The 57671-nt window shown below is 69.1% G+C and carries 43 protein-coding genes, 2 tRNA genes and 1 pseudogene (1 of these 46 running past the window's edge); 32 read left to right on the top strand and 14 right to left on the bottom strand.

Annotation, left to right across the window (positions count from 1 at the left end; all coding sequences use genetic code 11):
* Nucleotides 1-677, bottom strand: the 5' portion of a protein-coding gene (locus ACGFWJ_RS31550) for an MBL fold metallo-hydrolase (RefSeq protein ID WP_387636675.1). The gene continues 127 nt to the left of window position 1, outside the view; only the first 677 of its 804 coding nucleotides appear in the window; it begins with the start codon at nucleotides 675-677; the stop codon falls past the left edge of the window.
* 451 nt (nucleotides 678-1128) lie between these two features.
* On the opposite strand from ACGFWJ_RS31550, the gene ACGFWJ_RS31545 reads away from it, so the two are divergent.
* From ACGFWJ_RS31545 to ACGFWJ_RS31535, 3 genes are all read left to right on the top strand, one after another.
* The gene (locus tag ACGFWJ_RS31545) at nucleotides 1129-1815 is read left to right on the top strand and encodes an alpha-ketoglutarate-dependent dioxygenase AlkB family protein (protein ID WP_387868352.1); all 687 of its coding nucleotides are present in this window, start codon (nucleotides 1129-1131) and stop codon (nucleotides 1813-1815) included.
* 206 nt (nucleotides 1816-2021) lie between these two features.
* Nucleotides 2022-2885 (top strand): acyl-CoA thioesterase, encoded by an 864-nt coding sequence (locus ACGFWJ_RS31540; RefSeq protein WP_392955572.1) that lies wholly within the window; start codon nucleotides 2022-2024, stop codon nucleotides 2883-2885.
* 107 nt (nucleotides 2886-2992) lie between these two features.
* The gene (locus ACGFWJ_RS31535; protein ID WP_387636667.1) at nucleotides 2993-3781 is read left to right on the top strand and encodes a DUF1684 domain-containing protein; all 789 of its coding nucleotides are present in this window, start codon (nucleotides 2993-2995) and stop codon (nucleotides 3779-3781) included.
* 137 nt (nucleotides 3782-3918) lie between these two features.
* Here the strand turns inward: ACGFWJ_RS31535 and bla are convergent, their stop codons facing one another.
* Nucleotides 3919-4872: a class A beta-lactamase gene (bla, locus tag ACGFWJ_RS31530; protein WP_392955569.1), complete on the bottom strand. Its 954-nt coding sequence runs from the start codon at nucleotides 4870-4872 to the stop codon at nucleotides 3919-3921.
* Nucleotides 4873-5087: 215 nt separating this feature from the next.
* On the opposite strand from bla, the gene ACGFWJ_RS31525 reads away from it, so the two are divergent.
* From ACGFWJ_RS31525 to ACGFWJ_RS31505, 5 genes are all read left to right on the top strand, one after another.
* Nucleotides 5088-5795, top strand: coding sequence for a TetR/AcrR family transcriptional regulator (locus ACGFWJ_RS31525; RefSeq protein WP_392955567.1), 708 nt, complete (start codon nucleotides 5088-5090; stop codon nucleotides 5793-5795).
* Nucleotides 5792-6679 carry a VC0807 family protein gene (locus ACGFWJ_RS31520; RefSeq protein WP_392955565.1) on the top strand — a complete coding sequence of 296 codons (888 nt, stop codon included), beginning with the start codon at nucleotides 5792-5794 and terminating at the stop codon, nucleotides 6677-6679. Before ACGFWJ_RS31525 ends, ACGFWJ_RS31520 begins: the two co-directional genes overlap by 4 nt.
* 153 nt (nucleotides 6680-6832) lie before the next feature.
* Nucleotides 6833-7237, top strand: a complete 405-nt coding sequence (locus tag ACGFWJ_RS31515; protein ID WP_392955563.1) for a hypothetical protein — start codon at nucleotides 6833-6835, stop codon at nucleotides 7235-7237.
* Between the two features lie 502 nt (nucleotides 7238-7739).
* Nucleotides 7740-9830 carry an elongation factor G gene (fusA, locus tag ACGFWJ_RS31510; protein ID WP_392955561.1) on the top strand — a complete coding sequence of 697 codons (2091 nt, stop codon included), beginning with the start codon at nucleotides 7740-7742 and terminating at the stop codon, nucleotides 9828-9830.
* Nucleotides 9831-9936: 106 nt separating this feature from the next.
* Nucleotides 9937-10122, top strand: a complete 186-nt coding sequence (locus ACGFWJ_RS31505; RefSeq protein WP_392955559.1) for a hypothetical protein — start codon at nucleotides 9937-9939, stop codon at nucleotides 10120-10122.
* Nucleotides 10123-10317: 195 nt separating this feature from the next.
* Here the strand turns inward: ACGFWJ_RS31505 and ACGFWJ_RS31500 are convergent, their stop codons facing one another.
* Nucleotides 10318-10626, bottom strand: a complete 309-nt coding sequence (locus ACGFWJ_RS31500) for a hypothetical protein (protein ID WP_392955557.1) — start codon at nucleotides 10624-10626, stop codon at nucleotides 10318-10320.
* 139 nt (nucleotides 10627-10765) lie between these two features.
* On the opposite strand from ACGFWJ_RS31500, the gene ACGFWJ_RS31495 reads away from it, so the two are divergent.
* Nucleotides 10766-11380: a YbhB/YbcL family Raf kinase inhibitor-like protein gene (locus ACGFWJ_RS31495; RefSeq protein WP_392955555.1), complete on the top strand. Its 615-nt coding sequence runs from the start codon at nucleotides 10766-10768 to the stop codon at nucleotides 11378-11380.
* A gap of 107 nt (nucleotides 11381-11487) precedes the next feature.
* Here ACGFWJ_RS31495 and ACGFWJ_RS31490 read toward each other — a convergent pair whose 3' ends face one another.
* Nucleotides 11488-12207, bottom strand: coding sequence for an SDR family oxidoreductase (locus tag ACGFWJ_RS31490; protein WP_387636611.1), 720 nt, complete (start codon nucleotides 12205-12207; stop codon nucleotides 11488-11490).
* Between the two features lie 178 nt (nucleotides 12208-12385).
* Here ACGFWJ_RS31490 and ACGFWJ_RS31485 point away from each other — a divergent pair, with 178 nt between their 5' ends.
* The 3 genes from ACGFWJ_RS31485 (at nucleotide 12386) to ACGFWJ_RS31475 (ending at nucleotide 14536) form a co-directional block, all read left to right on the top strand.
* On the top strand, nucleotides 12386-12958 hold the full coding sequence (locus ACGFWJ_RS31485) for a TetR/AcrR family transcriptional regulator (protein ID WP_392955552.1): 573 nt from the start codon (nucleotides 12386-12388) through the stop codon (nucleotides 12956-12958).
* A 103-nt stretch (nucleotides 12959-13061) separates the two neighbouring features.
* Nucleotides 13062-14324, top strand: a complete 1263-nt coding sequence (locus tag ACGFWJ_RS31480) for an MFS transporter (RefSeq protein WP_392955623.1) — start codon at nucleotides 13062-13064, stop codon at nucleotides 14322-14324.
* A 138-nt stretch (nucleotides 14325-14462) separates the two neighbouring features.
* A tRNA-Pro gene (locus ACGFWJ_RS31475) sits at nucleotides 14463-14536 on the top strand.
* A 350-nt stretch (nucleotides 14537-14886) separates the two neighbouring features.
* On the opposite strand, the gene ACGFWJ_RS31470 is transcribed toward ACGFWJ_RS31475, so the two are convergent.
* The 3 genes from ACGFWJ_RS31470 to ACGFWJ_RS31460 all read right to left on the bottom strand — a co-directional run bounded on the left by ACGFWJ_RS31470 (nucleotide 14887) and on the right by ACGFWJ_RS31460 (nucleotide 16747).
* Nucleotides 14887-16008: a tyrosine-type recombinase/integrase gene (locus ACGFWJ_RS31470; RefSeq protein WP_392955550.1), complete on the bottom strand. Its 1122-nt coding sequence runs from the start codon at nucleotides 16006-16008 to the stop codon at nucleotides 14887-14889.
* A gap of 185 nt (nucleotides 16009-16193) precedes the next feature.
* On the bottom strand, nucleotides 16194-16565 hold the full coding sequence (locus ACGFWJ_RS31465) for a hypothetical protein (RefSeq protein WP_392955548.1): 372 nt from the start codon (nucleotides 16563-16565) through the stop codon (nucleotides 16194-16196).
* Nucleotides 16562-16747: a hypothetical protein gene (locus tag ACGFWJ_RS31460; RefSeq protein WP_392955546.1), complete on the bottom strand. Its 186-nt coding sequence runs from the start codon at nucleotides 16745-16747 to the stop codon at nucleotides 16562-16564. The genes ACGFWJ_RS31465 and ACGFWJ_RS31460 overlap by 4 nt, the downstream gene beginning before the upstream one ends.
* Nucleotides 16748-17254: 507 nt before the next feature.
* Between ACGFWJ_RS31460 and ACGFWJ_RS31455 the strand changes: the two genes are divergently transcribed.
* The 12 genes and pseudogenes from ACGFWJ_RS31455 to ACGFWJ_RS31400 all read left to right on the top strand — a co-directional run bounded on the left by ACGFWJ_RS31455 (nucleotide 17255) and on the right by ACGFWJ_RS31400 (nucleotide 34391).
* On the top strand, nucleotides 17255-18490 hold the full coding sequence (locus ACGFWJ_RS31455) for a helix-turn-helix transcriptional regulator (RefSeq protein WP_392955544.1): 1236 nt from the start codon (nucleotides 17255-17257) through the stop codon (nucleotides 18488-18490).
* 66 nt (nucleotides 18491-18556) lie between these two features.
* Nucleotides 18557-19828 (top strand): hypothetical protein, encoded by a 1272-nt coding sequence (locus tag ACGFWJ_RS31450; protein ID WP_392955542.1) that lies wholly within the window; start codon nucleotides 18557-18559, stop codon nucleotides 19826-19828.
* Entirely contained in the window at nucleotides 19825-23142 is a 3318-nt protein-coding gene (locus ACGFWJ_RS31445; protein ID WP_392955540.1) for a hypothetical protein, read from the top strand. Before ACGFWJ_RS31450 ends, ACGFWJ_RS31445 begins: the two co-directional genes overlap by 4 nt.
* Nucleotides 23143-23171: 29 nt before the next feature.
* The gene (locus ACGFWJ_RS31440; RefSeq protein ID WP_392955538.1) at nucleotides 23172-26114 is read left to right on the top strand and encodes an RNaseH domain-containing protein; all 2943 of its coding nucleotides are present in this window, start codon (nucleotides 23172-23174) and stop codon (nucleotides 26112-26114) included.
* A gap of 193 nt (nucleotides 26115-26307) precedes the next feature.
* Nucleotides 26308-28320 (top strand): ATP-dependent endonuclease, encoded by a 2013-nt coding sequence (locus ACGFWJ_RS31435; protein ID WP_392955536.1) that lies wholly within the window; start codon nucleotides 26308-26310, stop codon nucleotides 28318-28320.
* Nucleotides 28313-29791: a UvrD-helicase domain-containing protein gene (locus tag ACGFWJ_RS31430; protein WP_392955534.1), complete on the top strand. Its 1479-nt coding sequence runs from the start codon at nucleotides 28313-28315 to the stop codon at nucleotides 29789-29791. Before ACGFWJ_RS31435 ends, ACGFWJ_RS31430 begins: the two co-directional genes overlap by 8 nt.
* A gap of 130 nt (nucleotides 29792-29921) precedes the next feature.
* Nucleotides 29922-30191: pseudogene (locus tag ACGFWJ_RS31425) on the top strand (transposase); the annotation flags it as partial.
* Nucleotides 30188-30937: an IS3 family transposase gene (locus ACGFWJ_RS31420; RefSeq protein WP_392955533.1), complete on the top strand. Its 750-nt coding sequence runs from the start codon at nucleotides 30188-30190 to the stop codon at nucleotides 30935-30937. The pseudogene ACGFWJ_RS31425 and the gene ACGFWJ_RS31420, both read left to right, overlap by 4 nt.
* Entirely contained in the window at nucleotides 30862-31059 is a 198-nt protein-coding gene (locus ACGFWJ_RS31415; RefSeq protein ID WP_392955532.1) for an IS3 family transposase, read from the top strand. The genes ACGFWJ_RS31420 and ACGFWJ_RS31415 overlap by 76 nt, the downstream gene beginning before the upstream one ends.
* Nucleotides 31060-31375: 316 nt before the next feature.
* Nucleotides 31376-32617 (top strand): hypothetical protein, encoded by a 1242-nt coding sequence (locus tag ACGFWJ_RS31410; protein WP_392955530.1) that lies wholly within the window; start codon nucleotides 31376-31378, stop codon nucleotides 32615-32617.
* A 529-nt stretch (nucleotides 32618-33146) separates the two neighbouring features.
* On the top strand, nucleotides 33147-33881 hold the full coding sequence (locus tag ACGFWJ_RS31405; protein ID WP_392955528.1) for a hypothetical protein: 735 nt from the start codon (nucleotides 33147-33149) through the stop codon (nucleotides 33879-33881).
* Between the two features lie 108 nt (nucleotides 33882-33989).
* Nucleotides 33990-34391, top strand: coding sequence for a hypothetical protein (locus tag ACGFWJ_RS31400; protein ID WP_392955526.1), 402 nt, complete (start codon nucleotides 33990-33992; stop codon nucleotides 34389-34391).
* Between the two features lie 434 nt (nucleotides 34392-34825).
* Here the strand turns inward: ACGFWJ_RS31400 and ACGFWJ_RS31395 are convergent, their stop codons facing one another.
* Entirely contained in the window at nucleotides 34826-35512 is a 687-nt protein-coding gene (locus ACGFWJ_RS31395) for a DUF488 family protein (protein ID WP_392955524.1), read from the bottom strand.
* Between the two features lie 248 nt (nucleotides 35513-35760).
* On the bottom strand, nucleotides 35761-37266 hold the full coding sequence (locus ACGFWJ_RS31390; RefSeq protein WP_392955522.1) for a restriction endonuclease: 1506 nt from the start codon (nucleotides 37264-37266) through the stop codon (nucleotides 35761-35763).
* 278 nt (nucleotides 37267-37544) lie between these two features.
* Here ACGFWJ_RS31390 and ACGFWJ_RS31385 point away from each other — a divergent pair, with 278 nt between their 5' ends.
* From ACGFWJ_RS31385 to ACGFWJ_RS31370, 4 genes are all read left to right on the top strand, one after another.
* Nucleotides 37545-39551: an ATP-dependent endonuclease gene (locus ACGFWJ_RS31385; RefSeq protein ID WP_392955520.1), complete on the top strand. Its 2007-nt coding sequence runs from the start codon at nucleotides 37545-37547 to the stop codon at nucleotides 39549-39551.
* Nucleotides 39552-39693: 142 nt separating this feature from the next.
* Nucleotides 39694-40521, top strand: a complete 828-nt coding sequence (locus tag ACGFWJ_RS31380; protein WP_392955518.1) for a restriction endonuclease — start codon at nucleotides 39694-39696, stop codon at nucleotides 40519-40521.
* A 168-nt stretch (nucleotides 40522-40689) separates the two neighbouring features.
* Complete coding sequence (locus ACGFWJ_RS31375; RefSeq protein WP_033256750.1) at nucleotides 40690-41268, top strand: DUF6932 family protein; 579 nt, start codon at nucleotides 40690-40692, stop codon at nucleotides 41266-41268.
* Nucleotides 41265-42170, top strand: coding sequence for a hypothetical protein (locus ACGFWJ_RS31370; protein ID WP_392955516.1), 906 nt, complete (start codon nucleotides 41265-41267; stop codon nucleotides 42168-42170). Before ACGFWJ_RS31375 ends, ACGFWJ_RS31370 begins: the two co-directional genes overlap by 4 nt.
* Before the next feature lie 128 nt (nucleotides 42171-42298).
* On the opposite strand, the gene xerC is transcribed toward ACGFWJ_RS31370, so the two are convergent.
* Nucleotides 42299-43546, bottom strand: a complete 1248-nt coding sequence (gene xerC, locus ACGFWJ_RS31365) for a tyrosine recombinase XerC (RefSeq protein WP_392955514.1) — start codon at nucleotides 43544-43546, stop codon at nucleotides 42299-42301.
* 378 nt (nucleotides 43547-43924) lie between these two features.
* On the opposite strand from xerC, the gene ACGFWJ_RS31360 reads away from it, so the two are divergent.
* On the top strand, nucleotides 43925-49243 hold the full coding sequence (locus ACGFWJ_RS31360) for a sacsin N-terminal ATP-binding-like domain-containing protein (protein WP_392955512.1): 5319 nt from the start codon (nucleotides 43925-43927) through the stop codon (nucleotides 49241-49243).
* Nucleotides 49244-50378: 1135 nt separating this feature from the next.
* Here ACGFWJ_RS31360 and ACGFWJ_RS31355 read toward each other — a convergent pair.
* Nucleotides 50379-51626 carry a tyrosine-type recombinase/integrase gene (locus ACGFWJ_RS31355; RefSeq protein WP_392955510.1) on the bottom strand — a complete coding sequence of 416 codons (1248 nt, stop codon included), beginning with the start codon at nucleotides 51624-51626 and terminating at the stop codon, nucleotides 50379-50381.
* Nucleotides 51627-52124: 498 nt separating this feature from the next.
* On the opposite strand from ACGFWJ_RS31355, the gene ACGFWJ_RS31350 reads away from it, so the two are divergent.
* Together ACGFWJ_RS31350 and ACGFWJ_RS31345 are read left to right on the top strand one after the other, a co-directional pair.
* On the top strand, nucleotides 52125-53264 hold the full coding sequence (locus ACGFWJ_RS31350) for a Fic family protein (protein ID WP_392955508.1): 1140 nt from the start codon (nucleotides 52125-52127) through the stop codon (nucleotides 53262-53264).
* A gap of 181 nt (nucleotides 53265-53445) precedes the next feature.
* A complete protein-coding gene (locus ACGFWJ_RS31345) occupies nucleotides 53446-55161 on the top strand; it encodes an ATP-dependent endonuclease (RefSeq protein WP_392955506.1) in 1716 nt (571 codons plus the stop codon).
* A gap of 242 nt (nucleotides 55162-55403) precedes the next feature.
* On the opposite strand, the gene ACGFWJ_RS31340 is transcribed toward ACGFWJ_RS31345, so the two are convergent.
* The 3 genes from ACGFWJ_RS31340 to ACGFWJ_RS31330 form a co-directional block, all read right to left on the bottom strand.
* A complete protein-coding gene (locus ACGFWJ_RS31340) occupies nucleotides 55404-56306 on the bottom strand; it encodes an IS3 family transposase (RefSeq protein WP_392955621.1) in 903 nt (300 codons plus the stop codon).
* A 5-nt stretch (nucleotides 56307-56311) separates the two neighbouring features.
* On the bottom strand, nucleotides 56312-56617 hold the full coding sequence (locus tag ACGFWJ_RS31335; protein ID WP_392955504.1) for a transposase: 306 nt from the start codon (nucleotides 56615-56617) through the stop codon (nucleotides 56312-56314).
* Nucleotides 56618-56683: 66 nt separating this feature from the next.
* Nucleotides 56684-57172, bottom strand: coding sequence for a hypothetical protein (locus ACGFWJ_RS31330; protein ID WP_392955502.1), 489 nt, complete (start codon nucleotides 57170-57172; stop codon nucleotides 56684-56686).
* A 328-nt stretch (nucleotides 57173-57500) separates the two neighbouring features.
* Between ACGFWJ_RS31330 and ACGFWJ_RS31325 the strand changes: the two genes are divergently transcribed.
* Nucleotides 57501-57562, top strand: a tRNA-Leu gene (locus tag ACGFWJ_RS31325).
* Nucleotides 57563-57671: the final 109 nt, after the last annotated feature.

Raw genomic sequence — 57671 nt, 5'->3', positions numbered from 1 at the left:
AAGGCACGCAGGTAGTCGCCCGTCCAGACGACCGGATCGGGAACGTGGTCCGGGACCGGGGTAGTGAGGTGGCGGTGGCCCGGGACGGTGCGCTGCGGTTCGAGGGCGGCGATCTCGTCCAGCAGCGCGATCCAGGCGGTGCGCTCGGCGGCGTGCGGGGTGTCGGCGAGCCGCGGGTGGACGTTCAGCCACAGCAGCGGGCCGCCGAACAGGGTCCGGCTGCGGTGCTCCCACACGTAGTGCCGGTCCGGCAGGCCGAGGGACGCGCCGCGCAACTCCAGCCGGTGATCCTCCAGCTCCACCGCGTCCTCGGCCAGCGGCTCCAACCCGACCAGCCGGGTGGGGAGTTCCGCCCCCAGGCCGGCCCACGCGGCGCGCACCGCGACGTGATCGCGTTCGATCCGGGCCAGGACGGGCGCCGGGGAGAGGAACCGGGCCTCCGGGAACTCGTCGCGCAGCACCTCCGCCGCGAGCCAGTACTCCGGCGCGAAGTCCGGCACCAGCACGGCGCTCAGCCGCCGCCCCGAGGACGTGACCTCCCGGGCCAGCCGCCGACCGTCCGCCAGCCGCAGCCCCGTACCGATCAGCACCGCCCGGTACTGCCCGAGCACCAGCATCGCCACCTGGTGCGACGACTCCTCGGGAAGATCCACCGCCCGGAACTCCAGGGGATGCATCGCGCCTCCTCCGCCAACCGGCAACACCCTCCCCCCAGGGTCGGACGGGACGGGGGTCGGCGCATGTGGGGCGACGGGTGGGCGGCGGGGCGGATCTGAGGGGATCGGGTCCCGGAGGGGGATGAGGGTCGGCCGTTCTGGGGTGGTGGTGAGGCGGGGACTGGAGGGTGGGGCTGGGGCAGAGGGCGCCGGACGGGACGGGGCCAGCGCATGTAGGGCGACGGGTGGGCGGCGGGGCGGATCTGAGGGGATCGGGTTCCGGAGGGGGACGGGGCCGGCCGTTCTGGGGTGGTGGTGAGGCGGGGGCCGGAGGGTGGGGCTGGGGCAGAGGGCGCCGGACGGGACGGGGCCAGCGCATGTAGGGCGACGGGTCTTGGGGCGGGGTGGGGCCGGCCGGGGGAGGTGCGGTCGGCCGGGAGGGGGGCCGGGGTGCGGGTGGGAGCATGGAGGGATGAGTGGTGGCGGGGTGTTCGCCGGGGAGCTGTTCGGGCGTGAGCGGGAGGAGCCGGCGCCCGGGGTGGTGCTGGTGCCGGGGTGGCTGGGGACGGCGGAGCAGCGGGAGCTGGTCGCGGCGTGCCGGGAGTGGGCGCGGCCACCGGCCGGGATGCGGACGGTGACGCTGCCGACCGGCGGGGTGATGTCGGTGCGGACGGTGTGCCTGGGCTGGCACTGGTACCCGTACGGATACGCACGAACCGTGGTGGACGGGGACGGCGCGCCGGTGAAGGCGTTCCCGCCGCTGCTGGGGGAGCTGGCCCGGCGGGCGGTCGCGGAGGCGTACGGCGACGGCGTCGGCGGGATCGCGGGCGCGGCGGGCTTCGCGCCGGACGTGGCGCTGGTCAACCACTACCCGCACGGCGCGAAAATGGGCCTGCACCGGGATCGCGAGGAGCGGGTGGACGCGCCCGTGGTGTCGCTGTCGCTGGGTGACAGCTGCGTGTTCCGGCTCGGCAACACCGAGACCAGGACCCGCCCCTGGACGGATCTGGAGCTGCGCAGCGGCGACCTGCTGGTGTTCGGCGGCCCGATGCGGTTCGCGTACCACGGCGTGGTGCGGACGCTGCCGGGGACCGCCGACCCGGACCTCGGGCTGGTGGGGCGGCTGAACATCACGGTGCGGCAGTCCGGCCTGGAGTAGCACGGGCCGTGGCCTGCCGGTCGTGCCGTGTGCCGTGTGCCGTGTGCCGGTCGTGGAGTGGCGCGGGCCGTGGCGTGCCGGTCCTGGCGTGCGCCGCGTGCCGGAGGGCGGGAATGCCCGGTGGGCGCGGAGACTTGTGTTGGACGGAACAGGCGTCCGGCGGCACACCCAGCCCCGCCCGGCCGCCCGGAGAGGGAGCGACACACATGGGAACCCCCGTCGACCAGCTCGTCGACCTGCTCGACCTGGAGCGGATCGAGCTGAACATCTTTCGCGGCCGCAGCCCCGAGGAGGCGCTGCAGCGCACCTTCGGCGGGCAGGTCGCCGGCCAGGCGCTGGTCGCGGCGGGCCGTACGGTGGACGAGGACCGGCCGGTGCACTCGCTGCACTCCTACTTCCTGCGCCCCGGCGTCCCCGGTGTCCCGATCGTCTACCAGGTGGACCGGATCCGGGACGGACGCTCCTTCACCACCCGCCGGGTGTTGGCCATCCAGGACGGGCGGTCGATCTTCGCGCTGACCGCGGACTTCCACAAGCCCGAGCCCGGTGGCATTGAACACCAGTTCCCGATGCCGGACGTCCCCGCCCCCGAGGACCTGCCGAGCGCGCTGGACGAGGTCGGCTCCCGGCTCGGCGAACTGCCGCCGTTCATCAGCCGCCGCCAGCCCTTCGACATCCGCTACGTCGACCGGCTCAGGTGGAGCCGCGAGGAACTCGACGGCGTCGAGGCCCGCAGCGGCGTCTGGCTGAGGACCAACGGCCCGCTCCCCGACGACCCGCTGATCCACGTCTGCGCGCTCACCTACGCCAGCGACATGACACTGCTGGACGCCGTTCGCGCGCCCGTCGAACCCCTGTGGGGAGAACGGAACTTCGACATGGCCTCGCTCGATCACGCGATGTGGTTCCACCGCCCGTTCCGGGCCGACGACTGGCTGCTGTACCGCCAGGAGTCGCCGATCGCACACGGCGCGCGCGGCCTGGCCCGCGGCGAAATCTACAACCGGGAGGGGCAGCTGGTGGTCTCCGTGATGCAGGAGGGCCTGTTCCGCCCGCTCGCCGGGCGCTGACCCTTCCGCCATTCGTCCAGACCCGTTCCGGACCCGTCCCTGACCCGTCCCAGACTCGTCCAGCTGAAACAAGTGCACGAACCAGAGCACCACTTGGAGGCAGTCCGATGACCGACACCGCAGCCGAGGCGTGGCAGCACTGGACGGAGTCCCGGAGCGCCGCGGTGAGCGCCCCGCACGGCCCGCTGGCGCTGACCGGCACCCACTGGTTGGAGCCCGAACCGGCGAAGCTGCCCGGCCTGCCCGGCACCTGGTGGGCCGAGAACGGCACCGTGTGCGCCGAACTCGCCGCAGGGGACGGCGTCCGACTCGAAGGCGAGCAGCAGGAGGCGACCGGCCGGGTCGCGCTGCGCCCCGACACCGACCCGGGCGCGCAGATCGCCGTGCTGGACGCGCTGCGCCTGGTCCCGATCGAGCGCGAGGGCGAACTCGCCCTCCGCGTCTTCGACCCCGACGCGCCGCGCCGGGCCGCGTACGCCGGGATCTCGGTCTTCCCGTACGCGCCCGACTGGGCCGTGCCCGCCGTGTTCACCCCCTTCGAGAGCGGCGCGCAGGACTTGATGGTGGAGAACGCCGATGGCCGGTCCCGTCCGATGACGGTCGCCGGCCAGGTCGCGTTCATGCTGGCCGGTCAGGAGTTCACCTTGACCGTCAGCGGCTCCGGGGGCCCGCTGAGCGGTGTCATCGCGGACGGCACCAGCGGCCGGGAGACCTACCGGTTCCGGTTCATCACGCTGCCCGCGCCGGACGCCGACGGGCACACGGTGCTCGACTTCAACCGGGCGTTCCTGCCGCCGTGCGCCTTCTCCGATCACTTCATCTGCCCGTTCCCGCCGCCCGGCAACCGGCTCAACATCTCGGTCGAGGCGGGCGAGCGGCAGGCCGTCACGGTCTGATTTTCTTCTCCGGCTGCCCGTTTTGCTGCCCGTGTTCCTGCCCGTGTTCCTGCCAGGCCCCGGCGTGACTGCCGGGGCCGGGGTGCGTTCGGGGCCTTCGGCTCGCGCCTTGGGCTCAGGGCCTCAGGTCCAGGGCCTCAGGTAAGGGCGGCGGCCAGGAGAGCGGCCGTTTCGGCGATCAGTGGCTCGTCGGGGGTGGCGGTGGGGGTGCCGTCGGGGGTGTCGGCCTTCGTGGTGAGGACGGCGAGGAGGATCGGGGCGCGTCCCGGCGGCCGGGCGAGGCCGATGTCGTTGGCGGCGCCGTACGAGCCGGTGCCGGTCTTGTCGGCGAGGGTCCAGGTGGGCGGCAGTCCGGCGCGCAGGCGGTTGGCGCCCGTGGTGTTGGCGAGCAGCCAGCCGGTGAGTAGCTCGCGATCGGCCGGGTCGAGGGCGTCGCCGAGGGTGAGACGGGCGTAGCTGCGGGTGAGGGCGTGCGGGCTGCTGGTGTCGGTGGTGCGGCCGGGCTCGGCCGAGTTCAGCGCGGGCTCCCAGCGGTCGAGCCGGGTGACGCGGTCGCCCAGGGACCGGCAGAAGCGGGTGACGGCGGACGGCCCGCCGAGCAGGCGCAGCAGCAGGTTGGCGGCGGCGTTGTCGCTGAACTCGATTGCAGCCGCGCACAGTTCGGCGACCGTCAGCCCGGTCGCGAGGTTCTCCGGCCGGCCGGTGACCGGCGCGTAGCCCGCCTCGGTGACGTCGTCCCGGGTGTACCGCACCCGCTGCCCGAGGTCGTGGCCGCTGCGCAGGACCGCGCCCACTGCGAGTGTCTTGAACGTCGAGCACATCGGGAACAGCTCGTCCGCCCGGTACCGGATCGCCGCGCCCGACCCCGTGTCGTACCCGAACACCCCGAGCCGCGCGCCGTGTTCACGTTCCAGCGTCCGGAGTCGGTCGGTCAGTGCGTCCGCCGCCGGCTTCGTTTCGGTGGCGCTTCCGGCGGCCTTCGCGGCGGTTCTTCCGGCGGCGCTTCCGGCGGCCGGTAGGACGGTGGCGAGGGCTGCTGCGGCGGCCGTGGCGGCCGTGAGCAGGTGGCGGCGGGCGGGGCGCGGGTGCACGGGGTGCTCCCTCCGGTCGGCGGCTCTCGTCCGGGTTCTGCCCGTTCTGTGGCGCGCGCCCACCTGGAGGGTCTGCCGGCGGATTGGGCTGGCTGATGTCATGTGCATGGCAGCGTCTCTGGTCGGGCAGGCGGGTTGGGGCCATTCGGGGTGGCCTTCGGGCTGCTTGGCGGGCCTGGTTCGGGAATTTCTTGCTCGGCCGTACAACTTCTTGCTTGCCCGAGCAATTGAGAGTAGCTTTTTGCTCGGGCGAGCAAGGGCTGGCTCGGGCGAGCAGAGAGGGGTGCTCCGTGGGGCGCACGTTCACCGAATCGGCGCGGCGTCGGCAGATCGTCGAGGCGGCCATCGAAGTGATCGCCGATGCGGGGTACGCCAAGGCCTCGTTCGCGCGGATCGCCAAGCACGCGGGGCTGAGCAGCACCGGGATGATCTCGTACCACTTCAAGGGCAAGGATGATCTGCTGCGCGAGGTGGTCGCCGAGGTGATGCAGGTCTCCGAGGCGTACATGCGCCCGCGGATCGAGGCGGCGGTGGGCCCGCGGGAGCGCCTGCGGGCGTACATCGAGTCCAACGTCGAGCTGGCGGCCGCGCATCCGCGGGAGCTGGCCGCACTGGTGGAGATCCTGAACGGTCAGGGCGATGACACGGAGGGCCAGTTCGCGGCAGGGCGCCGGGCGGTGATGGACCTTCAGGAGTACATCGTCCGCGCTGCCCAGGCCGACGGCGAGTACGGCCCGTTCGACGCGAGGGTGCTGGTGACGGCGATCCGCGGGGCGATCGACGCGGTCCTGGTCCGCGTGCTGCGCGAGCCGGAGATGAATGTGGCCGCCAGCGCACGGGAGTTGGCCGACCTGTTCGACCGGGCGGTGCGTCCGGCCGAGGTCTGCATGGAAGCGCATCGGGTGCCGGGGGAGGACACATGAACGAGCGAGGGCCGGAATCGGTGGGGCAGGACGTGACGGGGGTCGGCATGACGGTGGCGGGGACGACGGGGGCGGGCATGGCAGGGACTGGCTCGGCTGGAACGGGCTTGGCGGGGGCGGGCGTTGAGGCCGGCGCGGGTGCGGCCGACGGGGGTGCGGCCGACGTGGGCGTCGTCGGTGGGGGTGCGGCCGAGTTGCCGCGGACGGCGGACGGGCAGGTGGACTGGGCGGCGCTGGCGGGGGACGACTCGACGCCGCAGCAGCGTGCGGCGCGCGGGTGGCGGCAGGCGGCCAAGGCGTTGGTGTTCGAGCTGGCGATCCCGCTGGGCGGGTACTACACGCTGCTCGGGCTGGGCGCGGGCCAGTGGCTGGCGATCACGTTGAGTAGCCTGGCCGCGCTGCCGTGGTTGCTCTACGGGCTGGTGCGCAACCGCCGGCTGGATCCCATGCCGGTGTTCACCCTGCTGCTGATCGCGGTGAGCACGCTGCTGTCGGCGGTGACGGGCAGCCCCAGGGTGCTGATGGTGCGCGACAGTTGGGTGTTCGGCGTGATCGGCGTGTGGGTGCTGGGCAGTCTGCTGACCCGCCGCCCGTTCATGTACGGCGCGGCCCGGGCGGTCGTCGCCGCCAAGATCGGCCCGGCGGGCGCCGATGCCTGGATCGGCCAGTGGGACTACGACCCGGCCTTTCGGCGCCACCTCCGCCTGCTGACGGTGATGTGGGGCACGGGCTTCGCCCTGGACGCCCTGATCCGGGTCGGGTTCGCGCTGACCCTGCCGCTCGGCGCGGTGCCGCTGGTGAACGCGCTGCAGTGGCTGGTCGTGCTGGGCGGGATGATCGGCTTCCACACCTGGTACGTGAAGCGGAACGGGCTGCTGGTCTGAGTCGCTTGCTGGGCGCGGCGGTTCCGGTGCGGAGGTGCCGGGGCCGCCGCGGCCGTCGTGGTGGGTTGTGTTGCGTCGGCGCGGGGTCGGCGCCTGGCGGTGCGTTTCGGCGTGTGTCGGCGTGTGTCGGCGGGCGGTGGCAGGATCGGCGGTGTGATCGCTGTCGAGGATGTCATCGAGCGGGCCGGCCCGGAGGGCGTCCTGCCGCTGCTCTCCCTGGGCGAGTTCTTCGCGGGCAACACGGTCGAGGACTCGCTGGCACCGAACCAGTGGGGCTACGGGCGGCCGCCGTTGGCCGAGTTGGCCGCCGGTCTGGCCCGGATCGCGGACCGGCCGGAGGTGGCCTGGGTACGGGTACAACTCCACCCGGAGACGCTGGACTTGGCGGAGCTGCTGGCCGAGGCCGTCGCCGTTTGCACCAGCGCGGACGCCGCGATCTGCGAGTCCTGGGCGGCGGGTTGGGAGGCCAGCGGCGTGGTGAACGGCCTGGTCGACGAGTATCTGGACGTTCCTCCGGTGCCAGTCGGCATGGCGATCCGCTCGATCGTCTGGGACTGACGATCCACTAACTCGCGCTACCGAAAAGCGCGTTGAGTCGTCCAACAGAAAATGCGGGTGACGTCGGAGACCGGACGCCCCTAGACTCGGCTCGCCGAAAGACGCCCGGGCCGGATGGCCGGCCGGGGCACACCGTGATGTGGAGAGGGAGGGGCCAGCCGTGCGTACCGCCGCTGTTGTCGTTCCCCCGTCGCGGTTCGAGGTGATCCTGGTGTCCTCGGCAGACCGGCGCCCGCTGCGCGGCCGGCGCCGGTAAGGACCACGAGCTCCACCCAACCACCCTGCTGTGTACGCCCGTTGTGGGCTTCCTGCGGTCGCGCCGCCACTGCCGGCGGACCGCTTCCCCGTTGCCCTTCCCCTGCTGTGCCGCGTTGCGCGCCGTGTCGTGCTGCGCTGCCGATCGGGGGTGGGTCCGGGGGTGGGCCGGGGTACGGTGGTGCGGCTCGTGCTGCCGTGAATCGCGCCGCCCACTCCAGGATCGAATTCCGAAAGGCGCCGGGCCATGCGCACCGACCTCACCCTCACCACCACTGCTGTCTCCGCGGCCGCCACCGTCCGCAACCTCGGCATCCTCGCGCACGTGGACGCCGGGAAGACCACCGTCACCGAGCGCATCCTGTTCCTGACCGGGGCGATCCACCGGCGCGGCGAGGTGCACGAGGGCACCACTGTCACCGACTTCGACCCGCAGGAGCGCGACCGGGGCATCACCATCTCTGCTGCGGCGGTCAGTTGTGACTGGGACGGCCACCGGCTGAACCTGATCGACACGCCGGGGCACGTGGACTTCGCCGACGAGGTGGAGCGTTCGCTGCGCGTGCTGGACGGTGCGGTGGCGGTCTTCGACGCCGTCGCGGGCGTCGAGCCGCAGAGTGAATCGGTGTGGCGGCAGGCCGACCGGCACGGGGTGCCGCGGATCGCGTTCGTCAACAAGATGGACCGGCCCGGCGCGGACCTGGACGCGGCGGTCGCCTCGATCCGGGACCGGCTCCACCCGGTGCCGCTGGCCGTGCAGTTGCCGATCGGCCGGGAGGGCGAGTTCACCGGCGTGGTCGACCTGCTCCGGCTGCGCGCGCTGACCTGGCCGGACGGCCCGGGCAGCGTCGGTGGCGTCGGCGGCGTCTCCGACGTACAAGTCTCCGACGTACCAGCCGAGTTGGTGGCCGAGGCGGAACGCCGCCGGCAGGCGCTGGCGGAGGCGGTGGCCGAACTGCACCCGGCGGCACTGGAGGAGTACTGCGCCACCGGCACCCTCGGCGCGGACACCCTCGCGGGCGCGCTGCGTCAACTCACCGCCGACGGACAGGCGGTGGTGGTGCTGTGCGGTTCCGCGTACCGCAACCGAGGGGTCGAACCGCTGCTGGACGCGGTGACGGCGTACCTGCCCTCGCCACTGGACGTCCCGCCGGTGCGGGGCGACTGGCAGGGCACCGTCCAGGAACGCTCGGCGGATCCCGAACAGCCGCTGGCCGCACTGGTGTTCAAGGTGAACGCGAGCACCACCGGCAGGCTCAGCAGCCTGCGGATCTACTCCGGCACACTACGGAAGGGGGACACCGTGCTCGACGCGCGCACCGGACGCACCGAGCGGATCGGCCGCATCCTGCGGGTGCAGGCCGACCGGCACACCGAGACCGACACGGCGGTGGCCGGCGACATCGTCGCCGTCATCGGGCCCAAGGCCGCCCGGTCCGGCAGCACGCTGTGCGCGCCCGGCGCCCCGCTGGTGCTCGAACCGGCCGTCGCCGCCGACCCGGTGGTGACCGTCGCGGTCGAGGCCCGCCGGTCGGTGGACACCGACCGGCTGGCGGTCGCGCTGCTCCGGCTCGCCGAGGAAGACCCGTCCCTGGTGGTCGGGACCGACCCGGAGAGCGGGCAGCGGGTGCTGTCCGGCCTCGGTGAACTGCACCTTGAGGTGGCGGTGGAGAAGCTCCGCCGCGCCGGGCTGGAGGTCACCGTCGGCCGGCCGCAGGTCGCCTATCGCGAGACGCTCTCCCTGGCGCTCGCCGGACTCGTCCTGCGGCACGTCAAACAGGACGGCGGCGCAGGGCAGTTCGCGCACATCGTGGTCGACGTCGAACCGCTCGGCGAACCCGGCACGGAAGGCTTCGAGTTCCGTTCCACCGTCACTGGCGGGCGGGTCCCGCAGGAGTTCGTGCAGGCCGTCGAGGCGGGCTGCCGGGACGCCCTCACGGACGGCCCGCTCGGCCACCCGGTCACCGGAGTCCGGGTCACCCTCACCGACGGGGCGACCCACGTCAAGGACTCCTCCGACCTGGCCTTCCGCACCGCCGGCCGGCTCGCCCTGCGCGAGGCCCTGCGGCGCGGCAGCCCCGTCCTCCTGGAGCCCGTGGTGGACCTCACCGCGACCGTCCCGCCGGACAGCCTCGGCGGCGTCCTCGGCGACCTGTCCGCCCGCCGCGGCCGCGTCCACGGCTCCGAACCCCAGGGCGCCCGCGGCGCGACCCTGACCGCCACCGTCCCGCTCGCCGAACTCTTCGGCTACGCCGGCGCCTTGCGCAGCCGCACCCAGGGCCGCGGCACCTTCACCACCCACCCGGCCGGCTACACCCCGGCCCCGCGCGGGCAGTAAACGGCCGCGTCTGCCCCGCCCCTACTTTGGAGCGGGGCAGGCGGGGTGGGTTGACGGGTTGCGGCAGGATTCGGTCATGAATTTTCGGATCGAGTGGCCTGCGCCCATGGACGAGTACGACTGGGCAGTTCAGGAGTGCAAGGGCTGGTTGGAGGTCACCGTCGTCCGGGACGGTGGCAGCCGCCAGCTCGTCGAGGTATACTACCCGGCTCGGCTCGCGCAGGCAGTGGCCGACGAACTGGCCCGAACCGTTGCTTCACGGCCAGGAACCTGCTGGTGGTCCCGAGTGTGACGCGGGAGAACATCGAGGCCGCGATATCCGCGATTGTGGACGAGGACGCCTGCGAGCAGGGCCGATGCAGTGGGGCGAGGCCGGAGACACCATCTCACTGACCTTGTCAGGTGCGGGGGAACGCTCTCGGGTGCGGCCCGGGGTGGGCGGCGGTGGGCGACATACCGCCAGTATCCGCCGGCCCGCCGGCAGGCGTCAGGCGGCGCTGATCGGGTGGACGTCGGCGCCGACGGCGGTGGTGGTGAGGAGGCGGCGGAGGGCGTGTTCGGTGGTGGGGTCGGCCGGGGTGATGGTGAACAGCAGGTGGTCGGCGGCCGGTCCGGTGGAGAGGATGTCGTAGCGCAGCCGGAGTTCGCCGGCTGCCGGGTGGCGGACGCGTTTGCTGCCGGCTGAGCGTTCGAGGACGGTGTGGTCGTTCCACCAGGTGTCGAACTCGCGGCTGTGGGACCGCAGTTCGGCGACCAGTTCGGCCTGCTGGGGCGCTCGTTGGGGCGTGCCGGTCATGGTGTCGATGATGCGCACGGGCGGCCCGGGGCGTCCAGCGCGGACCTGGTACGCCGGATGACACCATCCGGCGTGGCTCCCCAAGTGCGGTGGCGCGGACGAGGGTTGGGGCATCGATGCCGACCAGGGGAGATGCCTCATGCCACGCCTGCCTCGCACCACTGCTCTGCTGCTGAGCTCCGCCGCCGCCCTGGCGCTTCTCGGGGCCGCCGATTCGAGCGCCCAAGTCCGGGGATCCGTCCGCGACTTCGGTCGGGTCTCGGTGCGCTCGGGGATCCCGGCCGATGCCGGGCGGTTCACCGTCACCAGCCCGGACTTGGTGAACGGCAGGTTCCCGCAGGCGAATTGGGCGAACTCGTTCGGCTGCGACGGCGGCAACCGACCGCCGCGACTGGAGTGGCGCGGCGCGCCCGCCGGCACCCGCAGCTTCGCCGTCACCATGTTCGACCTGGATGCCCCGACCGGCTCCGGCTTCTGGCACTGGCTGAGCTGGGACCTGCCCGCCACCGCCACCGCACTCGGCGAGACCCTGCCGCCCGGCGCGGTCTCCGGCACCGAAGACGCCGGTCAGCCAGGCTACTTGGGCCCGTGCCCGCCGGCCGGCGACCGCCCGCACCGCTACCGGATCACCGTCTACGCACTGGATACGCCGAGCCTGGCGCTGCCGGCCGCGACCCCGCCGGCCGTCACCGCATTCACGTTGGGCGGTCACGTGCTGGCCTTCGGGCAGACCACGGCGGTGGCGGCGCGGTAGGCGTGTGCAACGGGCCCGGCCCGCAGGCGAGTTGGGTGCCTTCGGGCCGGGCGTTCGTGAACTGGTGGGCGGGGGTGGTCAGTTCATCAACTGGTGGGCGGAGGTGGTCAGTTCATCGAGATCAGGTGCAGGCCGCCGTCCGATTCCAGGACCGTGCCGGTGAGGTTGCGGTTGGTGGCGGCCAGGGCGACCGCCTCCGCGACGTCCTCCGGATCGGCGACCCGGCGGACCGGCAACTGGCCTGCGGCGTGGGCGAAGTAGGCCTCCCGCGCTTCCTGCGGCATGCCGTCCCACCACGGGGTGGCGACCAGGCCGGGGGAGACCGCGTTGACCCGGCGCGGGGCGAGTTCGACGGCGAGCGGCTTGATCATCGACTCCAGCGCGCCGTTCACCGCCGCGAGTCCGGCCGTGCCGGGCAGGGCCGTCCGGGCCGAGATCGCGGTGACCAGGGTGATCGACCCGTCCTCGGTCAGGTGCGGCAGCGCGGCCTGGACGGTCGTCAACTGCCCCCAGAACTTGGCCTCGAAGGCGCTGCGCAGCCCAGTCAGGTCGAGCTCGGCGAACGGGCCCGCCCCCTCGGCGCCGCTGAGCGCGACCACCAGCCAGTCCAACGACCCCACAGTGCGCAGGACTTCGGCGATCTGCTCGCGGTCGCCGCCGTCCGCCCGGTGGCCGACCAGCTCCGGGTCGCTCACCGCGAGTGCTTCCAGACGCTCCTTGCTGCGGCCCACCACGTGGACCGCAGCGCCCTGCGCGTGCAGCCGGCGCGCGGTGGCCAGCCCGATGCCCGAGGTGCCGCCGACCACCAGTGCAGTGCGCTCACTCATCTGTGCCATCTCCCCTGTGCCTGTCGGTGGAAGCGGGCCGAACCCGGCCGCTCCTGACGATCCGCCGGCTCGCTATTTCGAACCGCGACGTCTCGTCTCGAATTACGGTAGCGTGCTGCCCGTGATCGAGCAAGCAAAATCCACCCCCGGTGGTACAACTGACGAAGCATCAACTGTCATGCCGGGACCGCCCGTCCGGCCCGGCCGCCGCCGCAGCGAGGAGAGCCGGCAGGCCATCCTCGGCGCCGCGATCGACCTGCTCGACGAGGTCGGCTACGCCCGCCTCACCGTCGAAGGCATCGCCGCCCGCGCCGGCACCGGCAAACAGACCGTCTACCGCTGGTGGCCCGGCAAGGCGGACGTCCTGCTCGAAGCCGTCACCGCCCATGCCCGGCAGCACATCCCCCTGCCCGACACCGGCGACCACGCTCACGACCTGCGCACCTTCCTCGCCGCCACGTTCGCCGCCGCCACCCCGCGCACCGCCGACGCACTGCGCGCGCTGATGGCCGAGGCACAGATCGACCCAGCCTTCGGCGAACGCTTCCGCGAAACCCTGCTGCGCCCACGCCGCGAAGCCCTCGGCACCCTCGTCGAACGCGCCCGCACCGCCGGCCTGCTCGCCCCCCACCTCACCACCGCCACCGCCGTCGACCTCGCGTTCGGTGCCCTCTGGTACCGACTGCTGGGCAACAGCGGGCCACTCGATGCCGAACTCGCCGAACTCCTGACCCGGACGCTGCTGCGCTGAGGCAGCCTTCGCCGCCACCCCGCCTTCTCGCCTTCGCCGCCACCCCGCCCGGAGGGCCGCCGACCTGCTGGCCGACCATGGCGACGTGCCCACTGAACCGCCCATACCCTCCGCGACCCCGTCCCGGCTGCGCCGCCTCACCCGCGGCGCGTTCGCCGACCTGACGCCGCTGCGCCACAGCCCCGACTACCGGCGGCTGTGGTTCGGACAGTCGGTCTCCGCGATCGGCCAGCAGATGACCGCCGTTGCCGTCTCCGTCCAGGTCTACGACCTCACCGGCTCCACCTTCGCCACCGGCCTGGTCGGACTCTGCTCACTGCTCCCGCTGATCGTCTTCGGCCTGTACGGCGGCGCCATCGCCGACCGGGTCGACCGCCGCCGCCTCGGCCTGATCGGCTCCGGCGGACTCGCCGCCGTCTCCGCCCTGCTCGCCGCCCAGGCCCTGCTCCACCTCGGCGTCGTCGCCCTGCTCTACGCGGCCGTCGCCCTCCAGGCCGGCTTCTTCGCCATCAGCTCGCCCGCCCGGTCCTCGATGATCCCGCGACTCGTCCCCCGCGAGCAGCTCACCGCCGCCAACGCCCTCAACACCATCGGCATGAACCTCGGCCAGACCGTCGGCCCCATGCTCGGCGGCGTCGCCATCGCCGCGTACGGCGCCCAGGCCGCGTACCTGGTCGACACCGTCGCCTTCACCGCCACCCTCTACGCGATGTGGCGGCTGCCCGCGATGCGACCGCAGGCCGCGAACGGCAAACGCGCCACCGTCCTCGACGGCCTGCGCTTCCTGCGCGATCAACCCAACCTGCGGACCTCCTTCCTCGCCGACCTCGCCGCGATGATCTTCGGCCTCCCGCGCGCCCTCTTCCCCGCCATCGCCGTCGCCTTCTACGGCGGCGGCCCCGGCACCGTCGGCCTGCTGGTCGCCGCCCCCGCCGTCGGCGCCCTGGCCGGGGGACTCTTCTCCGGCTGGATCGGCCGCATCCACCGGCACGGCGCCGCGGTCCTCGCCGCCGTCGCCGCGTGGGGCCTCGCCATCGCCGCCTTCGGACTCGTCCACAACCTGCCGCTCGGCCTGCTGCTGCTCGCGGCGGCCGGCTGTGCCGACACCATCTCGATGATCTTCCGCAACACGATGATGCAGGTCGCCGCCCCCGACGAGATGCGCGGCCGCCTCCAAGGCATCTTCATCGTGGTGGTGGCCGGCGGCCCCCGCCTCGGCGACTTCGAATCCGGCACCGTCGCCACCCTCACCACCCCCACCCTCTCCATCCTCACCGGCGGCCTCGCCTGCATCGCCGCCGTCCTCCTCCTCGCCACCCGCCGCCCCGCCTTCCTCCGCTACGACGCCCGCCACCCCACCCCCTGACCCCGCCCCCCGCCACACCCCCCGAAACCTGGCAGCGAGCACCCCCCGACGTGCTGTATTGTTTTCCACGTCGCCGGGAAACACCGGAGACAAGGTCAGAAAGCCAAGAAGCCCACCGGGCAACGCGGCAGACGACCACGGGACGTGGCGCAGCTTGGTAGCGCACTTGACTGGGGGTCAAGGGGTCGCAGGTTCAAATCCTGTCGTCCCGACTTGCATCACTGCAGGTCAGAGGCCGTTTCCGCCGGATGGCGGAGACGGCCTTCGTGGTTGGTGGTCGCAGTGTGGTCGTGAACGGTCGTTCACGTCGCGCTCCGGAGGGCACTACCTGCACTCGGGAGCGCCTCAGGGCGGCTGGCTCCTCGTTCGTTGGCGATTTGAGCGCGGCTGGCAGGCCGTTCGGACGCGGTTCGGCGTCGGAGCGACGTTGATTTTCTGTGGGCGGGCATGCCTGTGAGACCCGCGGCATCCGTCTGTGAGTGGTTGCTCGAGTGGGGCGTCAGCCGTGGACCGGTGCCCGGTGTTGTGAGCCCCCTTGGCGAAGGGCGTGGCTGTAGCGCCGTCAGGCGGCGTGACTGAAGAGCGGATTCGGTGCCGGGCCGCTGAGGGCGAGGACGTCAACGCCGCGCGCGCGGGCTTCTACGAGGCAGAGCCTGGCTTCGATGGTGTGGACCGCGGCCATCGCGACATCCCAGGTCAGGTGGCTGTAGATGTTCGCGGTGGTGGAGAGGGTGGAGTGCCGTAGGGTCTTGGAGATGACGGCCATGGGGACGTTGCCTTCCAGGGCGAGGGTGGCGGCGAGGTGGCGCAGGTCGTGGATGGTGACGTGGGGGAGTCCGGCCTGCTTGCGCAGTTCGTGGAAGCGCTGGCGGACCGCGGCCGGGTGGAGGGGCTTGCCGTCCGCGCCCTGGAAGATGTGGCCGTTGATGGTGGCGGTGCTCCGGTCCATGGCTCGCTGGAGGGCGGCGGCGACGCGCTCCGACAGTGGCACCCAGTTGCGGCTCTTCTTCGTCTTTGGTGCGGTCAGGACGAGTTCGTGGTTGTCGATCGCGGAGAGGGTGTGGCGGACGTACATGACGCGGTCGTCGATCCGAACGCAGGGACGTTGAAGCCCGAGTGCCTCTCCCAGCCGTAGCCCGGTGCCGATGATGGTCTCGAAGAGGTCGGCGAAGGCAGGGTCGACGTTTCGGCAGCGGGTGAGGAAGTCGACGGCCTGCTCCGCGCTCCAGGGCACTCGCTCGTCGGCGCGGGGCCGGCGCATGGGCAGGGGCTGGGCCGCGTTGAAGGGGAGCCGGTGGGTGCGGACGGCGGTCCCCAGGGCGCTGGAGAGCGTGGCCAGGCAGTGGTAGACGGCCTGGCGGCCGCGGCCGGACTCGAGCTGCTCGTGCGCGTAGGCGGCGATGTGATCGTGGGCGAGCTCCTCCAGACGCAGCTTGCCGAACACGGGGATCAACTCGCAGAGCACATAGGTGCGGTAGCGGGCGTACGTGGTGGGCTTGAGCAGGAACTCCATCGACTTCAGCCACCTGGTCAGGTAGGCGGCCACCGTCTCGTGCGGGTCGGCGTCGAAACCCAGCTGGCGGCCCTCGAGGAAGCGTCGCAGCGCGCTCTCGGCGGCGAAGCCGTCCTCGAAACCGCCGCGCCGTACCGTGCGCCTGCGACCGCTGAGCGAGGGAATGTCCACGGCGAAGGTCCACGTGCCGTGCCCCTCCTCGATCAGGCGCGGGCATCCGGCGCCGAGCTGACGCCGAGCCGCGTTACGGCACCCGCACCGACGGTAGACGCGGCCCCGCCGCCGCCCCGAACTGCGCACTTTCGTCTGCCTCCTGCGGTCCTGACTTTCTTGATCAGCCCGCGAGGCTACAGATTTCACGTCTGGATGGCCGACTGCGACCACCATGCGATCACCAATGCGGAATTTGCGGCCTGACCTGCGTCTTCCGGTGAGCACCCGCTACTGGGCGGGGAGCAGATGGACTGCTCCCGGCGTGCATCGCAAGGCTGCGTCACGGCCTTCGACAGCTGCATGCACAGTGGCACGCTCGTGAAGAGGGTGATGGCGTCGGCCAGGGTCGGCAGAGCGTCCCGCAGGAGGCAACCCTGGTCGGTCAGGTAGTCGCACAGAAAGCCATGCGCCGGAGACGGGTCCATGCCGACCACCTGGGCGCTGAGATAGCGATGAGGGAAAACTCCCAGCAGGCGTGAAGGAATCCGAATGCGGGACGTATTGCCTTCTGTCACGGCGAATAGAGGACAGAATTCTCCGGAAACGACACCGATGCCGCAGCCAGGACGGCGTTGAACCAATGGCGCCCGGCCTCGTGCATGAGGTCTCGCGCGAGAAATTCCGGGGAGTCCACCTGGTCAGTGAACACCGTGCCGGGAAGGCGCGTGATGCTCCAACTGAAAAGGGTGTCGCGCACTTCGCGTCGTTCGACGAGGCAAATGATTGGCGCGTGCGGTCCAGCAGGTCATCGAAGCCGTGTTTGTGGGAAGAGTCCAACGCCGCTGCGAGCAGTTCCTGCTTGTCGAGCTCTGGCCGGTGAGACTGCTGCCGAGGACCTCAGCGCGATGCGCTGGGTCCGGGCCACCCGCTGCTCGTCGAGACCGCGCAGGTGGAAGGACTGGTCGGCCACGGGCTCGGTCATGCTCGACCCGCTGCGCGGCTGGCGAACCGACGAGGAGGTGATCGGTGGGTTGAAGGCGATCATCATTGATCACCTCGATGGGTCTGCCCGCGGACGCCCCCGACTTGCCCGAGGGCAGCGGAGCCGCGGTCGGCTTCGGCCACGGCAAGCACTGCGAGCGCTGTCCGTTTGGCTCTGTCGACCCGAACCTGCCGAGCGGGCTGCGTGCCGACCTCGAGAGGCTTCAGCCTGTTCGGCGTAAAGGAGTTGCGATGAAGTCTTCAATGAGCTTCTCTGGCGCACATGCCAAGGCGTCTGCTGACCGTTGATCACACCAAGATCCGGGTGTTGCGTGAGCAGGCCGGGCTCACCTCGCAGGAGCTTGCCGATCGCATGGGGGTTACGTACCGCGTGGTTGTGTACTGGGAGGAGGGAAGGTACGCGCCTGAAGCTCGGAACGTGCGGCGTCTTGCTGATGCCCTCGGCTGTGCCACCGCTGACCTCACTGGTACGCCCAGTGGGTCCGAGACGCTGATTGACCTCCGCTACGGTGCCGGTCTCACCGCTGAGGAGGTCGCCAGCCAACTACGTGACACTCCTGCGGGCAGCGACCTGTTCGTGGACGCACACAAGATTCGGAGCCTAGAGCGGAATCGTCAGGTGTCCGGCTGGCACTGGAAGAAACCGGAGCTCACAGGTCGACTCGTGCAACAACTGGCGGTCGTGTATGGGGTGCCGGTGCGTGTGCTCCTGGATGCCTGGATGCGTACGCGGCCGGCGGACGAGCCCCCAAGTTTGCCGGAACAGGAGCATCAGGTTCCGTCGGCAAGGGCGGTCGAGCGCTGGGAGGGGCTGAATGACCGTCAGAGAGTCTATCTAGGCGAGATTCTGCGGGATGATCAGATGACCGAGGCCGAGATTTGGATGCGCCGTCAGAGCCGGGTAGGCGTTCCGTCGGCCGCGCAGTGGCGGAAGCTACCGTTCGCTCTCAATGGGCCTGCCGAGGTGGTCGGCCGTACGCGTCTTCAGCAACGTCTGCGGAGCGCAGCCGTTCACGATCAGGGCGCGGGCGCAACGCTCCACTCCCTGGGCCGGTTGGGACTGATCAAGGTTTCCAAGGACCGTGTGGAGGTTCCCGGGATCGGTGAGGTGGAGCGCACGCTGGTGGAGATAACCCGCCGTGGCCGCGCCTGCGCCCGCGCCGGGTTGGGAGAGCCTGCCGAACCACCACCTCCCGTGCACCTGCTGTCCGAATGGCTGTGGAGCGTTCTGCTGCGTGTCGCTACGGCCGGCCCGGCTGGGGTCCACGAGAGTGAACTCTCGGGCAAGTCCCTGTTCTACCTTGCCGTCGGCTACCGGCCGAAGCGCCGGGCGCACCCCAGCAGAGGGTTCATCGAGCTGTGCCCGCAGCTGGCACCTGGCGGTACGCATGTTCTCGAATACCGTTGGCACGCCACCGTCCTGGGGCAGCAGCACATCGCCGCGTACCTGCACGTCTACAGGGAGATGTACCCAGCCGTGGCGCCTACGGCGGAGTAGTCATTTCGGGCGGTCAGCGGCCGTTCCAGGGCGGTTTGTCAGACCTGTGCTCTACGGTCGTCTGCCGTGACGACCCATGTCGATGACGACGGTCTGACGTTCTCTCACTTCGAGGCGTTCCGGCTGATCAACTTCACCTTCATCAAAGCCTGTCAGACGATCACCGCCCCGGACCTGAGCCCGAGGCACCGGGCCGAGAAACTGATGCGGTACCACGGAGACTTGCTCGCCGCGTACGGCCCTGGGGTGCCGCTGTCGTTCGGCGACTTTCGCCAGAAGCTTCTCGGCCCCATCGAAGGACTCCTCCCGCCGTGGCTGGACCGATCCGGTTTCGACGATCTCGATTTTCCCGTGGTCGACGAGGAGGGCTGCGTCACCGCCAATGCGTTCGATCTGCAGTGGGAGACCGCCCAGTTGCACCGGATCCTGAATCGGCTTCGGCGGATCGGCCGGATGCGGTTCACCGAGGAGCAACTCCAGGACGAGGTCGACCAGGATCAGATGTACGAGATCCTCAAGGGACGCGGCGACGCTCAGTACGTCAAGGACCGCACCACCCTGGTGGAGTGCCCTGCCGGCACGGCCGAGGAGCTGAACAAGCGCAACCTGCCTCTCAACGCGATCGGCTACTACGAGGCGATCCCGTACCACTCGATCTACCACACCTGGTGGTTCCCCTGCACGGTGTGCAAGTGGCCCATGAAGGTCAGCAGGCGGGTGACCGCAGGCCGCGAGTACTACCGAGTCGCCTGCCTTTACGGTCGGCATGCCGATACCGGTGCCAGTTTCACGTTCTGGCCCACCACGGGAGACGCACCGCAGTTGCACCCTGACAGCTCCGACACCCCCGCTCCGCACGAGGCTGCGCTCGGGCTGGGGACGACGGGTGCCGTGCCGGAGGCGAGGCCGACCGAGGGGTATCTGGCGCTCAAACGCGGCGTGTGGCGCTACACCTGTGTGCCGGGCCTGTATGAGCTGCGTCTGCATACCGTTCTGCGGGAGCGGCTGGCCGCCGGACAGATGGATGTGGACGAGGCCATCATGCTCTGGCCGATGAGCGATGCGTACGACCACCGCATCGAGGTCAAGGGCCCTGACGGAAGCGCGTACGTCTTCACCGTGGACGTGAAGGACTACTCCAATGTCCGCGTCCTGGCCGAGAGCCTGCACCGCAACGAGGGCGACAAGGGCGGAGCCGACTGGCTCGTCGTCCCCGACCACCGAGCCGACCAGATCCCGTTGCTGACCGTGACCTGCGAGAAGTACGGAATGAAAGCCGTGACCATGACCGAATTCGCTCAACTGGTCTGCCGGAGCGCCGGGGTGGTGTGGGAGTGAGCCAGACGACCGTCAAGGACTCCTTCATCCGCGCCGCGCTGGCCCTTGCCGCCCACTACTTCCCGCAGTGCGACGACGACGGCAGGCCCCTGGCCTCATTCCGCTATGCGGCGTTCTTCGCCAGCTGCAAACCACAGGCGTGGGACCGGTGGACCGAGCTGAGCAGCGAGGAACGCCTGCTCGTGGCCGGGGTGATGAAGATCGCCAACCCCGTCCTCGCCGATGAACGGCGGTTCGCCTCCGCAGCCCGGATCCTCCTTGGCGCCATGGACATCAGTGACGAGGAGGGCGAGGAGGCATCGGTCCAGTTGTTCACCCTGGCAGGCGACCCGCTCACCGCCACCGCGGCTCGCCCTCACCTGGGCGGGGACTACCTCGGCTACGTCGAGAGCCTTCTCGCGCCCTTCCGGCGGCCGAGCAGCCGACGCAAGCCCCATGACTTCGCCGCGCCAGGCCAGATGTATGAGACGAGTGAACGCACCGAGGGCAACGAGATCGTCCACGGGCGGGTCACCATCCCTCGCTTCCCGTCGTTCACGAAGCCGCTCGGCCACGACGCGCTTCCCAGCATCGCCACCCGGCCAGGCCTCGTCACGATCAGGGTCGCCGTCCAGGAGCTCAAGGACATCGCGCGGATCCTGGACACCCAGTACGAGAGCACCGAGACTGGCCCTTGGCTGCTCAAGGTGCTGACGGGCCTGCTCGACCGCCTCAAGGCCCGCGACACCGACACCGTCGACGTGCTGGACCTCTTGGCTGGCCTGACTCAGATCTTCCACGCGCCAACCGGAACCGGAAAGTCCGTGCTGGTCCGACTCCTGGGCTCGTGGGCCGCGCTCAACAATCACCGTGTCACTCTGCTCGTCCCCGACGTCAAGGCCACGCTCGCCTCGGTATGGGACATCAGCCGCGATCTCAAGATCCTGCACGAGGCAGGCAAGACCGAGCAGTTGGCGACCTGCGCCCCGCTGATGTCACCGTCTTCGCGGCACCACCGGGCTCTCAAGCACGCGTCCCTGGTCAAGGAAGACCCCGACGCCCCCGGGGAATGGGGCAAGCGAGGGCTCCGCGACGTCGACCACCTTGCCTACGGGTGCGCGCAGCAGCACTGGCTCGACTCCGCCGGCACCTACCACCCCGGCAAGGAGAACTGTCTGAGCCTGCGTGGCGGCGGAGACATGCTGGCTTGCCCCTGGATCCCGACCTGCGGCAAGTTCACCCCTGCCTACCAGGCCGCTGACGCCACGGTGATCGTCACCAACCATCACAACTTCATCCAGGGCACTATGAGGGTGGGCATCCAGATCGACGGCCGCCCGATCCGCTCCGTCACCGTTCGCGAATTCGTGCTCCGCGCCAGCGACTTCGTCATCATCGACGAGGTCGACGCCTTCCAGGCCGTCGCCGTCGACCGGTGCGCCACCACCGTCGACCTGCACTCCCGGCAGCCGTGGACAGCGGAACCACAGACCCTGGACATCGCGGCCAAGTACCTTCCGCTGCGGTTCGAGAACCAACTCATCGAACCGATCAGCCACGTCCGGCTCATGGCCGAGTCCCTGCTGACCGGGCTGTGTGCCAAGGCGTTCCGGCTCAACCACCACGACGATGCCAGGGTCGCTCGGCTTCGGCACGAATACGACTACGAGGGGTGGCGCCTGCCGCGTTCCAAGGACCGCGAGCTCATCAGCATCCTGTTCCCCGAGTACGAGGTCGGCGACGGACAACCGCTTCCCCGTGAGGCCGTCGACCGGCTCGACGCTCTGGTGCCGGCCCTTGACGTCAGCGAGGACGACGTGCGGGCCCGCACGTCCTTCTTCCTTGAGCCCGAGTGGGAAGGGGTCAACAGAATCCTGGGCACCGTCGTGTCGCCGCGCGGTATCAACCAGCGCGATGCGCTCAAACTCCGGCTGCACCAGGAACTGGTCCCGAATGTCAGCGACAGCCGCGCACGCAACCGGGCCATCGATCACCTCCTCATCCGCACACTGATGAGCGAACTGGACAGCTCCCTGGCTGGTCTGCGCGATGCCGCGCAGACCCTGCGCCACTCCGGTCTGATCTCCGCCAACAGCATCATCGACTCCATGCACTCCGGCGGCATTGCCGATGTGCTTCCGCACGGAACGATCGGCAAACCCATCAACGGGTACCGGGTCACCGGTATGAAGAACCCGGAGAAGGACGCCAAACTCTCCGCCCAGCACATGGCCGGTGACCCGCACACCTACGTGTCGGAACTCGGCGGACTGGTCTCGCTGATCACCGCAGGCGTGGAACGGCCCGTCTTTGGGCTCTCCGCCACGGCCTACTTCCCCCAGGCGGTCAAGGAGCACATCCACGCCCCCGTGATGTGGTGGATGACCGACGCGCAGGAAGAGTCCATCCTGGTCGAGTCCTCGGCCGTCACCTACGGGAGCGGCCACCGAAAAGCCGGGGAGCGCATCCCGATCGCAGGCCAGTTCCCCTCCGACAAGCCCGAAGCACTGCGCGAAATCGGCGAGCGACTGTACGAGACGAAGCTGTCGCGGAAACTCGCCCGCCTGGCCAAGACGGACAAGACCCGCGCCCGCGTGATCCTGACGGCCAACAGCTACGAGCAGTGCGGTCACATCGCGACTGGTCTCTCCAAGGCAAAAGGGCTCTCCCACCGGGTGTGCGTCCTCGTCCGGGAGGAAGACCGCCACAGCAATGTCCGGCACCTCCCCGATCCGACACTGGTCCGCCGCATCACCGTCGAAGAGGTCGAGGAGTTCCCCGAATTCGGCGACATCCTGGTCGCCCCGCTGGCTAACATCGCCAGAGGATTGAACATCGTCGTCAACCTCCGCTCGGCCATCCACTCCATCTACCTGTGCGTGAGACCCCCGCTGCTCATCGACGATCCGACCTGGATGTACGGCAGCGTCAACGCCGCAGGCATCAACGCCCTGCCCTCATCCGGTACGTCTGACCCTGTCGCGGCACTGCAGAACGCCCACGCCGCTGCCCGCGATCATCTGGCCACCATCCTGCGCTCCTCCCCGCAGCTGTCGACCATGGACCTCGTTCTCCAGGAGCAGATGGTCGCCGGGATGCTGGTCTCCCTCATCCAGCTCGCCGGCCGCGCCCGGCGCGGCGGCACCAACATGGAGCTGCACTTCGTGGACTACGCCTTCCAGGACGAGACCTGGAGCTCCGACCTGGCCAGCATCATCGACCGCATGGCCTCCCGCTGGCGGCCGGAAGAACGCCGACAGATGGCCGAACTGTACGGCGAGGCGGTCAACGCCTTCCTGACCTACGCGGGCGTCGACCTCACCCTTTCCGCATAGCCAAGCGCTCCCCGAAAGAGACCACCGCAGTGACCGACAGCAGCACACCCCTCCCGAGTACCCTCACCCTGCGCTGCACCCCCGAACTCGTCCAGGGCCAGAAGGTGTACGTGCGCATCTTCCCGCAGAGCGTGCGGGACGAATGGGAGAAGGTGAAGGGCGACGGGGACGACGAGCAGAAGAACCTGCCGTACTCGACCGCCATCACCTACCTGAAGTTCAAGACCGGCGGATACGTCCACCTCGACCAGTACCTCAACTTCCTGGTCTCGCTGGAGAAGATCGACGACGACACCCTGCGCCACGTCTTCCGGTGCATCGTCGGCTACAGCAGGGGGATGAACACCGACCAGGCCGTCCTCCTCGAAGTGCCGCCAGTGGCCGAAGCCATCGCGAGCACGCCCGAGCAGGAATTCGAGATGACCCGGTTCCTCAAGCCGACCCCTGGCAAGCAACCGAAGTGCCCCGACTGGATGTACGTCGCCGTGCCATGGGTGATCTCCAAGAAGCTCGCCGAGCAGAAGTTCACCATCTACGACCTTGTTCCGATCACCGAGAAGGTCCCCGCCAAGGAGAAAGACGGCTCCCCCACGCTCGACGCCAACGGCGGCCAGGTCCACAAGAACCGCACGATCGGCTGGAAGGCCAATCCGAACAAGCGCGAGGTCAGCTACCTGCCGGACAGCAGGGGCGGGCTCATCGCCTGGGACGCCCCCTTCGGCCGCAAGTACAACGTCCGCGACGACGGAACCGAGGTCAACGCCGCCACCAAGGCCCAGTACGCGATGTCCCGGCTCTCGGTGGTCATGAAGACCGAGCCCAACATCGTCGACCCCGTCATCTTCCTGGACGCCCACGTCACCCGCGTGGACAGCAACATGGTTCGTGCCAAGTCGACGCACATCCACCAGGGCAGCGACGGACTGCCGATCCTCCACACCGAACTGGTCCGCAACGGCACCGTCCGGGCGGTCAACCAGCGCGCTCTAGAGCTGCTGGCACGCGACAAGATGGACGTCAGCCTCCTGCATGAACTCCAAGCACGCGTCACGGAGGAGCGCGCGGTGCTGCAGAAGGCCGCCGACGACGGAACCTTTCCCACGTTCATCACCCCTGACGCCGGTGCCATTCGCCCACTCATGGCGAAGAACGACAGCTTCGCTGTCGGCACCGGCCCCGGCACCCTGCACCTACGGCTTCTCGCTGAGCACGTCACCAAGGTGCTGGGGGAGAAAGCCACCTGGGTCGACTTCGCGGTGGAGCCGATGGTCTTCGAGCCGCGCCCCACGGACAAGCAGAAGATGTCCCCGCAGGAGCGGGACCGCCGGACCAAGGCCGGCGAGGTCCTCCACAGCATTGGCTTCCCTCCGGCCGAGGAGATCACCGCATCGGTGAACGCCCAGGGCTTCGAACACCTGCGGATCGTGTGCCTGTGGTACCGCCACAGCACCCGTCTGCGCATGGTCAACGCCCTCTCCCTGGCGTTCCCGGACAGCCCGGCCATCGGTGACCCGCAGCCAGGCGAGGAGATCACCCTCGCGCCCGGCATCAGCGCAGTCTTCCGTAAGGCCGAGCGCTTCCTGGCCCATGGTGACGACATCGACCGGGCCGTGGAGTTCAAGGCCTTCGCAGACGACTTCGCCGACAGCGACTCGCACGTAATGGTCGGCGTCTGGTGCGAGACCGAGCTTCCGTCCCTGAAGAAGAATGACGGAGAGAAGCGGAACGCCTTTCTGCTCCGCACGGAGCGATACGACGGGAAGTTCCGGGTCCGCCGTCTCCTAGCCAAGAAGGGCTTCGTCTGCCAGTTCACGAGCGGGATGAAGCCAGGATCATTCGGAAAGCCCGCGACAGAGATCAGCCCCCCGAAGCCCGGGAAGGACCACGCCGCCTACATGGCACTGCTCGACCTGTACCGCTCACTCGGAATCATCGACCAGCGCCTCGCGCGGGCCATCGCGAAGGACAGGAAGGGAGACGAAGCCGGCAGCCTCGTCTACTGCGGCATCCATGCTCGCCGGCAGGCCAAGACGGCTGACGGCAAGCACACCAAGCGCATTATCATCGCCACGGCCCTGTTCCCGCCGGAAGAGGAAGAGGGTGCCTGGATACTGCGGGCGTGGACCCCCCTGATCGGGGCATGGGTGCCCTACCGGGAGGCGATCGCGGCCTTCCACGCGAGCGACTATGCCCTGCACGTCGACGGCAAGGGCCAGACGGACAAGGAACGCTGGGCGGAGGCCGCCGCCCAGGTCGAAGACGCCCTTGCCAGCCTCGTCCGCGACGAGCTGGAACCCGGCACACGCTACGTCGTCTTGGTCGACGGCCACGCCTGCCGCCGGATGTGGACGGGCCTGCACAACGAGAACCAGAGCTACGAAGAAGGGGACAGCACCGATCCACGTACCTGGCTACCCGGGTACGGCAAGGGCAAGAACGCCCCGCGCAAAAGGCCGAGCGCCGTCATCCGGATGAACGTCGCCCCGACGGAGGTTCCCCAGTACGTCCCCGTTTCCCGTGAGAGCGACCCGGAGACGGACAAGGAGGACATCGACTTCACCTCGACCAAGCTGCACCGCGCCCAGGTGGACTTCGGATACCCGTTCTGGGTCCTGTTCAACGTCCCACGCAACTACCAGGCCAAGGGCGGCGACCTCGGAAGCAAGATCACCCGCTGGGACGCCGATCCAGGCAAGGGCGGCGACGAAGGCGAGCGGGAGACGAACCAACTCAAGACCCCGTGGTGGGCCATGACAGCAACCGAGATTTACCCCGTCGGCGTCGCGGACGGCATCGACCGAACGATGCTGGCCCGCGCCACCGCGCGGCTGTGCCACCAGACCATCGCCTGGGCGGACCGTTCCCGGTACGCGGTGCCGCTGCACGCGGCAAAGCAGATGGACCTCGACCACCCCCAGTACCGCCGATCAGCACCGCCGGACGAACCGGGGGACCAGGACGCTGACGAGTAGCCTCAGCGCGCCGCGTCATCGTGCCCAGCCAGGATGGCTGGGCACGATGACAGGCGAGAGAGCGAATACTGATCGGATGGCCGGTGCGGCCGAAGGATCCGCAGCACTCCGTTCTCTCTGCGGGGCTTGGCTGTCCGTGTAGCAGGCGATGATGGGTGCGACAGCCGAGGTCTTGAAGAGGGGAGCGGCTCGCGTGCATCTGAGCCAGGTGAGAGTCAATGGTCTGCGTGCCAGTGCCGAGGCGGAGATCGACTGCCGGCTTCCGGGCCGGTTCAGCATCCTGATCGGCGCAAACGGCGCCGGGAAAACAACGGTGACCGATGCTCTCTACCTGGCACATCCCCAGCGCTTTCCCTTTCTACCGCGTACCAGCGCGGCCGCACTGGGCCGTGGCGAACGCAGCATCACCGTCGAGTACACCCTCGCGGACGCCCCGGAGGCGGAGGGACCACTCGGCCAGCAGCTCCACCGCGCGCACCACGTAGCTTCTGGCGAGGTCGCGCAGCGGTGGAGCACCCAGCTGGGCCGCAGCCTCGGTACCATCAGCAGCCAGATGGGGCCGATACAGGGGCCTCTGGGCACGGCTGACCCGTTCAAGGTCCTCTACCTTCCCGCATGGCGCCACCCGCTGGACGAGCTCGCCCGGCGCGAGGTCCGGATCCTGATCGAGCTGCTGCGGGCCCAACAGGAACGCATCGACGGCAGCCGCAGTCTGGTACCGCTGCGGGCGCGTGCCTCACACTTGCTGGAGGACCTGGCCAAGGACGGTGTCATCGCTGCCATCGAGGAACGCATCGGCGCTCACCTAACGGCACTGTCTGCCGGCGTCAGCCAGCAGTGGCCTTATGTGCGCGGACAGGTCATCGATGATGCCTACCTGGCCCGGGTCCTCGAACTGATGCTCGCGGTGATCGAGGGGCGCGGAAACGCCCGCCCACTGGAGGTCTCCGGACTCGGGTACGTCAACCTTCTCCACATCGCCGTCACACTGGCCGCGATCCCAGACCCGGCCAAGCGTGCCACCGGAGCCCCGCACCAAGACACCGACATACGTCCGGACGTCCCGGCCGATGAGGAAGCGGCCGCGGAGCAGGCCCGGGAACAGCTCCAGCAGGCTCAGGCCGAGGCCGAATCGGCCGAGGACTCCTTCTTCCCCGCCGACCCCTTCCACGCCACCATCGTCATCGAAGAACCCGAAGCTCACTTGCACCCCCAACTGCAACACGCCCTGGTCCGCTACCTGCGCAAGACCGTGCTCCAACGTCCGGAGCTGCAGATCGTGCTCTCCAGCCATGCCACTGACGTCATCACCTCGGCCCACCCCGAGGAAATCGTGGTGCTGCGCCGCACCGACGATGGCCGCCGCGTCTGTCGTCCCATTGCCAGCGTGCCGATGGCCGACCGGGCCCGGACCTTGCGGATGGCCCGCCTGCACCTGGACACCAGCCGCTCAGCTGCCCTTTTCGCCGAACGCCTAGTTCTGGTCGAGGGCGTCACGGAGGCCGCAGTACTGCGCGAATTCGCCAGGACATGGGCGGAATCGGACCCCCACAAGCAGGCATTCGTCGAAGCGCTGAGCATCGTTCCGATGGGCACCAAGGTCGGGGCGTGGGCAGTGCGACTGCTGGCTACCCGGGACGCGGAACTGTGCACCAGGGTCGCCGTGCTGCGTGACAGCGACAAACGCTTCGAGGAGACGCCAACCGATCCCTCGTGGATCGCGGACCACGACCCGAACGTTGCCCAGGTGTTCACCAGCCACCCCACCCTCGAGCCCGCCATCACCGAGGGCAACGAGAAGCTCATAGCCGCAGCTTTGGACGACATTGGTCTCGCTGGCCCGGAACAGATCACCCCTGAGACGGTCCACACGCTGTTTCAAAGCGCCCGCAAGGCCAAGGGCGACTTGCCTGCTGAATCTGCGGGACCCGGCTCCAAGCGCAAGGGTGAGTTCGCACTCGCGCTCGCCCAGCAGTTGGCCGACGCCAACGTCGGTGCCACGCCTCCGCGCCTTCCTGCTCACCTGCGCTCCCTGTTCGACTACCTGTATCCCGCGCCCGCAGGAGGGCCAGGGCAGGAAGCAGAAGACAACGATCAGACCGGTGCCGGGTCCACGGCACCTTCAACGCCGACGGCTCCCACCACAGAATGGCCGAAGATCTCTCCCAGTGATCCATGGTCCGACGAGGAGCCCGACCATGACTGACGCGGCCCTTGACGCCCTGACAAATCAGCAGTTGATAGCGGCGGGCTCACCACTGACCCGGGTCTACATCGAGGCTGCCCCCGGCTCCGGCAAGACCACAGTCTCGGCCTACCGGTTCGGCGCCCAGCGCTTCGCAGTGACCAGCGACCGGCGCGCCGTCGTCGCCGTCAGCTTCACCCGGTCCGCCACCGCCGAACTGCGCTCGCGCGTCCGGCAACTGTGGGGACGCGCCGCGATCAGTCCTCCGCACCGCATCGTCACCCTCGACACCATCATCTGCGACTTGCTCACCCACCTCCTGTGCCAAGGCGTGCTGCGCTGGCCCGGTGGCCACACTGAGCTGGAGGTCTCCGACACCTGGAGCTCCCGCTACAGCCCTGGCTTCACTTTCGGCGAGCCTCAGCTCATCCTGCAGGACAACATCCTCGTCCCTGCCGTCACATATCACCCGCGCCGGGGCAACTACGTCAGCCTGCACGACTTCACTGCCGGCGTGAACGAAGGCCGGTGCACCCACAGCGACGTGCGTGCCGTCCTCGAACTCGCCTGGAACCTGCCCGACGTCTCCGCGTGTCTGACCGAGTATCTGGCCGCCACCACCCGAGCCCTGATCATCGACGAGATCTTCGACGCCAACGACCTCGACCTCCACTTCGTTGAACTCGCCGCTGCCGCCGGCGTGTCCGTCACGGTTGTCGGCGATCCCTGGCAGGCCCTCTACGGATTCCGGGGCGCCCGCCCCGACCTGGTCCCGCGCCTCATCGAGCAAGCCGACCTAACCGAACTGCAGTTGAGCCGCTCCTTCCGATGGCGCACCCCGGAACAGGAGGCTCTGGCCACGGCCCTGCGCGAGCGTGAACCCATCACTGTTCAGGTCGGACCGCTCACCGGCGTCGATGCTGTCCTGGCACGTGAGTGGAAGCCCCTTTGGGACATCGACCCCGATGTCCTCCCCCTGGCGTTCCGCTCAGCGACCGGCAACGTACAAGAGGCCGCATCCACGCTGCTGCTCAACCAGCTCACCCGCGCTGCATTCGGTGAGCGCGCCGTCTACACCAACGACGCTCTGACCACCTTGCAGTTGGACGCCGATGCCCACTCCCGCCTCGAGCCGCTCCTCGACGAGGTCCTGGCTGCTCTCGTTGGCCCGCAGGCTCTGGACACCGTCCTCGACGCCTTGCACGCCGCCGTCACCACCGAGTCACCCAGAACGATGCCCGGCCGCCATCACAGTCACCGCACGCGCCTGCGCAACCTCCGCGCCCGAGCCAGGCGTGGAACCGACAACCTGATCCCAGGCCTGACCACTCACCAGGCCAAGGGCCGGGAGTGGGATGCCGTGGCCGTCCACCTCAAGCCGGGTGACGCAGGTGCGCTTCGCCTCGGGCTGGACCAAGCCAACGAGGACCACCGCAAGGTGTACGTGGCGCTGACGCGGGCCCGCAGCAAGACGATCGCCGTCGACTCCTGACTACCCGTGCGTGGGCGGCCAGGTGTGGGCTTGATTCGGTTTGACGGACACCTCTGATCTGGGGCTTCGGCCTCGAGAAGGATGATGTCCATCATGGAGAGCATGGGGGAAGAAGCCACGCCCTCGTCGCTCGTTCACGCCGGAGTTCAAGGCCGAGATCATCGAGCTGTGCCGGCGCGGTGACCGCTCGGTCGGTCAGGTCGCCAAGGACTTCGACCTGACCGAGACGGCGGTACGGGACTGGGTGAAGCAGGCCCAGGTCGATGGCGGCGAGGGCGACGGCCTGACCGGCGACGAGCGCGAGGAGCTGGCGGGGTTGCGGAGGGAGAACTGTCGCCTGCGGGAGGACGTGGACATCCTCCGCAGGGCCACGGCTTTCTGCGCGCAGGAGACCCGGTGACGGTGCACCCGCTCATCGAGGCGGAGAAGCAGGCAGGTCACAACGTCAAGCGGGCGTGTGAACTGCTCAAGGTCTCCCGAACCGCCTTCTACGCACGCCGCACCGCCGTCCCCGGTCCCCGCGCGATCCGCGACGCCGAGCTGACCGAGAAGATCACAAAGGTCCACGAGGACTCACGCGGAAGCTACGGAGCCCCGCGAGTCCATGCCGCGCTCCGAAAGAACAGCGACCGGTGCGGTCGTCGTCGGGTCGCCCGGCTGATGCGCCAGGCCGGCCTTGCGGGCCGGCACCGCAGGCGGCGCCACCGCACCACCGTCCCGGACTCGCGGGCTGCCGCCCGGCCGGACCTGGTCCTGCGGGACTTCCGGCCCGACGCCGCTGTTCTCGACGTGTGCTGGTGCGGCGACATCACCTACGTCCCGACTGAGGAGGGCTGGCTCTACCTGGCCACCGTCATCGACATCGCCTCCCGCCGCGTGGTCGGCTGGGCCACCGCGGACCACCTGCGGATGGAGCTGGTCGCCGACATGCTGCGGGCCGCCTACCGAACCCGCCGCCCGAGCGGGCCCCTCGTCTTCCACTCCGACCGCGGATGCCAAAACACCAGCCGTGAATTCGCCTTTCTCGCAAGCGAGGTCGGAGTTCGACTGTCGGTCGGCCGGACCGGCCAGTGCTGGACAACTCGCTCGCCGATCCCTTCTTCGCCACTCTCAAGCGGGAGTTGCTCGGCAACTGCCCGTGGCTAAGCCGGGCCGCAGCACGGACCGCGATCTTCGAGTGGGTTGAAGGCTGGTACAATATGCGCAGGCTGCGCAGCAGCCTCGGCTACCGCAGTCCCGCCAAATACGAGACCGCTCTGGCGGCCTGACTGCCACGCCAACGGTGTCCGTCAAAGCGGAGCAAGCTCACCCCCATCGACTGAGACCGTGCCACGCGGCCTGACACCCTACAGTTCCTGTTGGCGTGCAGCACAGGTTGCGCGGAAACGCTGGTGCACTTTGCGTGATCTCGGCTGTGCCGACGCGGTCGCGAAGAGCAGGTTGCGCACGAACGTCCCGAGCATCATCGCCGCCAAGCACCTGCGGGACTACGCACGGGTTGATCAGCTCATAATTGGAGTCAGCGCCGAGCGACCCGGTGCCTCGTACCCGCCCCGGGTGCCCTCACCGCGATCGGAGAGCATCGTGAAGAACAGTGCGTTGTGGCGAGTGGTCGATAACGAGAGTGGTGCCCAGTCCATCGTCAGCACGCCCTCCGAGGCGGTCGCGTTCGTCAACAGCCGGTTCGACACCGATGACGACGACGAGCCGTTCAGCATCACCGAGGTCGGCCCTCTCCTTCCGAAGCCGCTCGGGGTCATCACCGCATGGGCCGCCAAGAAGGACGGCGAGCGAACCGACGGGCGTCCTGCGCCGATCACCATCAGGCCTGTTGTGACGGATAACGCCATCGAGTGCGATGACGTCGTGCTCTGGGACGACGTGTATGTGTCATGGGACCACGACAGGTACACCGTCGAGGACGGCTCCGAGTACCGCGAGGCTTACAGCGCAGCCGAGTTGAGCGAGATCCTCGACGAGTACGCCGACGACTACGAGTACGTGCCTGAGCCTGAAGGGTCTGACAGCCACACGCTGCCGAACCCGCAAGAGTTGATCCGCTACGGCGCCCAAGAGTGTGCCAACCGCTTCGGGCACCTTGACGACGACGCACTGCTCTGGCTCGCCGCCACCCGCATCACGCTCGCCCTGTGGCGCAACACACCCGTCGAGAACTGGCATGCAGGGAAGAGCCCGCTGCACGACGGCACGATGATGCGGATCAACGCGGCAACCACCCGGATCGTGCGCTCGATGCTGTCGTTCGACCATGTCGACTGGATCGCTGTCGGTCTCGCGATCGTCAACCCGTCTCGGGTCCTACCGACTGGGCAGTCCGTGCTCGAGATCGGGCTGACCTGCCACAACCCTGACGACCCGGCGCACGAGGCTGATCCGCGAGAAGACCTCGCGGAGATGGCGCAGGGCGCGGTCTCATGGGGGCGAAGGTACCGCCTTCACGAGAAGGAATTCGGCCTGCGAACCCTGATCGAGTCCCTCTCCGCGTTCGACAACGGCTGGTTCGGAGCACCGAGTTGGGGACGCATCGTCGATCGGTTCCTTACAGCTGTCGACGACCGGGAGAATGCGCACTGGCGCATACACCGGGACGAGCCCTGGTTCGACGAATGGTTCACCAACCGCCCGACCGACATTGCGGACACCACGGAATTCCGTCGGCTGCTCCATGCCGGGCCTGACCTGCTGTCCGAGGAGGCCGCCGAATGGTGCGTGGAAGGCGCCATCGGCTACATCTGCCAGGACGACCACGCGAACGGCTGCTGGCGGTGTGCTATCCCGCTGGCAACGGAGTCCCCAAACGAGTGAACGTGGGCACCAGCGTAGGAACGTATGGATGGATCGAAATCAGCGAAGAGGAGCCTCGCCAGTTCGAGGCGCGACTCGTAGATGACGTGATCGCGAACGGTGCCGGACCAGTAAGTGCCCGGCAACGCCGCTGGCCCCTATATCAGCGGAAGGTCCGCCAGGGTCCCGCCGACGCAAGCCCGTCGATCGATGACGCGGTCCACTCCCGCTTCTCGACCAGGCCGCCGTTCGCGCTCCGCATGCTCACGATGATCGATGCCGCGCTATGCCCCGCCGCCGTGAGTCACCCCCAGATCATCGGCAGCCTCCTCCTTGAGCGCTACGTTCACATCCGTGTGAGGCGCCCACGCCGGACCTGCGGCAAGGCCACCCGGACGAGTGGCGGCAGTGGCCAGCGATTCTCAACCCCGTGTCAGTTCGGCCAGTCACATGACATCGCGACTGAGAAAATGACACGGGATCTGCGAACTACACATGCCGCACGGCGATCGAACGGCGCAGTGTCATACGCCCTCAGTAGCCTTGGCGGATGACCCCGATCACGCACCGACCAGCCGCTGAACTCCCCGGCGATCCGGCCTACTTGCGTTTCGTCTACCACCACGCGCATCCGGCGGACCCGTACGACGACGAGGACACTCTCGAGCAGTGGCACGTCTCCGTCCTCGCACCGCTCGACGACGAGGACGACGAGGAGGGATCCGGCGACGGTCAAGACCCGGACCTGGCTCCGGTGATCGGCAGGGTCCGCCTCTACCGTCTGCGCGACTACACCGACGGTGACCGCTGGAGCGCCGCCGACGCCGAGTCAGGAGATCTGGAAGTCATCGCCAGCACCGTGCTGCGCGGAGTCAAGAGCGGCCAGTCGGGCTACTGCAAGGCGTTTGAGCGGCAGGTCGAAAGCCCGGTCGGGGACCTGCTGGTCCTCGACCGCGTCTATCTCGACAAGCAGTGGCGCGGATTCGGCCTGGGACCGGTCATCGCGGCCGAGGCCATCCGCAGACTGTCTCCCGGGTGCTGCGCTGTTGCCACCTACCCGGCGATGGGCGAGTACTCGAAGGGCCGGGACGAGACCACCGAGACGGACCGCAGGCGCGCGAAGAAGAAGATCGCTGCTCTCTGGGAGAGCATCGGCTTCGAACGGTTCCGCGAGGGAGTGTGGCTGCTCGACACGGCCCAGCAGACACCGATCGACCTCCATCAGCAGCACCGCGGACACCTGAAGGCACTCTCGCACGCCTACCGGACCGCGCGACGCAGCTGAACATACGACTGACGACCCTGGCCAGGGCTCCGAGGGCGGGTTCAGAAGAGCGCGTCCTGGCGTGGGGCGGTGAGGGCGGCGATCGTGGGGTTGGACACGCCGAGGAGCATGAACGTCTTTGGGCGGGCGGCGATGTTGCCGACGAAGAAGTGCGTGGCCCGATCGGGCGTGACCGTTCTGGTCCACCAGCGCTCGCAGGACGTCGGCGAGCCGGTGGGCGGGGTAGGTGCGGCGGAACTTGCGCCACGACTGGCCGGCTTCCCAGTCGTGCAGACCCATGTCGTGGCCCCGGCAGGCGTCGTCGTTGCAGCGGAAGCGGTAGCGGAACTCGTAGGGGACCCATTCGAGGGGCCGGTGGTCGGGGTGCAGCACGTCGGTCTGGTTGACGATGCCGTGCTGCTCCGTGGTCCAGGGGCTGGCGTCGGCGAGGCGGAAGGAGTCGATGCGCGCAGGGCGGAACAGCCCGAGCGAGGTTCCGTCGGCGGCCTGGAGGCGTTTGATCGCGCATAGGGACGGCTGGATCAGTGGTCTGGCGATGTCGAGGCGATCCGCCCAGCCGCCTCGGCTGCTGACGGTGTCGACGACTCGGAGGGTGTCCAGGTTGGGGCGCAGGCTCTCGGGTCTGCGGTCGGTGTGGTGGCGCCGGATGTCGACCTCGACGACGGAGTACTTCCCGAACTGCTTCTCCTCGTCGAGCAGTCGGTGCGAGACGGGGAACAGCCGCACGTGCCGCACCGGGTCGGTGTCCAGGCGGATTCCGGCGACGCAGCAGGTTTCCAGGTACTTGTGCGAGACGTCGGGATACGTCTTGACGGTGATCAGGACGCGCGCTCGTTCCCAGCCCGATGCCGACATGCCAGCCCCCTGGTTCGACTCCTGTCACCATTGGGCGCCCAGGGTGTCGAACGCGCAAGAGTACCTGTCCGGACGGGAGTTGAAGCGGATCAGGCCAGGGCGGCGACGGGCAGCGCGGTGCGCTGGTGCAGTTCCGCCAGCACGGCCTGGCGGTGGCAGCGGCTCTCGTCCTGCTCGAAGCACAGCACCGCCACCGAACGCTCGACGGCCAACTCGGCCAGTTCCGCCAGCTCCCGGCGGGCCGGCTCCGCCGCCAGGACGTCCGCGAACGCCGCCAGGCCCTCGCCGACGCGGCCGTCCCAGAACGGCGCCCGATTGTCCTTCGGGTTGCCCAGCGAGCGCAGGTGCAGGTAGGAGATGTCCGCCTCGGCCAGGGCCGCGCTCAGCCGGGTTTTGCTGAACCCGGGCTTGCGGCTGATCGGTGTTAGTCGGACGTCCGCCACCGCGTCCACGCCCGCACCGACCAGCGCCGCCACGAACGAGTCGATCGTCCGCCCCTCGTACCCCGTGGACCACAGGCCCGGCACCGCACCCGCAGCCGCCACCAGCTCGTCCACCGTCACCTCCAGGACCTGCGCCAACGCCGCGACGGTGAACAGCCCGGGCTGCGCCACGCCCTCGCACTCCAGCCGGGACAGCGTGCGCAGGGGCACGCTGGCGGCGGAGGCCAGCTCGGGTCGGGTCAGGCCGCGGGCCTCGCGCAGCGCCCGTAGCCGGCGGCCCAGGCGGTGGGCGCGAGCGCGTTCGGAGCCATCGGCGTAGGAGCGACCAGACATGGCGGAAATCCTAACGAGCAGTCAGCCGGCGGTTGTCGCCGCGTCCTCAAATGGGTGAAGGCCGCGACTGGCGTTGGCGAGGGCGACGCTCCAGTGCAAGATCGCGAGCCACTGGTCGCACCCATGGAAGTGCGTACGGGCTCCACACCCCGGCGCTTTCCTTCCAGTAGCGGCGCCGCCTGAGTGGCCACGCGCTGGTGGTGACGCAGCAGCGTGGACGCGGTGGACGCAGGCCGAAACGGTGTTCTTCAGTCGATGTCGCCAGGCTCCCAGCCAGGTGGGATCTTCGGGAGTCCGATCAAAGCGTCGATGCCGAGGTGTTCGAGGAGCAGGGCCTTCAGGTTGCGGCCGTCGATCAGGTCCAGTCGCTGGCCGTTGCGGTGCGCGATCTCCCAACTGGCCTTGCCGTACCAGGAGGTGGTGACGAGGACGCCGCGGGCGGCCTGCTTGTCCTGGAGGGTGCCGAGCAGGGCCCTCACGACCTCGGGGCTGACGACGTTCTTGGTGCGTTTGGCCTGGACGGCGATCACCGTGACGCCCACCGGGTCACGGCGGACGGCGACGGCGTCCAGGCCGTCGTCGCGGGAGTTCTGGGTGCGCCAGGTCTCGTAGCCCATCGCGGTGAACAGCTCGCGCACCAGGCGCTCGAACGCGAACGGGTCCATCTGCAGCAGGTCGGGGCGGCTGTCGAGCGGGCCGACGACGGCGGTGTCGGCGGCGATCTTGAACCGGGCGGGGTCGAAGTCGACGATCGGCGGCACGGGCTCCAGGTCGTGCGGGTGCCGAGAGACCACCGCGCCCAGGTTGCGCAGGCAGCGCTGCGGGTCCAACCGCGGCTCGTCCAGGACGAGTTCGGCGAAGTCCGCACGCTCGACCACCATGCTCACCACGCACGGGCGCACCGCCCGCCCGGTCGCGGGATCGGTCGTAGCCACGTGCCCGTTCAGGATGACCGTGCCCACCAGGTGGACCGGTGTCACCGAGAACGCCTCGTCCAGCGCCCGCAGGGCCAACCGCGCCAGCAGCCGCCGGTAGGTCTCCTGCAGGTCGGCCTCCTTGACCGGCAGCGGAACGACCTCCCCGCGCTGCGCGACGAACCGGTACCCGGACACGGCCGGCACGATGTCCTGCGAGGGGAGCGCCACCTCGACGAGCAGCTGCCCGGCCTCCGGCATGTACCCGACCGCCGCGTCATCCCGGCACCCGGCGGGCACCGGCGAGCGCCGCAGCAGGTCCTCCACCACCTCCGCCACCCCGGCGGCCCCGTCGTGCGCCAATGCCTGCTCGACGAGCGGGTGCCAGTCCTCCAGTCCGTCCGGCCGGTCGCGCAGCACCGCCTCCAACTCGTCCAGCACAGCCGCGACTTCACGGCTGCGCTGCTCGGCCTCCTCCTTCGACCGCTGCTTCAGCGCCTCGCGCCCAAGCCGCTCCCGCTCCCGGACCGCACGTTCCTGCTCGCGCTGCCGCTGCTGTGCCTCGCGTTCGCGCGCACTCTGGCGCTTGGCGAGGTCGGCCTCGATCCGGGCCGCCTCCTTGGCCTTCGCGGCGTCTTCCTTGGCGAGGAGCTTCTCCCCGGCGGCCAGCAGACGGGCGTGCTCGGCCGCCGGATCAGGCCGACGGGGCGTGCGCGGCCGTCTCGCCGCAGCGGGCTTCGCCGCGGCCGACTGGCCGGCCCCGGCCTGGGCGAGCTTGGCCTGCTGCTTGGCCAAGAGCGCCTCCGCCAGCAACTCCGCCACCGTCTTGCGCCGCGCCAACGACCCTCCCCGCCCCCGGCCGCCCCACGGCGGCACCCACCCGACCTCCGCGAGCCCTACCCACCCGTACCCACGCCGAACCGGCGGTACCGGGCAGCTGTGGAGCAGCCCCAGGCGTGGGTGGTCGGCGGTGCATCGGATGCCACCCTGCAGCCCGAGCGCGCCAGGGTGGTTGCCGCTCCGCTATTTCGCTGACCCTCAGTCACATCGGCTACTAGCATTCACATACGTCGCAGATCGCCGACCGTCCCACCGCCCTCGCACGCCACAAGGTACCGATGAAGATCAAGCGAGCACGCATCCAGAACTTCCGCAGCCTGCGGGAGGTGGACATCGAGTTCGATGCGACGACGTGCTTCATCGGGCCGACCGGCGCGGGGAAGTCCACCGTCCTGCGGGCGCTCGACTGGTTTTTCAATGGCGAGAAGACGCTCTCCCTGGACGAGCACGACCTCCACTCCGCGGCCGACAGCCGCCGGATCACCGTCGAGGTCGAGTTCAACGACCTCACCGAGTACGACCGTGGCGTGCTCGGCAGCTACGCCCCGCCCGAGAGCGACACGGTGATCGTGTGGCGCACCTGGGAGGACGGCGAGGACAAGATCAGCGGACGGGCCCTCGCCTTCCCTCCCTTCGAAGCCGTCAGGGCCGTGCCGACCGCGATGGCCAAACGGAAGGCGTACGGCGAACTGCGCGAGCAGCAGCCGGACCTGGAACTGCCGTCCGTAGGCTCTGAGGCCGCCGTCATGGAGGCGCTCTTGACCTGGGAGCGCGAGCACCGCGACCGGCTCGTCCCCACCGAGCGCAACGGCACTCACTTCTTCGGCTTCGCGGGCCAGAGCAAACTTGCCGAGCTGATCGACTTCGTCTTCGTCTCCGCCGACCTGCGCGCCGCGGAGGAAGCCGACGACCAGAAGGCTTCCGCGCTGGGCCGCATCCTCGACTACGCGGTGAACCGGACCCAGGAGATCGAGGCCCTCAGCGAGCTTGAGAAAACCGCCCACGCAGAGCGGCTGAAGATCCAGAACGAGGCGTACAAGCCGGTCCTCGACAGGATCTCGGGTGCGCTCTCCCGAGAGCTCGCGCAGTTCACGACGGGACGCGGGATCGCGCTCGCGCCGGTCGTCCACACGCCCAAGCCGGCCAGAACCAGCTTCAAGGTCAGCGTCTGGGACGGCGCCGCCGAGACCTCCGTCAGCCGCCAAGGCCACGGCTTCCAGCGTGCGCTGATCATCGCCGCCCTCAAGCTCCTCGCCGAGACCCGACGGCCCAGCCAGGAGACGCGCACCCTGTGCCTGGCCATCGAGGAGCCCGAACTCTTCCAACACCCCGCGCAGGCAAGGATCTTCGCCGATGTCCTGCGCAACCTCGCCACCGCCGAGGGAAGCCGCGTCCAGGTCACGTATGCGACCCACAGCACCGTCTTCGTCGACCACCGTGCGTTCCACCAAGTACGCCGCCTGCGCCGCGACTTCGTCGACAACCACCCCACGACCCACACCAGCCAGGTCACCGTGGACGACCTCTGCGAGGCACTCGCCGGCTACGTGAAACCGGACAGCGTGCGCCGCCACGCCGGCCTCCGCTGCACCGACACCCTCGCCGAAGGCTTCTTCGCCCTGGCCGCCATCCTCGTCGAAGGCGACACCGACGCAGGCCTGATCACCGGTTGCGCCCAGAACATGAACCTCGGCCTCGCCGCCCAGGGCGTCAGCGTGATCCACGTCAACGGCAAGAACAACCTGATCCTCTGCCACGCCATCCTCACCGCCCTCGGAGTGCCCTGCTACGTCGTCTTCGACGGCGACTGTGGCATGGCGGACCGGAAACTGGCCTCGATCCAAGGACGGGAAGGCGACGACGACTACCTTCAAGCCAAGAAGAAGATCACCACGGCGGCCGACGACGCGGCCCGGATGAACGTCGACCTGCTTGGATACCTGGGCGCACGCAAGCGGGTCCCCTGGGCCACCTCCACCTACACCGTCTTCGACGACAACCTGGAGGAGTACCTCAAGGGCGCCTGGCCCGCATGGTCCAGGCGGATCAAGCAGCTGATCGACTCTGGCGACGGATTCCCCGGCAAGAACGCCCCCACCTACCGGGAAGCTGCCAGCAGCGCGGAAGGCAACCCGCCCTCGTTGCTCGTCGAACTCCTCGCCAACGTCCAGGAACTGCTGAAGAGCAACACGCCACCCGCAGATCACATCCTGCCGCGGCAACCCGGACCGCAGGCTCCTGTTGAGGCAGCCGGCATCAGCGGCGCAAGCCGTGTCGGCCGCTGACAGCTTCACGGACCCGCCGCTTGTTCGGAACCGACCGCAGAATCTTGATCGACAAGCCCGGCGCAGGAGTTGACGCAAAGCACGGACCGCTCATGCGGAAGCGCCCTACGCTCTCGTCATACGGACGGGGGCGAGGACTGGCATGGTGACCGATGACGGGCTTTCCCAGCCCGGCAAGCCGAACGAGGACGCTGCCGGCGACGGGGGAAGCGGGCTTGCCTTTCTGGCCGGACTGGTCCTTCTCGGTATCGTGGTGCAGACCGCGTCCTGGCTGTGGGGACACCCCCTTGCCGCAGTGGCGACCCTCGTAGGAACCGCCGCGGTGCTCCTTGCCTTGCGTGCCGCACTCCGGCGTACCGTCCTCGGTCCCCCGTTACGCCGGTTCCTGCAGCCGCTGTGGTCCCTGCTCCGAGCCGGAATCTCCGCACGCTTCACCCATGCCCGCACCACCGCCATTGAGCGAGTCACCGAGCGCATCGCACAGTGGGCCCACCGGCCGATGCGGCCGACAGCACCACCCGAACCCGTCGCATCCTACGAGCGACGGCCCTTCGACTACACCCTGGAAGCGTTCACAGCCGCCACGCCGCCCCGTTTCGAGGAGATGTGCCGCGAACTGCTGGAGCGCGATGGTTTCACCAACACCGTGCGGGTCGGCAGCGCCGGAGACCTCGGCGCCGACGTCCTCGCCCGGGATTACCTCGGCCGACGAGTCGTGCTCCAGTGCAAGCGCTACGCGACCCCCGTGACATCGGAGGCGGTGCAGCGATTCAACGGCACCGCCCGGCCGGTTCACGGCGCGGCGGTGCCGGTCGTCGTCGCGCTCAACGGTTTCACCGAACCCGCGGCAGACTTCGCCACCCAGCAGCGACTCCATCTCGTCGACCGCGAGCGCCTCGCCCGCTGGGGCGCCGGACAGCACCTCTACGACGTCCTCCAGATCGACCGCGGCCCGGACCCGAGCGCCTGATCGCCCGAGCATCCCTCACCCCGGCCAACGGCCGGCAAGTGCCCGACGAGCGGACGACCTTCAGCCCCAGCTCCATGAGGTCACGCTTTCGCATGATCTCCCTGCACCATGGTCTCCGACACGCGATCTGCCGCTAGGGTCACCGTGGACGAACGGTGAGGGGGGCCTGTGCTGCCAGACTTCAACGACCACGGGCACCTGCCGCCCGGCCGCTACCGGCTCACCATCACGCAGGCTGCCGAAGCCCTCGTCGACGCGGAGCGCTTCCGCGCTTCCACGACCCGGGCCCAGGTCTGGCAGGGCTTCCAGGAGTATCTCTACCAGTTCATCCACCTGGAGGAGCAGTTCGCGACGCTGCTGCAGGGCCGTGAACTCATCCACAGCGTCTGGCTCGGAGGAAGCTTCGTCAGTGCCAAGCGCGACCCTCACAACGTGGACGCCACGTTGCTGATGAACCCCGACGCCGAGCGGGCCATTCGGGGCAACCCCGGCTCGAAATGGCTGACGACCGCCTTCAAGAGCTGGAAGGCTATGCAGGACCGGTACGGCGTGGCCCCTCTGCGGATCCCGTACGTACCGGTGGCCAAGGTGTTCCAGCCCCAGGACTTCACCGCCGAGGAACTGGAGTACTTCCGGGACCGAGGCCGCTGGGACGACTGGTGGCAGCGATGCCGCCTGCCGGGTGAGGGGGAACCGAGCGTGCAGAGCGCCGCACCGGTACGAGGCTACGTGGAGGTGACGTTGTGACGGCCGAATGGCGGGAGCAGATGCGCCGACTCCACGGTGAGAGCACCGCCCGGCAACTTCGGGAGGAAGGCGTGGAGGACCGCGACGACGACCTCGTCGAAAGCGACCTGCGCCACGCCAGCCTCGACTACCTCCAGCGCTACGACCCCCAGGCCCGCGCAGAAGAAGAACTCCAGATCCGACTCACCGGCGAGCATGCCGCCAGCGGAGCCCTCCAGTTCGACTGGGGCAACGCCCTGCTGCGCCCCCTCCAGGACAGCGTTTCAGCGGCAGCCCACCGCCACGTCGCCCTGGAGCTAACGGGCCTCTCCCGCGGCAGCACCGTCATGCACGTACGGCCCCGACCGGCACCCGATCCGGAACCGGGTTTTGACGGACTGTCGCTGGACATCTCACCGGCCGATGCCGGCGTACGCCAACTCGTCAACCTCCTGCAAGCACTCGAAGACGAGCAGGACGTCCGGGCGTGGAGCGAGATCCTCAACCCGGTCGACGTCGTCGTCAAAGCCCTCGACAGGTTCGACCTCGGCATGGGCATCAAATGGCTCGCGTCCGACGGCGACGTTCGCACCGCCACCCTGACCGCCCGCGGCCGAGAGTACGTAGCCCGCCTGCGCGAGACCCACACCGCCGTCGACGTACAGCGACTGTCCGGCCGGATCACCGAACTGCGCAGCTCCGGAGTGGTGCGGATCAAAACCGGCCTGCCGAAGAAGTCACCGGCCTGGGACGTGAAATTCGACGACCCCGAGCAACTCTTCGGCATGCGCCTCGCGTTGGGCGACCAAGTCCATTTCATCGTCGAGCAACGACGCACGTTCGACGCTATGAGCCGAACCCGTGCGACCGACTACCGCTTCCTCGACATAGATCCTGGGCCCGAAGCCCTCCCCGGCAGCTGACCAAGATCCGCTGCGTGCGACCAAGAACGAACCGGTCCGATCGCCACAGGCTCCCGGGCCAGCTCGTCGGCCCGACGGGCGACCGATTCCCGGCACCCGCCAGTGCCGCCCGGCCCGTGTCTTTGGACCTATGCGGCCAGGCGAACAGCAGTCGTGGCGCTGCTGTCCTCGTGACGGGCGTCGGCACGATCGAGTGCGCTGCTGAGCGCGGTGACGGCATGGTCTGCGGAGTCCTTGAGGAGGTGGCCGTAGAGATCGACGGTGATGGCGAGGTTGGCGTGGCGCAGTGTCTTGGAGACGACGGCAAGAGGGATGCCGGCGGCGATCATGATGCTGGCAGCGGTGTGGCGCAGGTCGTGCAGACCGATCTTCGGCAGGTCGAGTTCGGCAGTGCGTTTGCGGAGCTGGTCGAGGACCCACTGAGGCCGAAGGGGCTCCCCGTCCGGGCGGGCGAAGAGCAGCCCTTCGAGCCGGCCGTGGGGATCGACGGCCATCTGGATGGCGGCCTGGCGGTGGAGGGCGGCCATGGCCCTGGGGGAGAGGCTGATCCAGGCGCGGCTGGCTTCGGTCTTGGGTTCGCCGAGGTGGATCTTCCCGTTGTTGATGGCGGTCAGGGTCCAGCGGACGTAGAGCTTGCGGTCCATGAGGTGGACGTCGGACCAGTGCAGGGCGAGGATTTCGCCGCGGCGCATCCCGGTGCCGAGCATGACCTCGAACAGGTCGGTGAGCCGGTCGGCGTAGTGCTCCGCGTTGTGGCGGAGGAACGCCGCCGCCTGGTCGGGGGTCCAGCAGGTGCGCACCGCCGCACGGGGCTTGGGCGGGACTGAGTGCTTGGCCGGGTTGTGGCGCAGCCGCCACGTCCGTACCGCGTGGTTCAGGGCGCCTCGCAGCATGGCCACCGCGTGGTGGACGGTGGTGCGGCCCCGGCCGGCGGCGAGCTGCCTGCTTACCCAGGTGTCGATGTGCTTGGGCCGCAGGTCGAGGAGCAGCATGCCGCCGAACGCGGGGACCAGGTCGCGCTCGATGCACGCCCGGTAGCCAGCCCAGGTGTTCGGGGCCAGCGTCGGCCGCTTCGCCTCCAGCCACTCGTACAGGAACAGGCCGACCCGCAGCGTCCGGTCCTCGTACACGCCCCGGTACTCGGCATCCAGCACCCGCGCCATCTCCCGGGCCGCCTCCGCCCGGCTGGCGAACCCGCCCCGCCGCCGAGTCCGACGCTTGCCGTCCTCCCGCGCCAGGTCCACCGCGTACGTCCACCGCCCGTGCGCGGTATCGGCGGCCAGCCGCGGGCACCACGAACCCAACTGCTTCCCGGTGTTGCCGTCCTTGCACCCGCACCTGCGGTACACCCGACCACGCTTGGGACACTGCGCCATGGGCTCCTCCTCGAACCAAGTGGTGATGGCGTGTCCAGCGTTGCGGGAGTGGTGGGCGTGGCGGCAGAGCGCGCGTGGCGGGGCGTGGAGCACAGCGAGATCGACCGGCCGGGACACGCGCCGGCGACACACCGTGAGGGTTATCACGGAGCACGTTCGGTGGGTAGGCCAGCTTGATCGCGCAGCGCGGGCCCGCACGGGGTCGGTGCTCGGAAGAGCCACCGCGATGAGGAGAGTGCGGCCGGCGTATGCCGACGCCGGTGCCAAAGCGGCGGTAGCCAACGGCGCGAGGGTATTGGCCAGCGAACTCGCAGCTCACACCGCCACTGTCGTGGGCGCGCGATAGCGTTCGGATGGAAACTGGGCTGAGGGGGATCGGTGAACGACAGTGTGTTTGCAGTCGAGTTGCGGGAGTACTCGCTGACCTTGCTCGCGGAGTGGCGGGGGCTGGAGCACACACAGGCGGCGGAGCAGTTGCGAGCAGCCTCGTTCAGCGCCGCCCGGGACTACGCCGGCCGCTTCCTGCTGGAGCTCCTGCAGAACGGACACGACGCGCACCCGAGGCAGCGGCCCGATGGCCGGGTGCATGTTCTCCTCGACGAGGACGACGGCGAGTTCGGCACCCTTTTGGTCGGCAACGGCGGCACCCCGTTCACCTGGGACACGGTCAAGTCGGTGTGCAAGCTGGCGAGGAGTGGCAAGGAGATCGGCGAGGGCATCGGCAACAAGGGGATCGGGTTCCGGAGCCTCCTGCAGATCACGGACGCACCGGAGATCTACAGCGCCCGCAGCGCGGGGTCAGGCCCGGCGGTGCTGGACGGCTACTGCTTCCGGTTCGCGCTGGAGGAGGAGCTGACGGTTCTGCTGGGCGACCGGGAGGCGGCGCGGCGAGAGGCGAAGAGGCTGCCGCCGTTCCAGATTCCCTACCCGGTGGCCGAGGTGCCGGAGGCCTGCGCGCAGCTGGCCGAGGCGGGGAGCGTGACCGTGGTCCGGATCCCGCTGCGCCATGCGGCCGCGCTCGACGAAGTGCGTTGCCGTCTCGAGGAGTTGGCTGCTGTCAAGGCGCCCGTGATGCTCTTCCTGGACCGGCTGTCCCACCTGGTGCTTGAGCGGCGCGTCGCGGGTGTGGTGGAGACCGTCAGCGAGTTGACCCGCGTCGAGCGGCCGCTGGCGTTGGTCGGCCCTTCGCCGGCCGCTGCCGTTTCGTTCGCCGAGGTCGATCTCGGCCCGGCCGGGCGCTTCGTGATCGCGCGTCACACCGTGGACGATCAACGGCTGCGATCCACCGTCAAGACGGCGGTCGACCTGGGCCGGCTGGACGAGTCCTGGCTGGAATGGGAAGAGCCGGCCGTGGTGGAGGTGGCGCTGCCGGTGGCGGCCGCGAGGCCGAGGCGAGGGCAGACCTTCACTTTCCTGCCGCTGGGAGAAGGAGTCCTGGCGCCCTTCCCCGGCCATCTCAGCGCCCCCTTCTACACCAAGATGGACCGCACCGACCTGGACCACGAACATCCCCTGAACAGGTTGCTGTTCGAAGTGGCGGCCGAAACCTGTCTGGCGGCGTCGGCGCGCCTGCGGGCGTTGCCCGAGCTGCGAATGCGGCAGATGGCGGTGGACCTGGTGAGCTGGGAGACGGCGGGCAAGTACGCGGGACTGCTGTCGGCGGCGGCCCCGCGCGTGCACGGCCGTGAGCTGGGCGAGGTACCCATCGTGCCGACGGTGCGAAGCGAAGGCGCCCCGCCGGAGGAGGGCTGGACGACACCGAGGAATGCGACGCTCTGGCCGGATCACGAACTCGTCCTGCTCGTACCGGAGAAGGCACACGCGACCGGGATCGCCGTGGTGGATCCGGAGATCGGCGCCGAGCGGCTCAGGCGACTTGCGGTCATGTGCCGCGCGCTGAAGTGCCAGCTGGAGCCCGAGCCGTCGGTGCTGGCGGACATGGTGGAACGGATCGTGGCCACCTTGCCGGTGCCCCGGGCCGGCGAATCCGTCCGCGACTGGGACGCCCTGTACGCCGACCTCGCCACGCTCTTCGAATACGACGGAGAGGCACTGCGCGGCCGGATGATCCTGCTGGCCGAGGACGGGACACTGCGGAGCGCGAACGGCGGTGGCGACAACGGAAAGCCGGGGCAGCGACGACAGGCGTTCTTCCAGCCCGGGCCCGCCGCACGCGGCGACAAGGGGACCCTCGCAGTGCCCGCGGTGCTCGGCAAGCGGCTCTTCTGCCTGCACCCCGACCTGAACTGGGCCGAGAACGACGACGACAGGCACCGGCAGCGGGCCCGGTTCTTCCTGCAGTCGGCCGGCCTGGTCCGGCCGTTCGACCCCAAGGGCCTGCTGGAACACGTCAGGCTGGCCCTGGCCGGCAGCACTGACCAGAAGCTGCGCCTCCAGGCCCTCCGGTTCGTCTTCCGGCTGTGGCGCTCGAAGCAGCTCACGGGAGAGTCGGGGCTGTCCTCGGTGGAGCTGTACGTGCCCTCGGCGGACGGGACGCTGATCAGGGCCTCGGGAGCGGCCTTCGGCACAGGATGGACGGGTACCACCGGGGACGACCTGGCGACGGTTGTGGCGGACGGCCGCGAACTGTCGTCCGCGCTCCGCTGGATCGCCCAGCGTCTGATCGCGCCGCCGGACACGATGGTGAAGCGCGGCGAGACCCTCGACGAGTGGCGCGACTTCCTGACCGCCCTCGGGGTCACCGACGGACTGATACCCGTCATCACGCCAGGGGCCGAGCGCCGGGCCAATGGTGGCGCTCTGACGGCGGCCACCCTGGTCAGGATGGCGAAGGTCCCGAAGGGAGTCGACGCCCAGTGGCTGGCGCACATAGGGCGGTTGTGGTCCAGTGCTTTGTACCGCCAGACGCCTTACGACGGCGGCCACGCCTTCCGACTGCCGGGCCAGGAGGTCGTGGGGCGGCTCGGCGAGGCGGCCCGCCTGGCGTACGCCCGACTCGTGCTGCGCGGTCTGGCGACGTGGAAACGGGATCACTTCAGGACGGAATGGACGAGTGACGGCAGCCGCGCGACGGACCACCAGTACGTAAGCACGCCGCTGAAAGCCTTCGTCCATGGGCAGCCCTGGCTTCCGGTGCGGGGCGCCGGTGGCGCGGTGCGTTGGGTGCGCCCGGCCGATGCCTGGTACTGCCCGACCGGGGCGGAGGAGGAGCCCGCGTTCATGCCGACGGTCGACCGGCGGCTGCGCCACCTGCTGGAGTCGAAGGTGGTCCGGGACCGTCTCGGCGAGGCCGACCTGTCCATATGGGGAGAGCCCGAGCACAGTGCGCGCCTGATCGCGGAACTCGGTCGGTTCTTGGAGGACGGCGCGATCCGGAGCGACGACTGGCCCTTGGCTCAGCGGGCCAACGAGCGGGCCTGGAACGAGCTCGTCGCACAGCCCGACCCCGAGCTCCCGTACGACGCCGTCCTGCTCGCCGAAGCGGGCGAGCGGATGGTGGCCGTCTCCCTCGACGAACTCGCCGACGACAGCGACGACCGGGCGGTGGCCTACGTCACCGGCGACCGCGCCAGCCTCGCCGCCCGCCTCATCCGCGAGATGGAACAGCCGCTGCTCGTGCTCCCGGGCATCGCCCGGCAGGTCTGCGACCTGCTCGAGGAGATCTGCCCCGGCGCCTTCCGGGCCGTGGACTCCCTGAAGTTCTCGGCCACCGTCGACGGCGAGCTGGTGGACCCGGCGGCCATGGGTGAACCGCTGGTCGACGAATTCCCCTGGCTGACCCTGGCGGTGGCAGCACTCGCCGACCACGATCCGCACAAACCCCGGCCGAGCGACACCGCCCTCACCGAGCTGACGGGCGCCCTCCGTGCGGTGCGACTGCACCGCTACACCGACTGGGAGGTCACCCTCGACGAGGAGCCTGTCACCGTACCGGACCGGCTGGACGGAGTGCTGCCGCTGTCCGACCCCAAGCACCCGCTGCTGCTGACGCGGGAGGGCGACCGGAGCTGGCGCGAGGTCGCCCGGTTCGCGGTCGCCATGGCCGACCTGATCGGACATCGAAGTCTCGGCGACCGGCTGCAGTTGGCCGCGCTGAAGCTCGGGGACGCCCACGCCGACCTGAGCCAACCGGCGGAGCCGGAACTCGCCCGGGCCCTCGGCCTCTCCGTCCACCAGCTCGAACAGACCGGGCGCCGGATCGACGGCGCTGTCGGAGGTGTCCTGCAGCGCGGCTACCCGGTGCTCGTCCACTTGCTCGGCCGGGCGAAGGCAGACGAACTGACGGACCCGACACCGCGCGACACCCAGGACCTCACGACCGCACTGCGCACCTGCGAGAACGAACTCATGCTGACGGCCGAGCAGTTCGTCGGCGAGGCCCGCGCGGCCAGGTCGACCGACGAACTCAGGGCGGCGCTCGGGATCGACTTCGCTGCGCTGAACCACACCCTGGCCACGTTGGCTCCGCGCTACCAACCGATCAGCCGCGGCGAGGCACACGAGGAGGCGCTCCGGACATTCGTGGACCTTCACCGCAAGGAGCTGCTGAACCGGCTCCGCTGGTCTGCCCTGGAGGAGTTCGACGCCCGGCGGCTGCTGAGCGACTGGCCGGAACTCCGTACCCTCGACTGGGTCACTGCGCCCTCGGCCTGGGCCTTGACCGTCGAGACTGCCGGCACCGCGCTGTTGCGGGCACAGGTCGAAGAGGCACTCGCCGTGCGGCTTGGCGGGCCGGCACCGGAAGAGGGGGACCCGCTGCCGCCGATCGAGTACGCGCGCGGCCGGAACAAGAGCGTAATCGCGGGCCTGGCCGAGGACCTCGTCGCCCTGGTGACGGCGTCCGGCCGGACGCTCCCCACAGCACTGGCGGCCGCCGTCCCCGCGGAGGAGATCACCACCCGGTTGGAGGCGGCCGGTGCGCTCGACTTCCGAGTGCTGGGCCCGGACGACGTTGTCGCCTGGCTGGCCGCGCTCGGGCAGTGGCCGGCCGACCTGCCCCGCACGGCGGACCTCGATCGGCACGGGCTCACCCCGGAGGACCTGGACGAGGCCCGGACCGTCACGAACCGGGCCCGCGCGGCGCGCGAGCGCGCCCGCAGGCTCATCTCGGTGGGAGACCGGGAACTCGACGTGCACTCCGGCGACTTCACCGAACTCAACGCCGTACTGCGCGCAGCACTGGACGCCAGGCCCGAGCTGGTCGGCGGCCACCACCACTTCGCCCGCCTCACCCCAATCGGGCCGCGGAACAGGGGAAGCCGAACCGGGAACCGTCCGGGCGGCGCCCGAGGCCGGGCGGACAGCGGACTGTCCCAGGCCCAGCGGACGGCGATTGGATACGCGGGCGAGTGGTACGCCTACCACTGGCTGTGCCGCCAATACCTCGGCACCGATGAGAGCAGCTGGGTCTCCACCAACCGTCGCGGCGCGTTCCCCGGCTCACCCGGGGACGATGGCCTCGGCTTCGACTTCCGGATCGGCTCCGGAAAGCACCCGCTGATGTTCGAGGTCAAGGCTACGCAGGGACAGGGTGGGCAGATCGAACTGGGAGAGAGTGAAGTCCGAGCGGCCCAGCAGCACGCCGGCCATGACGACCGGTGGCGGCTGCTGGTGATCACCTCCGTCCTCGATTCCGAACAGCTTCAGGTGCACATGCTCCCCAATCCCTTCGGGGCGCGGGGGCGCGGGTACTACCGGGAGGAGGGGGGCGCGCTGCGCTTCACCTACCACTTGTGATTCGGACAGGAGAGGCACCGCGATCGACCAGCGCACAGGCTGGCAACACGCCTCGGGATGATCACTGAGTCCTTTCGGTAGGTACGGCGGCTTGCTCGCGCAGCATTGGCCCGTATGCGCGCTGTTTCAAGGGAGTGGACGCAAGGCCGGAGGCAGCGCTCGGCCCTGGGTTGTCGGGCTCGTACAACCCGGAGCGTGCATGGTGCGGTGGTGGTGGGTCTCGGACGGGACTTCGGGGTGCGCCACGGCGAGGGTCGAAAATTCTCGAGGGCCTACGGGAAATAGCGGTCCATGGGATTTCCAATGGCCGTTCTCTGGCTGCTCTTCGGTCAGGGCGGATTGATTTTCCTCGGCGACCATCGACCTCCTTCCGAGAAATTTCTGTATGGTCCGCAGGAACCGCTGGATCCGTGGCCGGGCGGCGCTTCCCTTGAGGCATGGACGTCGCCCGGACCCTTCGTCAAGCCCCTGAGCTGGGGACCAGCTGGGGACCACACGTCATGCGCGCCGTCGCGCGAGGTACACGAAGCGCGCTCATCTGTACACGCACGACGTGTATGTGAGCGCAATTCAGGCAGGAATAGGAAAACCCTTCCTGACTGGGGGTCAAGGGGTCGCAGGTTCAAATCCTGTCGTCCCGACGGTAACGTCGCAGGTCAGAGGCGGTTTTCCCGGAAACGGGAAGGCCGCCTCTGGCGGTTTTCGGGCATAGCAAATCGTGGCATTTCGGACGTCGGGTCAAGTGGGGTTACCGGCGATCCATAGGTTGCGTTGGGTGATTGGCATTGAATCTACGGTTTTCGCGGCGATCTGTGACGCTATGCCAGGGTCGGCCGACGGTTGGCGCGCTTAACCGGCGCGCGGCAGGCCCGTACCCCAACTCCCCTTCTTTGCAAGGCTGCTGATGGGTCGTCCGACGGCCTCCGGGTGCATGGATTTCACAACCTCGCCCGATTTGCCCGGGTTTTCGACCACTCTGAGTGATCGAGGCTGTTTCGTGATATCCCGTTTCGGGGTCCCTTCTTGAATGAAATGGGCTTTGCGCTGCGGGAGTTGGTTTCATCTGACGAACGTTCAGTCGGTGGCGTCATGCCTGAATCGTTACCGTCGTACGCGGGTGGCCTTGGTTGATGTGTCACCACCTTCGGGGGATTCGTCCGCTTCGGCGGAGTTGTTCGAGGAGGTGGCGGGTGAGGGTGTCTCCGGCTTCGGCGATCGTGCGGAGGTCGGGGTGGAGGTAGCGCACCGTGGTGTCGAAGTCCCGGTGGCCGGCGATTTCCTGGAGGATGTGGGGAGGGACTCCGGCGTCGGCCATCCAGGTCAGGCCGGTGTGGCGGAGGTCGTGGCGGCGCAGGTGCGTGTGGCCGAGGGTGTGGACGACCTCGTCCCAGTGGGTGGCGTCGCGCAGGACGGCGGTGGTGATGCGGCCGCCGCGGGGGCCGGTGTAGAGGCGCGCGTCGGGATCGCCGCGGGTGGCGTGGAGGCGGCGGAGGATCTGCGGGCGCAGTGGTTCGATGACGGGGATGTGGCGGGTGTGGCCGCCTTTGGGGGCTTTGTCGACGAGGCCGCCGGGGGCGGGTGTGGTCTGGTGGCGGCAGGTCAGGATCCACTGTTCGGTGTCGATGTCCTCGACGCGGACGCCGGAGACCTCGCCGATACGGGTGGCGGTGCAGGCGCTGTGGACGATGGCGTCGCCCCAGCCCCCATAGTGGTTGTAGGAGGCGTTGACGAGGGCGTCGGCGAGTTCGGTGAGGGCGTCCCAGTCGCGCAGGGCGAGGGCGCGGGGTTCGAGGAGTTCGTGCTGCCGGCCGGTGACGCGGGCCGACTCGTTCGCGATCAGTCCGTCGGCGACGGCCTGGCGCAGGATGCGGTGGAGCATCGCGAGGGTGCTCTTGACGGTGGAGCGGCCGCAGCCGTCGGCGATCCAGGCGTACACGGCGTCCTGGATCATGCCGGTGGTGATCAGACCGACGGGCAGGTGCCCCAGGTCCGGGAGGATCCGCAGGCGCAGGCCGGCGAGGTAGGGGGAGTGGGTGGTGCTTTCCAGTCCGGCGAGGATCACCGTCAGACGGCGGTCGACGTAGTCGGCGAGTGCCATCGAGCCGAGGTGGGAGAGGACGGGGCTGCCGGTGGCGTCGGCCAGCACGGTCAGCCACTGCGTGACGAGAGTCGGGTCGAGCCCGTTGTGGACGGCGGTGTTCAGAAACGCGGCCCACGCCTGGGTCTGGGCCGGGACGGCATCGCCACGGGTGTGGTGAAGGGGCACGTGCGTGGTGTTGGGGTGGAGGGCGGCCGGAAGCGTCGTCGAATCGGGGGCCGCGGTGGTCTGCGCGTAGGGTTCGGCGCCGTGTGATCGTTTCGGGGTCTTGCGTGAGGTGTTCATGGTTCAGGGCTACGTCATTGGTGGACGTGACATCGCGGGCCCTTGTGTCGGACGCTCATCGTGCCGCGCCCGCCGTTGTGTGCGCGGCACGTGGGTCCAGCAGGCGGCGCCCTGTCGGTGCTGCAGCAGTCGGCGCGGATGCGGGTGGGAAGTTGATGCGGCTGTGACGCTGGTGCGCTGAAGGATGGTCGCAGCGTTCTTTCTTGGGCATCGGGCTTTCCGGTTGCGCCGAGCTTGACCACCAGGTCGTGATGCCAGTTGGCCGCGACCGGTAGTTCCCGCCCGTCCCCGGGCGTCGCCGTGGTGCTCGGCGGGGCGAGGTGCTGGCCAGTTGGGTGTGCTCGCCGTCGGATCTGCCCCGTAGACGAAGGCGGACGCCGCCCCGACCGGCCTCGGCGGGGCGTGTATCTGTGTGGCCCTTGCCGGACGGCTTACGTGCCGCTGCAACCGTCACCGGCCAGCATTGACTTAATGACGCCGTCATGGTGTCATCACGTCATGCTCTACGCTGCGCCCGCCCTGCGCGACATCGACCAGTCCGTTCTCGCGGAGATCGACGAAATGCGGGACCGGCTGCGCCTGCACCTGCGCACCCCGCGCCGGTGGGAGGGCCAGCTGCGACGCAACCTCACGGCGCGGGCGATCGCCGGCTCGAACACGATCGAGGGCTACGCGGCGAGCGTGTCGGATGTCGAGGACATCATGGTCGGCGAGGCGCCGATCGACGCGAGCGACACCGTCACGGCCGAGATCGAGGGCTACCGGCAGGCGATGACCTACATTCAGCGCCTGGCCGAGGCCGGTGACGACTTCGCCTACAGCAAGGGCCTGCTCAACTCGCTGCACTTCATGATGCAGGGGCACCACCTGCTCAAGCGGCCCGGCTGGTGGCGAAGCGGGCCGGTGTACGTAACCTCCGCCGAAGATCCGACGATCGCGGCCTACACCGCCCCCGATGCACAGCAACTGCCGGAGTTGACCGGAGAGTTGGTCGACTGGTTGAACTCGGGTGACCTCGATGCGCCCGGTCTGGTGCGGGCGTCGATGGCGCACCTGAACCTGGTGTCGATCCATCCGTGGTCGGACGGCAACGGCCGGATGTCGCGCGCCTTGCACACTCTGGTCCTGGCCCGCGAAGGCGTCATGGCGCCGGAGTTCTCCAGCATCGAGGAATGGCTGGGCCGGGCCCGCAACACCTACCGCTACTACGACATCCTCGCCGAAGTCGGCGGCCCGGTTTGGACTCCCGACCGGGACACCCTGCCGTGGGTCCGGTTCTGCCTGCGTGCCCACCACCAGCAGGCCCAGACCGTCGAACGCCAGGTCACCACCACCCGCGAGGTCTGGTCCGCCCTCGACGAAGCAGTCGAGCGCCAGGGCTGGCCGGACCGCATGCTCTACGCCCTCTACCCGGCCGCCATGGGCAACCGCGTCCGCCGCGCCACCTACCAGTCCGACGCCGACCTGAGCGAGCAGCAGGCCCAGCGCGACATCCGCGAACTGGTCCGCGCTGGCTGGCTCGCCACCAATGGCGAGGCCCAGGGCCGCTACTACACCGCTGGCCCGGACCTGCCCGAGGGCATCACGCGCGGGGTCCGCGAACCCCGACCGCTGCGGGACCCGTACACGGGCCACTGAACGGAGCCGACTCCCGGACGTGATCGGCGAAGAGCCGGCCACCGAGACCTACCGCCACCACCACCCCGAACGCCCGTGCATCCCTCTTGCCACCTTTCATTAGTTGGTCCGGAGGCTTCGGTGTGGGAGTACGGTGTCGTCACCTCGGCATTGCGGTCGGGGGCGAACACCGGGGTGGACGATGAGTGTTGCCTTCAACGTGGCTGACTTGATACTGAAGGACGGCACGGTGGTGAACCCGCCCGCTGACGGGATGACGGTGTTCATTGGCCCGAACAATAGCGGCAAGTCGATGCTGCTACGCGAACTGGCCGCATCCCTTACCGCCTCCCCGGAGCTGGCGCTGCCCGAGGGCCGTTGGATCGCAACGACGCGGATTCAGAGCAGCGGAAGCGCCCAGGAATTCGTCGAGTGGCTACGGGCCAGGGGCGAAGAACCGAGGCCGAACCCGCAGACAGGGGAGCCCATCTACGCGATGCACGCCGGGGCCCCCGCGGAAGGCCCCATCGAGCTCCAGGTGAGGAACTCTTGGGACAACAGGGCGTTCGCACGTATTGCCCATTTCCTCGTGGCCCAGCAGGGGACCCAGGAGCGGCTGAGCAACCAGACGGATTCGCAGTTGTGGGACTCCGCGTTCCCGCCAGCCCATCCGACCCAGCACCTTTTCGACAACCGCGAAGCCCACCACCGGTTCTCCGAACTCGTGAGGTCGGCGTTCGGCGAGCCGATCGCGCTCAACCGGTATGAGCAGCATATCCGCCTCCAGGTAGGCGACACGGGCATGGAAGATGAAGTCCCGCCGATCTCGTCCGAACTTCGCCAGGCCTACCATCGGCTTCCTGCAGTCAACGAGCAAGGCGACGGCTTCCGCAGCTTCGTCAACCTCCTACTGCATACACTGGCCCGCCCTAGGCCGGTCATTGTGATCGACGAGCCGGAGGCCTTCCTGCACCCGCCGCAGGCCCGGTTGTTGGGCCGTTACCTGGCAGAACTTCCTCCCTCGCCCTGCCAGGTCTTTGTCGCCACCCACAGTTCCGACTTCGTGAGCGGAATCCTGGAAGCGGCCCAAAGACCGGTTTCCCTGGTCCGGATCTCCCGCACCGCGTCCGGCCCTCGCGCCAGGGTCTTGGAGCCCGAGGCCGTCGCAGAGATCCTGCGTACCCCGGTCCTGCGGTACTCCAACATCATCTCTGGCCTTTTCCACGACGGCGTTGTCCTCGGCGAGTCTGAGGGCGACTGCCAGTTCTACGCCGCTACCTTCGACACCGTGATGAAGGGCCGACCGAACAGCAACCTCGTCTTCCTTCACACCAGTGGCAAGGCGAAACTGGCTGACACCGCTCGGCGCCTGCGACAATGCGGCATCCCTGTCGCCATCGTCGCCGACCTCGACTTCCTCAACGACCGCAACCTGCTCAAACGAGCCCTGGCTGCCCTTGGCGGTGAGTTCGCCGCTATTGAGCCCGACTTGAAGGTCCTGGAAGACACCGTCAACTCCACCGTCACCGTCACCAGCGCCCCGCAGATCAAGAAGCAGATCAATGAGATCCTCGGCGATCCCCGCAACGGCGACGCGCTCACCACCGAGCAACGTACGAACATCACCGCCCTCCTGAAGTCCTCCGGTGGGTGGCCGCAGCTCAAGAAGGCAGGCATGCCCGCGCTCGGAAGCGGAGAGCCCTATGCTGCTGTGCTGCGCCTGACCGACTACTTTGCCCGGCTCGGTGTCTTCCTCGTCCCGGTCGGTGAACTCGAAGGGTGGGTCCGGCAGGTGCCGTCCGCGAATAAGAGCCGGTGGCTCACCGACGTTTTCGAGGGCCGCCACCATCTCCACCCTTCGGTGGAACTCGGCGACTTCTGCTCGAAGGTGGACACCTATCTTGCATCTTGTCGGTAGCGGAGCCGGACGGTCGAGCGGTTCTTCTGTCAGCCGGTCAGAGGAGAGTGCCGATGACGACCGCCTCCGTGGGACGCCGGTTACGCTCTGAGGCGGTCAGTACCCGGATCACTTGGCGTCCAGGAGGAGGGCGGCCTCGGCGTGCAGCAGGTGGGGGTTGGGGTAGGTGCTCTTACACAGGGCGAGGATGTCTTAACTGAAGTCACTCCTGAAGTTCCCCCCTGATCTTGGACAGCGGGTTTCTACGCTGCGGGGGTGAAGTCGTGCCGCAGTCTTGCCCGGGTTTCAAATGGGGTGAGGTACCCGAGCTGGGGGTGCCTGCGGAGCCGGGTGCGGTTGTACTCGACCTCGATGAAGCGGAAGATGTCGGCCCGGGCCTGGGGTCGGGTGGCCCACACTGTGGTACCGATTTCGGCCTTGAACAGGGCGAACCAGCTCTCCGCTGCGGCGTTATCGTAACAGGAGCCGACCCTTCCCATCGACTGTCTCATTCCCAACTCGCTTATCACAGGCCGGAATTCACTGCTGGTGTACTCGCTGCCGCAGTCGGTGTGCATGATGCAGCCTGCCTCCAACTGTCCGCGTCCGGCCGCCAGCCTCAGCGCGGCGACCGGCAGCTCGACGCGGTGGTGGTCCGCCAATGCCCAGCCGACCACCTCCCGGGTGGCCAGGTCGATGCAGGTCGCCAGATACAACTTCCCTTCCCCGGTGACCAGTTCGGTCATGTCGCCGACCAGTCGCATTCCGGCTCTGGGGGCGGTGAAGTCCCGGCCGATCAGGTCGGTGGCGAACACGGCCCGCTTGGCCTGCCGGGTCAGCCCCCGACGCCTGCGGCGGGTGATGCCGGTGATGTCGTGCTCGCGCATCAGCCGCTCGATGCGTTTGCGGTTGGCCACCCGGCCGGCCCGCGCCAGGGCGGCGTGGATCCGGGGGACACCGTAGGCGCCGCGCGAGCCGGCGTGCAGCACCCGGATCTCACCCACCAGCCTCTCCTCGGCCCGCTGCCGAACCCGCCGGGCCGGGGCGGTGGCGGCATGTGCGTAGTAGGTGGAGCGCGGCAGACCCAGGACGCGGCACAGAAGTGCCACGCTGAAGCCGCCGGGGTTCGTCTCGGTGGCCTTCTCCGCGTCGACGAAGGCGCACAGGGCGCCTACTTCAGCGTCTCCTGCGCGAAGAAGGCCGCGGCTTTTTTCAGAAACTCGATGGTCTGCTGCTGTTCCCGGTTCTGCCGCCGCAGCCGGGCCAGCTCCTCGCGTTCCGCGCTGGTCAGGGCGCCGGTCGGGCCCTCGCCCCGGTCCACCTTCGCCTGGTTGACCCAGTTCCGCAGCCCCTCGGAGCTGACGCCGAGATCCCGGGCCACCTCGGTGACAGTCCTGTCCGAGGACAGCGCGAGCTCGACCGCGTCGCGCTTGAACTCGGCTGTGTACCGCTTGCTCCTGTTGCTCTGCTTGCTCACTACCTGGGCTGCTTCCTCCGGGACCATCCGTCCCAGTATCAAGCTGTCCAGGTCAGCGGGGGAACCTCATTCGGTGGCACGGGGCTTGGGTGGGACGGAATGTTTGGCGGGGTTGTAGCGGAGGCGCCAGGAGCGTACGGCGACGTTGAGCGCGTTGCGAAGGGTGGACGCTGCCCGATAGACGGTGACTTTGCCCCGTCCGGCGTCGAGTTGGGCGGTGATCCACTCGTCGATGTGCTTGGGCCGCAGGTCGAGGAGCCGGTGGTGGCCGAATGCCGGGATGAGGTCGCGCTCCACGCATGCCTGGTAGCCCGCGTACGTGTTCGGTGCCAACCGCACTTTCTGCAGGATCAGCCACTCCCGGAGGAGGCTCGCGACCGTGGTGCGGCGATTCTCATACACTCCGCGCAGCTCGCCGTCCAGTACTGCGGCCATCTCCCGTGCGGCCTCGGCCCGGGTGGCGAACCCGCCCCGTCGGCGGGTGCGGCGCTGTCCCTCGTCGGGGGCGAGGTCGACGCAGTACGTCCACTTCCCGTGCTTCACATCGCCGGCCAACTGAGGGCACCACGGCCCGAGTTGCTTTCCGTTGCTGTCCGAGCAGCCGCACCGCCGGTACACCCTGCCCCGCTGTGGACGCTGTCCCATGAACCCCTCCTTGCTCTTGGTGCTCTCTGACACCAAGGTTCGCCACCTCGTTCGGCGTGTCGGTAGAGCGTGCGAAGCAGGGCGCGAAGCGAGCCCTGGTTGGCCGGCGGCGACACGCGCAGGACGACACGCCGAACGGAAGATCACGGCGCGTAGCCAGTGGGTAGGCGGTTCTGTTCCGCATCCCGGATGCCCCGCAGCAGGCGAATCTGCAGGCCGCTGTCCCAAGCGGCATCAGCGGGATGCCGCAGGTGGTGGCTGGGGGTCAAGGGGTCGCAGGTTCAAATCCTGTCGTCCCGACTGTAAGTCGGTTGTGAGTGGACGTTAAGTCCCCTTTCTCTGGGTTCGTGATCGCTCGTTCGTGTGAACGTCAGCCGAACTGGCGTGCCGGTCGGGGCTCGGGTGATGT

This window comes from Kitasatospora sp. NPDC048407 (assembly GCF_043200475.1).
Taxonomy (GTDB): domain Bacteria; phylum Actinomycetota; class Actinomycetes; order Streptomycetales; family Streptomycetaceae; genus Kitasatospora.
This window is presented reverse-complemented; position numbering and strand designations above follow the sequence as displayed.

Bases quoted from the DNA above. Each gene is read 5' to 3' on its own strand.
- ACGFWJ_RS31545 (WP_387868352.1), top strand. From the start codon at position 1,129: ATGAGTGGTGGCGGGGTGTTCGCCGGGGAGCTGTTCGGGCGTGAGCGG.
- ACGFWJ_RS31540 (WP_392955572.1), top strand. From the start codon at position 2,022: ATGGGAACCCCCGTCGACCAGCTCGTCGACCTGCTCGACCTGGAGCGG.
- ACGFWJ_RS31535 (WP_387636667.1), top strand. From the start codon at position 2,993: ATGACCGACACCGCAGCCGAGGCGTGGCAGCACTGGACGGAGTCCCGG.
- ACGFWJ_RS31520 (WP_392955565.1), top strand. From the start codon at position 5,792: ATGAACGAGCGAGGGCCGGAATCGGTGGGGCAGGACGTGACGGGGGTC.
- fusA (WP_392955561.1), top strand. From the start codon at position 7,740: ATGCGCACCGACCTCACCCTCACCACCACTGCTGTCTCCGCGGCCGCC.
- ACGFWJ_RS31505 (WP_392955559.1), top strand. From the start codon at position 9,937: ATGGACGAGTACGACTGGGCAGTTCAGGAGTGCAAGGGCTGGTTGGAG.
- ACGFWJ_RS31500 (WP_392955557.1), bottom strand. From the start codon at position 10,626: ATGACCGGCACGCCCCAACGAGCGCCCCAGCAGGCCGAACTGGTCGCC.
- ACGFWJ_RS31495 (WP_392955555.1), top strand. From the start codon at position 10,766: ATGCCACGCCTGCCTCGCACCACTGCTCTGCTGCTGAGCTCCGCCGCC.
- ACGFWJ_RS31490 (WP_387636611.1), bottom strand. From the start codon at position 12,207: ATGAGTGAGCGCACTGCACTGGTGGTCGGCGGCACCTCGGGCATCGGG.
- ACGFWJ_RS31485 (WP_392955552.1), top strand. From the start codon at position 12,386: ATGCCGGGACCGCCCGTCCGGCCCGGCCGCCGCCGCAGCGAGGAGAGC.
- ACGFWJ_RS31455 (WP_392955544.1), top strand. From the start codon at position 17,255: ATGCCAAGGCGTCTGCTGACCGTTGATCACACCAAGATCCGGGTGTTG.
- ACGFWJ_RS31430 (WP_392955534.1), top strand. From the start codon at position 28,313: ATGACTGACGCGGCCCTTGACGCCCTGACAAATCAGCAGTTGATAGCG.
- ACGFWJ_RS31405 (WP_392955528.1), top strand. From the start codon at position 33,147: ATGACCCCGATCACGCACCGACCAGCCGCTGAACTCCCCGGCGATCCG.
- ACGFWJ_RS31400 (WP_392955526.1), top strand. From the start codon at position 33,990: ATGAACGTCTTTGGGCGGGCGGCGATGTTGCCGACGAAGAAGTGCGTG.
- ACGFWJ_RS31395 (WP_392955524.1), bottom strand. From the start codon at position 35,512: ATGTCTGGTCGCTCCTACGCCGATGGCTCCGAACGCGCTCGCGCCCAC.
- ACGFWJ_RS31385 (WP_392955520.1), top strand. From the start codon at position 37,545: ATGAAGATCAAGCGAGCACGCATCCAGAACTTCCGCAGCCTGCGGGAG.
- ACGFWJ_RS31380 (WP_392955518.1), top strand. From the start codon at position 39,694: ATGGTGACCGATGACGGGCTTTCCCAGCCCGGCAAGCCGAACGAGGAC.
- xerC (WP_392955514.1), bottom strand. From the start codon at position 43,546: ATGGCGCAGTGTCCCAAGCGTGGTCGGGTGTACCGCAGGTGCGGGTGC.
- ACGFWJ_RS31355 (WP_392955510.1), bottom strand. From the start codon at position 51,626: ATGAACACCTCACGCAAGACCCCGAAACGATCACACGGCGCCGAACCC.
- ACGFWJ_RS31350 (WP_392955508.1), top strand. From the start codon at position 52,125: ATGCTCTACGCTGCGCCCGCCCTGCGCGACATCGACCAGTCCGTTCTC.
- ACGFWJ_RS31345 (WP_392955506.1), top strand. From the start codon at position 53,446: ATGAGTGTTGCCTTCAACGTGGCTGACTTGATACTGAAGGACGGCACG.